This is a genomic window from Galbibacter sp. (genome assembly GCF_048266365.1).
GTDB lineage: Bacteria > Bacteroidota > Bacteroidia > Flavobacteriales > Flavobacteriaceae > Galbibacter.
Window position 1 is genome coordinate 115,343 of record NZ_JBLWZP010000005.1, and the last position, 57,671, is coordinate 173,013.

A 57,671-nucleotide genomic window follows, 5' to 3' on the forward strand; every position below is an offset into this window, starting at 1 on the left:
ATACCGTAAGAGAAAGATATATGTTGGAAAACGCACTTTTCAAGAACTTACTCCACTGATCAAAAAGTATAAGGAAGAAAAATTCTTACTTCCTTCATCGGATGTATTAAAACCAATTGTTCCTGAGAGTTTAGATGATCTAAAAATTCAATGGACCAGAGCAATTCTTTACAAAACAGTCATTAGTGATTTATCGGATTTAAGAGATGTTTATTACGACATTCTAGTGTTCTTTAGCCCTTCAGGTATCGAATCACTTTTAAAGAACTTCCCTGATTTTAAACAAAACGACACTCGAATTGCTGTTTTTGGTAACACCACAGTTAAAGCGGCTACAGATGCTGGTCTTCGTATCGACATTGAAGCACCAACACCAGAAACACCTTCAATGACCATGGCATTGGAAAAATACATTTCCAAAGTCAATAATAAGAAATAGCGAAAGCGTAACAAGATTAGAATACAACTTAGGCTTTGGATTAAAATCCAGAGCCTTTTTCGTTCCCATAAATCACAACTCATTTTGAAATTTTTAAATTACAGCAAAAATTAATTTAAACTTAAAAACAGTTGTATTTTTACATCATGAACCCATATGCCCTATTAGAGACTATTAATGACCCGGTAGATTTACGCAATTTACCAGAAGAACAATTGGGAGAACTCGCAAAGCAGCTCAGGGAATTTATAATTGAAATTGTAGCCACCAAGGAAGGGCATTTAGGAGCGAGTCTAGGTGTGGTTGAACTGACCATAGCACTCCATTACATTTTCAACACTCCTGATGATTTATTAGTATGGGATGTGGGCCATCAGGCCTATGGGCATAAGATTCTAACAGGCCGCAGGGATCAATTTCACACCAACCGACAACTCAATGGCATAAGTGGATTCCCTAAAAGGGCTGAGAGTGTATTTGACACCTTCGGTACAGGGCATAGCTCAACATCAATATCCTCTGCATTAGGGATGGCGATGGCCTCAAATCTACAAGGCGAAAAAGACAAACAACATATTGCAGTCATTGGAGATGCTTCTATCGCGAGTGGAATGGCTTTTGAAGCACTGAACCACGCCGGGGTAAGCCAAGCTAATCTCCTCATTATTCTCAACGACAATGCCATTGGAATTGATCCCAGTGTAGGAGCATTAAAAGAATATTTAACTCAGGTCAAGGTTGATCGAAAACTTGCAAAAAACAATATAATAAGGGCCCTAAATTTTGACTATAGTGGCCCTATTGACGGACATAATCTTCCAAGATTACTCAAAGAACTCACACGACTTAAGAAGAAAAAGGGACCCAAGTTTTTACACATCATAACCACCAAAGGGAAAGGACTACGACAAGCGGAACAAGATCAGGTACGCTATCACGCCCCAGGTAAATTTGACAAAAATTCAGGTGAATTGATACCAAAACCTCAGGGCAATCTCCCTCCAAAATACCAAGACGTATTTGGTCATACCATTGTTGAATTAGCGGAGCAGAATCAAAAAATTGTCGGAATCACGCCGGCTATGCCCACAGGTAGCTCACTTAAATACATGATGGATAAATTTCCAGAACGGGCATTTGATGTTGGAATAGCTGAACAACATGCAGTAACCCTTGCGGCTGGAATGGCAACACAGGGATTTCATGTTTTTTGCAATGTCTATTCTACTTTCTTACAAAGAGCGTACGACCAGCTTATTCACGATGTCGCCCTCCAAAGAATTCCTGTGATTTTTTGTTTGGACAGAGCAGGTCTTGTAGGTCAAGACGGCGCCACCCATCACGGAGTGTTCGATCTGGCATTTTTACGTTGCATCCCCAACCTAATCATCTTTGCTCCTAGAAATGAAATAGAACTCAGAAACATCATGTATACGGCGCAATTAGGCCTTTCCAACCCTATAGCAATCCGATATCCAAGAGGTCGTGGAAAAAACCTTGATTGGAAAAAGCCCTTTTCCAAAATCATCATAGGAAAAGGAGAACAATTGACATCAGGCGACAAGATTGCCGTTATATCAGTAGGGACCATATCAGAAAATGTAACCGAGGCAATAAATTTACTCCCCCATGACGAAAAAATTGCACATTACGATCTTAGGTTTTTAGCACCTTTAGACACTGAGCTGCTCCATGAAATATTTAAAAAACATCAGGTTATTATTACCCTAGAAGATGGTGTATTAAAAGGAGGTATGGGAAGTGCCATAAGCGAATTTACCACCGAGCACCAATATAATAGTCAAAAGGTAATATCTTTGGGTGTTCCTGAACAATTTATAGAGCATGGAACCGTTGAAGAATTACAACAAATTGTAGGCATTGACGCCAATTCGATTGCTAAACAACTTGAAAGATTTTTATAACATAACATTTTTTAGCATTTTTGCACCTGACAATAAACCTATTATTCCGCTGATAATGAAAGGATACCTTATGATTTTTTGTGCTTTTTGTTGCTTTTTTACCCAAGCTCAAGACAAAGAACAACGTGTTTATACCAATCCTAAAACCCAAGAAGTGTATATTATTAAAGGGATGGATACCATTAATCTCACCAAGGTTATCACTGAGTATAAACCCATTCCTCCAAGATGGAAGAGAGTCAATAAAGTAGGAATGAATGTCAGTGAGATCGCCTTTGTAAACTGGAGTGCAGGGGGGAATAATTCCATCAGTGGATTGAGTAACGCCTTGTTTGAAAGAAATTACAAACATGAAAAGGTTCAGTGGAATAATGAATTGATTATGCGTTTTGGATTAAACATTCAAGACGGCCAAAAGATCAGGAAATCAGAAGATGCGTTAGCAATCAACTCTACCTTAGGTTTTAGAATGGATAACTTATCGAGTTGGTATTTCTCCGCTAAAGCGAATTTTAATACCCAATTCACCAAAGGTTATAAATACCCTGACCGAGACAACCCTATTTCTCAATTTATGGCGCCAGGATACTTTTTATTCGGATTTGGTAGTGAATTCTCTCCTGAGGGCAAAGACCTCAAACTATACCTTTCTCCCATCACACAAAAATCCACTTTTGTGCTGGATCAAGATTTGGCTGACCAAGGTGCTTTTGGGGTACGCAAAGCTGAGTACGATGCCAATGGTGTAAAGATACGAGATGGACAAAACGTAGTTACTGAAATAGGAATCTTAGTAACCAACTCTTATCAGACTAAGATCTATGACAATATGTTCCTTTCCAATCGCATAACCCTATATACCGATTACCTTAACAGTTTCGGAAATGTGGATGTCAACTGGCTCATTGATGTTGAATTAAAAGTCAACGAATATGTGGTTGCAAATGTCGGAACTCAATTGATATATGATAACGACATTAAATTTGAAGAGCGAGTATTGGCTAGTGGAGAGAAACTCTCTTACAGCCCTAAAGTGCAGTTCAAACAATCTTTAGGCGTAGGCCTGGTCTATAACTTCTAGACTACTTTTGCATTGATTTTATTATAGATCAGCAACGCATTCCCATCGGTTAGTCCTGCAATAAACTGGGCTACAGCCATTAAAGCTTTATATACACCTTGATCGAGCACTAGGTATTTTTTAGGGATAAGATGCATCACCAATACGTCGTAGCTTGTCGTCTTATTCTCCGCTGCACGGATAACCGCACCACAGAAGATATCTAACAATTGATCTAGTATTTTATACCCAAGAAGTTCTTTTTGAATCACTTCATCGCTCTGATAAATCTTTTTTACGCTCAAATTAATGATATCTTCGACCTGGGCTTTGTAAGCAGATTTTTCCAAAAGCGAACTGTGAAAATCTCCACTTAGGATATCCTGCTCATGTTCTAAAAAGACCCGAGTAGCGTCTTGAATAAGCGTACTGATTGAAAGAGCCCTTAAATACCCCAATCGATCCTCTTTAGTATCTAACGCATGGTACTTTTGAGTGTTAATACTGTCTTTGACCAATTTGATAAGATATTCTAATGCGAATTCTTCTTGAATAAGCCCCAGGTTAATACCATCCTCAAAATCTATAATGGTATAGCAGATATCGTCAGCGGCCTCTACCAAAAAAGTCAATGGATGCCTGGCAAATGAAATATCCTCACCATGACGCGTTTGTTTCAAACCAAGTTCTGTGGCAACATCAGCAAATAACTGCTTTTCAGATTGAAAAAAACCAAATTTCTTGTCAGCGATTTGTTTAGTGGGTCGTTTGGGTAGTGATTCCTTAGGGTACTTCATAAAAGCACCTAAAGTCGCATAGCTAAGTCGGAGTCCTCCGGAGATCCCTTGACGGGTTTCTGTGAGTATTCTAAAACCATTGGCGTTACCTTCAAAATCTATTAAGTCTTGGTATTGTTTATCGGTAAGTTGATCTTTAAAATTTTTTCCTGAACCTGTTTTAAAATACTCCCCTATAGCTTTTTCTCCAGAATGTCCAAATGGTGGGTTGCCAATGTCATGAGAAAGTGCGGCGGCCGCGACAATTGCACCAAAATCGTTGAATTTGTAGCCGTGGATCTCGTTTAAATAGGGATGTTTTTCAAGCACTTTCATTCCGACAGATCGCCCAAGACTACGTCCAACAACAGAGACCTCAAGACTATGGGTGAGCCTGGTGTGCACAAAATCAGTTTTGGACAAGGGAATCACTTGAGTCTTATCTTGAAGACTCCTAAATTCCGAAGAAAAGATGATTCTATCGAAGTCGACCTCAAATCCTAACCTCGTTTCATCCTGTTCTTTACGAAGCCTCTTATTCTTATCTCCATGCCGCTTTAACGACAACAATGATTCCCAGTTCATATGCTATAAATTAGTCCTGCAAGATACTGCTAAGATTGCGTAAAATTAAACTCCCATTGAAAAAACATCCTGGAATAAAAGCTAAATTTTAATAATTTTTTAATCTTAAATTGACACTAAGTTTACTACTAAGGCTAACCTTTGCATTTTATAAAACTACAGATATTTCATCAACTTTTAGTTTTTGTCGACTTAGTTTCTGAAATAGAAAGCTGCCTGTTGAAACAGGCAGCTTCATTTGTTTTGTTCAGTATTTTAATGTTCACTTCCTGAGAGGCTAATAGATTTATTTTCTGTAAATTAGATCACATTACCACCTCAATTATTTTTAATAACTTAACATACAGGAAACAATTTCTTAACTTTATTTACTGTTCTTTGCAGCGACAAAAACTAAAACATTAGAATGAAAAATTTGGTAGGGGCGTTTGTGCTTAGTTTATTTATGTTATCCATTGGAAATGCACAAGATATACAAGGCCCGCGTTTTGGAAAAGGTATATTAAATATAACCGGTAAAGACAGCACTTGGAGTATGAATTTCACTACCAGATTCCAGTTATTGGGAAGTGCCACATGGCAGGAGAACGAAATTGGGAACACAGATTTTAACAGTAATTTTTCGGTCAGAAGGGCGCGTTTAAAATTCAAGGGGTTTGTATTTACTAAAAAACTTACCTACAAATTGGAAATTGGACTTGCCAATCAAGACATCGACGGCGCCTCCTATTATACCGACTATACCGATAAATTTATACAGGATGCCTACGTCCAATGGAATTTTTATAAAAATCTCAGTCTAAGAGGTGGACAGGCTAAATTACCCGGTAATATTGAACGAATTATATCATCCGGCAGTCTACAATTTGTGGACCGCTCCCTTTTAAATGCAGAATTCAATATCGGTAGAGACATTGGTTTACAATTGCTCAACGAACATTATTTAACACCCACATTTTTAATCCGCGAACAGTTTGCATTCTCACAAGGAGATGGCCGTAATGTAAGCATTGGAAATATGGGTGGGTATCAATATACAGGAAGAATCGAACTACTTCCTCTTGGTGCATTTAAAAATAACAATGAGATGAAGGGCTCTGCACTAGAGCGCGAGGACCATCCGAAATTAATGGTCAGTGTGGCTTATGATTATAATGACGACAGCGTAAAAACGCAGAGTAACAGAGGTGATTTCATGGAATTGGAGGATGGACTCTACCAAACTGACATTTCCACATTGTTTGCAGATGTGGTGTTTAAATACAAAGGGATTTCCTTTTTAGCAGAGTATGCTAACCGTTCAGCAGATGATCCAATAGCAATTGATGAACAAAACATCCCTACCGGAGATGTGGTTCAAACGGGTAGTGCATTTAACGTTCAAGGTGGTTATCTATTTGATAGCAATTGGGAAGTTAGTGGGCGTTTTACCAATCTTAATTTTGATGAGGTTGTACAGAGCACTATGGAAGAACAACAATACACAATCGGGGTGTCAAAATATATTGTTGGTCACAATTTAAAATTACAAACAGATATTAGTTATGCCACATTTGCGGATCAAAAAGATACTGTAATGGCAAGGTTGCAATTAGAATTACAATTTTAAAAGAAGAAGATTTAATAAAAATCTGAATATTATATTTTTAGCACTATGGAAAATATCTATTTACTTATGATTGTTGCCTTGGCCATTTTAGCCATTGGTGATCTAATAGTTGGGGTAAGCAATGATGCAGTGAATTTCTTAAACTCTGCCATTGGGTCTAAAGCCATCCCTTACAAAACGATACTCGCTATAGCATGTATTGGTATTTTTATTGGCGCGTCCTTCTCCAGTGGAATGATGGAAGTTGCTAGAAAGGGTATCTTTATTCCAGGGGAATTCATGTTCAATGAGATCATGATTATTTTTATGGCAGTAATGATCACTGACATTCTTCTATTGGACTTTTTCAATACACTTGGAATGCCGACCTCAACCACTGTTTCCATAGTCTTTGAGTTACTTGGAGCTGCGGTGGCAATTGCCTTAATAAAAATAGCAGGTAATGATAGTGAAACAGTTGCGGATATTTCTAAATATATCAATTCAGATAACGCAATACAAATTATTGTAGGGATATTGCTCTCGGTGGTGATCGCCTTTTCAGTTGGTGCCTTGGTTCAATTTATCTCTAGGCTCGCTTTCTCATTCCAATATGAAAAGAAAATGAAATATGCTGGAGCCATCTTTAGTGGTTTAGCATTAAGTAGTATCACTTATTTTATATTCTTTAAAGGATTAAAAGGAACTCCTTTTTATGAGTCAATTGAGCATTTAATAAACGGTAATGAAATCTATATTTCAATCGGATGTTTGGTGTTATGGACACTATTCTCCCAATTTTATTTAAAGGTTATAAAAAGAAATGTGCTAGTTGTCGTTATTGGTGCAGGAACCTTTGGATTGGCATTGGCATTTGCTGGAAACGACTTGGTTAACTTTATCGGTGTACCAATGGCCGCATGGCATTCCTACGAAGCTTGGGTAAGCTCTGGAGTAGCAGCAGATCAATTTGCGATGGTATCCTTAGCTAAAAAGGTGCCTACAGAACCCTTATTACTTTTTGCAGCCGGTGCCATAATGGTATTGACCCTGTGTTTCTCTAAAAAAGCAAAGGCAGTTACAGAAACCGAAATTGGGCTATCTAGACAATCAGAAGGGAAAGAAAAATTTCAACCGAATCTCTTGTCTAGACTTGTAGTACGTTTGTCCACAAAGACCGCACAAGGCATAAACCTTATTTTACCGAAATCAACCCAAAATAAAATTAATGCTCAATTTGCAAAACCTGTCCATGAAGGTAAAAACTCAAATGACAAGGACGCACCTGCTTTTGACCTTATCAGAGCTTCGGTAAACCTCATGGTGGCGGGAGTTTTAATTGCGATCGCAACGACTCAAAAACTACCATTATCGACAACTTATGTAACCTTTATGGTAGCCATGGGTTCATCACTTGCAGATAGGGCCTGGGGACGTGAAAGTGCTGTTTACCGTGTTGCCGGAGTATTTAATGTAATCGGCGGTTGGTTTTTTACCGCTATTATCGCCTTTTTAGCATCAGCTATTATCGCTTATTTAATTTACATCGGAGGTCCAACCGCTATTGCTATTTTATTATTTGTAGCAGTGTTACTATTAGCCAGAAACTACATAAGCTATAAGAAAAAATCAAATGCAACTAGAGAGGAAGATAGCTTAAACAAGGCCGAAAGTAGTTCAGTTCAAGGTGTTATTGAGGAAAGTGCAGATAATATCGCAGCAGTAGCCATTCGCGCTAAAAAGATCTATATTGGCTCTATGATCGGACTCTCAAAGGAGGATCTACCACTTCTAAAAAAATCTAAAAAAGGAAATGCAAAACTCAGCGCAGAAATTGATGATCTGCAAGAAAGTGTCTTCTATTTCATTAAGAATTTGGATGATTCTAGCGTTGTGGCTAGCCATTTTTACATCAATATACTGAGCTATCTTCAAGATATGTCTCAGTCCCTTGAATACATTGGTAAGGCCTCCCATAAACACGTAAATAACAATCACAAAAAATTGAAATTTAATCAAACTCGTGAATTGTTAGATACTCAGAATGAAATCGAATCTTTATTTAACAATATTAAAGAGACATTCGACAAAAGAGCATTTGAGGACATCCATGAGTTGATACAATCAAAAGAGTCTTTACTATCGAGTATCAATAAAAAGATCGAAAAACAAATCTCTAGAACAAGAACTGAAGAGTCAAGTCCGAAAAACACTTCCCTGTATTTCAACTTGCTTACTGAAACCAAAGATCTTGTGGTAGCAACGATGAATTTATTAGAACTTTATCACCAGCAATATATTAATGCAGGTTCAACAGAAGTTCCACTACCAGAGAGTACTGAAGAAAACGAGTGAAAACTCAAGTAATATAAACTTAAAGGGCAGCTATAGGATCTAAACAAACCCAAATAGCTGCCCCTTTAATTTTAGGCCAATACGGCTATACTTTAATTTTTTGAGCGCGGTCTACCCTTAGCGACCCATTTCATTTGCGGTTCTTTCTAATTCATCATACCACGCTTGACCAAATTTTTCAATCAGGGCTTGTTTGACAAACTTATAGACAGGAACTTGAAGTTCTTTCCCTAGTGAGCAAGCATCATCGCAGATATGCCATTTATGATAGTTCACTGCCGCGAAATCTTGATATTGCTTAACACGAACAGGATACAGGTAGCACGAAATAGGTTTTCTCCAATTTATCTCTCCTGCATTATATGCTTGTTCAATACCACACATGGCAATACCTTGATCTGAAAAGGTAACATAGGCACATTCACTTCCTCCAACCAGTGGGGTTTCCCATTCCCCGTCGAATCCTTTGACAAAAGTGCCTTGCGCCTCAATTGCGGCAATACCTTCAGGTCTTAAGAAAGGTTTAACTTTAGGATAAATATCAGCTAAAATTTGTGTTTCCTCATCCTCAACTGGAGCTCCTGCCTCTCCATCAATGCAACATTCCCCTTTACATGCCGTAATGTTACACACAAAATCATTTTCTATGATTTCTTCCGATACTATGGTTTTTCCTATCTGAAACATGCTGCAAATATACTTCTTTTTACAGACAAAAAAGTGATCGTAGCACTTTGGTCTAGGACGTCCACACTGCGGTTTGAATTTTAAATTTTGAAGTAGCCTTGTCGATTGGTCAAGAAACACCATAGGTTATGGGCCTACTGAAACTGACTTCGTTACCAATGTACCCCTGTGAAAATTAGATAAACATTTTCGTGATAAATGATAAAATTAATCGAAATGTTGTTATAGCTTTGCATCGTTTTTTAACTAAGAAAACCATGAACTTTGATTTTAAAGAAATTATAACTGCCGGGATGATCCTCTTTGCCGTAATTGACATCGTTGGAAGTATTCCCATCATTATCGATCTGCGCAATAAGGTAGGTCATATTCAATCTGAAAAAGCATCGTTTATTGCGGCTGTTTTGATGATTGCTTTTCTATTTATCGGAGAAACCATCTTAAATTTAATTGGAATTGATGTGAACTCCTTTGCCGTTGCCGGTGCTTTTGTAATTTTCTTTTTGGCCATCGAGATGATATTGGGTATTTCCCTGTACAAGGATGATGCCCCCTCAACTGCTTCAGTAGTTCCATTGGCATTTCCTCTTATAGCAGGAGCAGGAACCATGACATCACTTTTATCACTCCGGGCGGAATATTATGTGGAAAATATCATTGTAGCCATCTTAATAAATGTCGTTATAGTATACATAGTGTTAAAGTCCTCGAATACAATAGGAAGGTGGCTAGGAAAATCAGGTTTAGCTGTGATACGAAAAGTATTTGGCGTAATTTTGTTGGCCATTGCTGTAAAGTTATTTGCAAGTAATGTTACAGGTTTATTTTAAAAAATTCATACATGAAAACTTTTATCGTAATTCTCGTTCTTATTGCCTTTAGCATGATTGGTGTAAACATCAGTATGTTGGACTTTGAAAAACCATTAGAAGGTGATAGCCTTGTCGCTGTTATAGGAATTGGCGCCGCATTGGCAGCTGTGCTACTTTTAGCCATTTTCTGGCAATCTAAAAGAATACAACAACTGGCCAAGGAAAAGAGCAATGTATGATGCATTAGTCATCGGCGGGGGCGCATCAGGCCTCCAATGTGCATTGGTTTTAGGTTCCGCGATTAAGGCTCCTTATGCTTCTAATAAGCGCATTGGAATAATCATGCATCAGAAAACCTCACATCTACAATCTGCACTTTTGAACAATGTTTTAGGTATTGCATCACAAACTTCAGGAAAAGACATCTTAAGTACTGGAAAGCAACAGTTAATGACAAACTATCCACATGTTGAGCAAATAGCAACAGAAAAAGTAACTGCAGTTGAAGGTGAAGAAGGTAATTATACAATCACGACCAACAAGGGCAGTTATCAATCGAAAATTGTTGTGATTGCATTGGGATATACCGATGTATTTTCAATCGAGGGTCTATTAGAATATGTAGAACCCCATGCCCTTAGTCCTTTAGAAAAAAACCGTATTCAACTTAAGAACGTTCAGCACAAAGTTAAACCAGGCTTATATGTTGCAGGAACCTTGGCCGGGTGGAGAAGTCAATTCGCCATCGCTGCAGGAAGTGGGGCTCAGGTGGCCACCGATATTCTTACTTTGTGGAATGGCGGAAAGCATACCAAGGTACATGACAAATTAGTTTCCTAAAGTATCTTAAAGGGTTTTAATTAAGCCTTATTGATCATCAGCTTTGGAGTGATCTGCCACTTCTTCCGGTGCGATTTGTTTTTCAATCAAATGCAAAACTGCTTCCAACATAGGATCGTCTTGGCTAAGGATTTGCTGTTTGACGTTTTCATCAAACAACTGTTCAGCTAATATGGCTTTGATATGTAACTTTAATTCTTCTCGGTAGGGGTTCAGATCAATCTTAACACCTTTATCATCGGCATAATAGAAGAAATCATCAACCATTTGATCATCTACAAAAACGGTTCGCTGAAACTCGTCGGACCCAAGGTCGGTGTACAAATCACGGTGGCTGTCCAAATATTCAAAAACATAGAAGGACATAAATCCAGAGTCCATTAGGGTGTTGACCCAACTATCTACTCTTGATGAGCCTATGGGCACAAAAACATCCGGTATGATTCCACCCCCACCATAAACGATTTTACCCTTCGGAGTCTTATAAATCAAGGAATCCTCAACCTTTATACTATCTGCAGATCGTAATTCTCCATTTTCAAAGCGTTGATAAAACTGATTGTAATAATCTTTGGTACCATTTTCATAAGATCTTTGAATAGATCTACCTGTTGGAGTGTAATACCGAGAAACAGTCAAACGAACAGCAGAACCATCTCCTAAGCTCATCTCACGCTGCACTAGGCCCTTTCCAAATGATCTCCTACCCACAATAATTCCACGATCATTATCCTGAATGGCACCAGCGATGATCTCACTTGCAGAGGCTGATTTTTCATTGATCAAAACATAAATATCTTGCTCTTCAAAAACACCCTGCTCAGTAGCATAAGCCTTATTTATGGCACCACTTTTATTTTTTGTAAAAAGTATAAGCTTTCCATCTTCTAAGAATTCATCAGCAATTTTTTCAGCAATACCTAAATAACCTCCGGGGTTATTGCGAAGATCCAATACTAATTTTTTTGCGCCTTCTTCCTTTAACCTCAGTAAGGAAGATTTAAACTCATCAAAGGTGGATTCTGCGAATCGATTTACCCTGATATATCCAATGGAGTCCTCGATCATAAAAGTCGCATCCACACTTCGCAAAGGTACTTCAGAACGCTCAATGGTTAGTTGAATGGTTTTCTCTTCTATAGGTCGATATATGGTCATATCGACAAGTGTATTTTTATCTCCCTTTAAAATATCTACAATTTCATTGCTGCTTAGTCCTCTATCGTAAAGAGTATCTTTATTTGCAACCAGGATACGGTCTCCTGAACGGACACCTGCTTCCCCGCTTGGTCCACCAAGAATGGGGCGAATAACCACAAGGCTATCTCTATACATTCGAAAACTAATCCCAACACCTACAAAGTCTCCTTTCATGTTTTCGGCAACCCTTTCAGCTTGCTGCTTTGGAATATAAACGGAATGGGGATCGAGTTTCTCTAGTATGTTATTTACAGCAACATCAACAATACTATCGGTGTTGACATCATCCACATAATCGTATTCGATATAATCAATTAGGCGATGAAGTTTGTCTTTCTTAGAATTGGTTGAGAAAAGCTTTTCTCCCGCATCATTGTAGTTTAAATTACCGCCAATATAAATTCCGGCGGCTAAAGTAGCTGCTAAAATAAAGGGCAATAAATAACTTCTCATTTTAAACATTTACTCGTCTTCTATATCAGGCATATGTAGCATTTCTACTCCTGCTTTTTCCAAAAACTCTAGGCCTTCGCTATCTTTATATGCGTTTAAATACACCACTCTTTTAATCCCTGCCTGGTGGACAAGTTTACTACACTCCTTACAAGGAGATAGGGTGATGTACAAGGTGGCACCAACACAGGACTGGGTCGAAGAGGCTACTTTTAAAATCGCATTAGCCTCCGCATGCAAGACATACCACTTGGTATATCCTAATTCGTCTTCACAGTAATTTTCAAATCCAGTAGGTGTACCATTATATCCATCAGATATTATCATTCTATCTTTTACAATAATCGCGCCAACTTGTTTACGCTTACAATGAGACAGTTTGCCCCATTCTAAAGCCATTCTCAAATAGGCCCTATCATAACGTTTTTGTTTCTTATCAACCATAGGTATTGAAGTCAAAAAAAGCAACGAACTTCGTTGCTACCAAATTTAATGGCTAAGATAACGGCTTTATCATTTAATCACAACATGTTAAAGGGATAAGAAAATAAATTTAACACTTAATAGGGAGTGGTGTAAAAAAGGTATTCTCTTAGCTCACAAAACAGGTTTCTACGAGCATTGGAATCACTACACCAATAACAATTGAAGCAACAACCAAGATCCAGTCTCTTTTGTTAAACCTAAAAACAGTTTGCAATATAAAGGCTGCAAGCAGCACAAGGAAAACTACAATCAATTGGGCTGCCTCGATTCCCAAGGCAAACTCAAGAAGTGGAACGAATTTATTTGTACTCGATTCTACTATTTGTCTGAAGTATGTAGAAAACCCGAGACCATGTATCATGCCAAAAAACAGTGTGGCAAAGAAATGAAGTCCAAATTTTTCACTGTAATTTTTTCTCCCTGCGGTAAACACATGAAATAAAGCGGTGGCGAAAATAGTTATTGGAATCAGACATTCGACTAAGGATGAGCTAATATGCACGACCCCATAGGTTGCCAACAGCAATGAGACAGTATGCCCAATAGCGAATAAGGTTACCAGCCAAAAGGCACGTTTCCAATTCGCAAAGGTGTACGGTACAATGAGCGCCAGAAAGAACAAAAGGTGATCGTACGCGTTAAAGTCAAAAACATGGTCGAAGCCAAGCTTAAAATAGAACCAAAATTGATCCATATTGATAGGTTTACGGGTTATTCAAACTTACAATTAATTTAAGGCAAATCAAATACCAGAATTTTTTTCGAATTCCTATATTTCTAACGCCTTTTATTCGTGATTGTTATTGGAAAGGAGAACGGATAAATGTGATGTTAGTAAGGTAGCACTTTCCATAGGTTGTTCAATTGGGTAAAAGACGCTAAAGCTGAGCCTTACATCCCGCGTTCTTTCTGGATCTGTTCGTAGGCCATTTGCACCTGTCTAAATTTTTCTTCAGCACCTTTTTTAATCGCTGGATCCTTGGTGATTACTTTATCTGGATGATACCTTTTGACCATGTTTCTATAAGCAGCTTTAATCTCTGAGTCACTAGATTCCGGCGCTATTTCTAGTATTTTATAGGCGTTGTTAGTGGATTTCACAAACATGGCCATGATGCTCTCAAAATCCTTAGGATATACCCGTAGGTAACCTGCGATTTCTTTGATTTTTTCCAATTCTGCCTGTGAAATTGTACCATCCGCCTGAGCGATTCCAAAAAGAAAATGCAGCAATTGAAGTCGAACCTCGTAACGCGTACGTTGATTGAGATAAGCGCAGATATTAGCAGCTGAAACCACACGTTCTTTTACCACCTCATTAAAGGTTCTAAAAATAGCATTCGCTTTTTCAGTGCCGTAGGTGGAGATAAAATAGTTCCTCACATAATATAACTCGTTTTGATTCACTGTTCCATCGGCTTTGATCACAATGGAACACAAGGAAAGAAGATTCAACTCGAAATCTGCTGGTGAAACCTGTCTCCGATCATTTATGATGGTTTGCATACGGACTCCTCCACCGCTTAATCTATCAATTAAGCTTCCAACTATAAATCCGACAATAAGGCCGGGGAAACCGAGAAAAAAATATCCTCCGAGAGTGAAAATCAATTTAAACATTCAATACCATTTTTCGATTGCCAAATATAAGATTAAAAATGTTCAGGCTAAAAACTATCCATTGTTGTATGCCAGGCTGAAAAATAGCCAATTCCGATATCAACCACGGTCATTTCAGTGAAATTCTTAACTGAAAGTGTAGGTTTTTAATTATCTTTACGACTTATATTTAGAGGAAAATTTTAATTTAAAATAAAACGACTATGTACCCAGCGGAATTAGTTAAACCAATGAAAGAAGACTTGGTAATTGCAGGTTTTGAAGAGTTATTGACATCTGAGGCTGTAGATGAAGCAATGAAAAAAGAAGGCACTACCCTAGTAGTTGTAAATTCAGTTTGTGGTTGTGCTGCTGCTAATGCAAGACCAGGTGCAAAAATGAGTTTAAACAACGGCAAAAACCCTGACAATCTATATACTGTATTTGCAGGTTTTGATAAAGAAGCAACAGACAAGGCAAGATCTTATATGTTACCCTTCCCTCCTTCTTCACCATGTATGGCACTATTTAAAGATGGAGAATTGGTACACATGTTGGAAAGACACCATATAGAGGGTAGACCTGCTGAAGTTATCGCAGATAATCTTGCTGAAGCTTATAACGATTTTTGTTAAGTTCAAGTAAGGAATAATCTTAATCTAACCACGTTTTAAACGTGGTTTTTTTAATTCGACTATCATGAGTAGAAGAATCTTATTTGTGTGCACTGGGAATTACTACCGGAGCAGATTTGCTGAAATTTTGTTCAACGCCTTATCTGAGCAACAAGGTCTATATCACCAGGCTTTTTCAAAAGGTTTGCGGCTCTCAAAAAACAACAAAGGTCCCATTTCAAAACATTGCATCGCCTATTTCAGCGAGCAATACCCTAATTTGAAATACGACTTGAGAATGCCTATTCCATTTGATCAAGAGGATTTTGACTTTTACGACAGTATTATCCTTATGGATAAGACTGAACATCATCCGATGATTGAAAAGCGCTATCCGGAACAACAAGATAAGGTAACCTATTGGAATATTGTTGATGATTATATCAAGTCACCAGAAGACGTACTACCTATTCTTGAGAAAAAGATCATAGAGCTGACCAATGAATTGAAAAACAACTAAATCTCAAAAACGTACCATGAGAAAAATAGTAGCGTATCCACTCTCGGTAATTTACCTATTATGTTTTGGACTTCTTCTAGTTATATTCCATCCCATACAATGGATATCCCATAGGGCATTTGGTTATCAAGCCCATATGCGATCCGTTGAAGCGCTCAATTGGTTTTTAATGCATAGTTTACTGATTTTAGGGAATCGCGTTCACTTTAAAAACCCCTATACGATCTCAACACAGACCCCGTGTATTATCATCGCGAACCATCAGAGCATGTACGACATCTCTCCAATTGTTTGGCATATGAGAAAACACGATCCTAAGTTTATCAGCAAAAAAGAACTAGGAAAAGGAATTCCCAGCGTGTCTTATAACCTTAGACACGGTGGAGCAGCACTTATTGATCGCAAGGATAAGGAGCAGAGCTTTAAAGAAATTCTAAAACTTGCTAATTCTGCCAATGAGAATGGTCGTTCGGTGGTTATATTTCCAGAAGGAACCCGATCTAGAAATGGTCAACCAAAGCGATTCCAACAAGGTGGGTTAAAGATCTTACTTAAAAAAATGCCCCATGCAACCCTAGTTCCAATCAGCATAAACAATTCATGGAAAACCCTTCGCTACGGAAAGTTTCCTTATGGGATTGGCTATACATTGGAATTTGAAGTTCACGAGCCTATTACCACTAGAGATTTACCTCCGGAAGAACTGATTACTAAAGTTGAGCAGACTATCTTTGCAGCCATAAAACCTTGAGCATGGACAACGTCCAAATCATAGAAAAAACCATAAGTTTTGTCAAACAAACCCTCAAAGAAGCTGAAGGGGGACATGACTGGTTTCACATACAACGCGTGTTCAACAACGCCATGCTTATCGCCAAAGATGAAACCAAAGCATCACCTCTTGTGGTTGGTCTTGGTGCCTTACTTCATGATATAGCAGATTCCAAATTTCACCAAGGTGATGAGACAATCGGCCCTAAAATAGCACAGAATTTTCTAGAAAGCCTCGCTGTTCAGCCCTCAGTAATAAAACAGGTGGTTGCGATCATCAACAACATTTCATTTAAGGGCGGAAATTTCAAACAAACTTATCAAAGTCTCGAACTGCACATCGTTCAAGACGCTGATCGCCTGGATGCCATAGGAGCCATAGGAATTGCGCGTTGCTTTAATTACGGTGGGTTCAAAAACAGAAAGTTATACGACCCTGAAGTGTCACCAAACTTGCAAATGAGCAAGGAACAATACAAAAATAGCCAATCCCCTACAATCAATCACTTTTACGAAAAGCTGTTGCAGCTCAAAGACAGAATGAATACCGAAACAGGCAAAAGGATCGCTGAAAAGCGTCATGCATTCATGGAATTGTACTTAGAGCAATTTTACGCAGAAATCGAAGGCGAGCGGTAGCCATCTATACTAGTTCTGTCAAAAACTCATGTAAATTATCTTCATGCTCGAGATCCAGCTTCTTTCGTAGGCGATATCTTAAGGTTTCTACGCCTCGAACTGAAATATTAAGTAATGGCGAAATTTCCTTATTACTCAAATCCATTTTTATAAAAGCACATAGCCGCAACTCCTTTTTGGAAAGATTAGGGTATAATTCTTTGAGTTTTTCAAAAAACTCATGATGCACCTTTTCAAAATTTACATCAAAGACCTCCATATACTCTTCCCCAATTTTATGTTGATGTAGCTTTCTAAATATTTCCGTGATTTTTTCTCTGGAACTTTGAGTTTTAACCAAGCTGCGCAATTGCTTTAAATCAAACTGTAAATCATTGAAAATATCCTTCTTATTAACTAATTGCATGGTGTAATTAGCCAATTCTTTACTCTTATCAATAATATCATTCTCTAAGAGTTCTTTATCCTTCTTAAAACGCTCCTTTTCATGTTGAAGTTTAAGGCTTTCAATTTCCAACTCTAACATTCGTTTAGCCTTCATGTTGGCTTTGTGAATCTTCAAATTTTCCTTCTCTATGGATCTTTTTATAAGCTTTGACCCCAACCATAAAAGACTTACAAATATTAGCAAGAAAAATATTCGGAAAAAAGTGGTCTGGTACCATTTGGGTAGGACTTCAAAACGATAACTCGTTTCTAAACCTTGATTACCTTTTAAGTCTCTACTTTTAACCGTGAATAAGTAACTACCTGGTTTTAAGTGCGCATATTCTTTAAAATTTAACTCTGTCCATTCGGACCAGCCAATATTCAGCCCCTTCAAACGATATTTATATTGAATTTCACTTCCAGAAATTAATTCGGGAACAGCATATTCGAAACGAATAAGGTCGTTGTCGAAAGGTAAACCTATAGTGTGCTCTGGATGAAGTGGCAGTTGCCCCTTCTCTTGATTATAAGATTTGGTAACACTATTGATAACAGTCTTGGCAACGACATCATGATTCCTCTCCAAATCAAAAAGAAATATCCCATCAGTGGTTCCCATTAATACTTTGTGACCTTGAATAGGTAGTACGGCTTCCATTCCCCTATTGAGCTGACCTTTAACCTTTAAAAAAGGTCTACTAACAACACCCTGGAGGCTATCTGTAGAAGTAAAATAACCCAGTTGATTATCCTGAACGACCCATGTAGTGTCTTTATGTTGTATGATTTTACGTGTATTTTTAGTAGTATCTAAAATGCGATTCAACGCAGCATAAGGCACAAAGGAATTATCAGGTTCGAAATAACTGTAAACGCCATTATTACTAGTAAATACAATATCATCGTTCCATCTAAATACGTTAATATTGTAAGGAGACTTAAAGCCATTTTTATCCGTATATTGATCAATGGAATTCACATGATCATATGAAGGATCGATTCTAATTTTAAAAACTCCCTTATACCCGTGACAAACCCAAAATGTATTAGGCTCATCTGCCGCTATAATATCCCTACTAGATTCCGAAAATCCATTTAACCTATTGCGAAGCGTGTATTTACCATCTTGAAACGAAATGACCGATAACCCTATATAACCACCAGCTAGAAACATATTCTCTTGTCCTGGTATATCAAGAATTCCCCAAATTCCAAAATTGGTAAGTCGAGTCACATTTTCATTTTCATAAACATAAAGTCCCTTGTGATGGCCAATGAATAATTTTCCATCCTTTTCAGTTAATGACCATGCCTGTCCCTGAAGTTCTGAGATTAATTCAAAACTAAAACCTCCAGGGGCATCTTCTGTGATTTTTGAAACAAACACCCCTTTATTTGAAGCTACAAAGAGACGATTACGATAGATAATCAGATCATAAACCTTAGTCGCATCAAAAAACTTTACACTCTCAGTCTTTGCATTGATAAAGTCCAACCCATTATACAACATAACCCATATGCCATTATCAACCGCCAAAAGATTTAATACGGAAGGATTCTGAATTTCAGCAAAAGTTGAAGGCACTTCAATACGCTTACCGTTAGAATTCAACATTCTAATCCTAGAACTCAATGTCCCTAATACAAAAGTATCTCCCTTATGAATTGAATTAATAATTTGGTCGCGATTCTGATCCTTAAAAACATCCTCCCAAAAAACAAGTTCACCAGTTTCTAAATTTCCTTTATAAATTAAACCATTCTCTAGAACAATTAAAAGCTCGCGAGGCTCTTTACTCGGCCATATTCCTTTAACAGCATTATCCATAATCGGCAATGCATCAAAAACCTGCGTCAATTGGGTGGTCTTAGGGTTAAAGCTTAGTATGCCTTTATGTATATCTTGAACATAATAGGTATCATTAACCACGTTGGCATACATAAAATCGACAGTCGAAGGAATAATCGTATTCCTGTTCTCACTAACAACTATAAGTTGTTTATAACATCTAAATATAATGTTCTCTCCAAGCTGATTTATTTGTTCAATATTCTCCAACTCTTTCCCCTGAAGTGCCAATTCCCCAATCATAGATTGATAGAAATAATCTCCAACACTGTCGCGTTGGATTTTTCCAAAATCGTTGTATCCTCCTGCATAAATAGTACCATTTTCAGCGGCTAACAGTGATCGTACTGAAGAGCTATTAGGCAGACCAACTGTAATCCAACGTTCTCCGTCATAAATCACAACACCATCATTATTTCCAAAATAAAGAACGCCATCAACCCCACGACAAGAAGACCAAAATTCAGAATCCCCCATATAATCCAAGCGGTCAAAATGAATAACTTCAGGCAAGTTGGCAATGGATTTACTTAAATCATAGAACGATTGTTGAGCGATGGCTGTGCATGACATACCTAATAAAATCCATTTAACTACGGATAATTTCAATTTCATACAGGAGGTAATTAGTTTATCAAATTACGTTATTTTAAACAAAGTACCCAAGTAATTGATTATTAACAAACATTTTAATCTGCTATTTATCAACTTTATAACTGAAATGACGTAGTCAACGCGTATTACGGTATTTTCTTGACGTATTCAAGGTGTAACCTTAAATGAGTATTCTTTTTTTTCAAATCATACATTAGTTGCATTAAATCTAACTGAGAAGACTAGAACTGTTTAACAGTATCATTATCTGATGTTATACTAGTCAACTTATAAACTAACTCAATTAATCTAATTAACTTATGAAACTAAAAAAGTATTTATGGTTCTGCTTTTGGTGCATCAGCACAACAGTTTTTGCACAATCTAATGAAATCACTGGTCTAGTTCAAGAAGAAAGCGGCGTCCCACTTCCCGGTGCCAGCATCCAGATCAAAGGTACCCAACGAGCAACAGTGACTGATTTCGATGGTAATTTCAGCATTCAAGGCTCAGCTGGTGAGACTTTACTGATATCCTATATAGGATATCAAACTCAAGAGATCATTATTGGATCCAATACCGAATTGGAAATTCAATTAATGTTAGACACTCAAGCTTTAGATGAAGTAGTAGTCGTAGGTTATGGCACACAGAAAAAAAGTGTTGTAACTGGTGCTATTTCTAGCATTAAGGGCGAAGATCTGGAAGATCTCCCAATTACCCGCGTAGAACAGTCCTTACAAGGAAGAACTTCCGGAATTACCATTGCTTCAAATTCTGGACAACCAGGATCTTCATCAACAGTACGTGTGCGCGGAATTACAACCTTTGGAAATAATAATCCACTTTGGGTGATAGATGGTGTAGTTGTAGATGCCGGAGGTATTGGATATCTAAATCAGTCTGATATCAAATCTATTGAAGTTTTAAAAGATGCTGCCTCTCAGGCAATCTATGGCGCTAGAGCAGCCGCAGGTGTTATCCTTGTTACAACAAAAAAGGGAACATCCGGGAAATTAACAGTAAACTACAATGGATACACTGGAGTATCCGCTGCAGCACAGAAACTGGATTTACTAAATGCTAGGCAATACGCTACATTAATAAATGAAGCCAACACCAATTCAGGTGGGGCTACTGTATTTCCAAATGTAGAGTCATTAGGAGCAGGAACAGATTGGCAGGATGTCATTTTCAACAATAGTGCTCAGAGAACTGGACAAGAGATAAGTCTGAGCGGTGGCAACGATGTATCAACCTTTTACGCTTCTTTTGGCTTTCTAGAACAGGAAGGTATTGTTTTATCTGATATTTCAAAATACAAAAGAAATAGCATACGTTTAAACTCTACCCATAAAATATCCAAGATGATTAGCTTTGGGCAAACTGCCGGATACTCAAGAGAAAAAAATGTAGGCATTGGGAATACTAACAGCGAATTTGGAGGACCCTTAAGTTCCGCGATTAATTTAGATCCAACTACACCCCTGATTGAAACTGATCCCGGTAAGTTAAATTCAACTCCGTACACCAATCCTTCCATTATAAAGGCGCCAAACGGAATGCCATATGGAATTTCGTCCATGGTTGGTCAAGAGATGTCTAATCCATTGGCATACCAACAAACTAGATCAGGAAACTACGGGTGGTCGGACAATTTTGTCGCCAATGCGTATGTGGAACTCGAACCTTTAGAAGGGCTTAAATTTAGAAGTACACTTGGAGGTAAGTTGTCCTATTGGGGCGGAGAGAGTTTTACTCCCGTATACTATTTGAATGCCTCAAATAATACATCTCAAAACAACATCTCTAGGAACACTCACAAAGGGTTTGGTTGGAATATTGAAAACACTTTATCCTATGATAAAGTACTTGGAAGCCATCACTTTAATGTCCTTTTGGGCCAAGGAACCTACGTTGATAATATCAGTAGCGGTGAAACTGTTACCTATTTTGATATCCCTACCAACAACTATAAAGAAGCATCCTTTAATTACAGCGTTCCAAAGGATCAAATTGATGCCTCTGCTTATACCAATCCGGACCACAGAGTTACTTCTCTGTTTTCCAGGCTGAATTACAACTTTGATGAAAAGTATATTTTTACAGGAATCATCAGACGTGACGGTTCTTCAAGATTTGGAGCTAATAATAAATATGGAATTTTCCCTTCCTTCTCCATGGGATGGGTGTTGACCAAAGAGAACTTTTGGAAGGAGAGTCAGTTGATCAATGTTTTCAAACTAAGAGGAGGATACGGAGTTACCGGAAGTGATGCTATAGGTGATTTTAGATACCTATCTACAATAGGAGATGGACGAAATTATCCCATTGGCACCGCTGGATCAGTTGTTATTGGTAATAGCCCGAATGCACCATCCAACCCTGATCTGAAATGGGAAGAAACAACACAAACTAATATTGGATTTGAAGCAAGATTATTACAAAACTTCAGTCTTGTATTTGATGTATATAATAAAACCACAAAAGGGATATTACAAGATGTTAGAATTCCAGGATATGTTGGAGCAACCGGTAATCCAGTTGGAAATGTTGCGGACATGGAAAATAAAGGAATTGATATCGAATTGGGTTACAACAAAACCTTTGGAGAATTCAGCATATCAGCAAATGCTAACCTTTCATACCTGGAAAATGAAGTGACTTATCTTGGTAACGATATCGAATATCTATCAGGAGGTCAAACTATTCAGTCAAGCACCTATCCAATCACCAGAACAGCTGTAGGACAACCGTATAATTCATTTTTTGGTTTTGTTACAGATGGTATATTTCAAAATCAACAAGCCATTAACAGTTATACCAACGCTGAAGGAAATCAAATTCAACCAAATGCTGTTCCCGGAGATTTCAAATGGAAAGATGTCGATGGAGACGGAAGTATTACAGAAGAAGATCGCGACTTTATAGGTAGTTCTATTCCAAAATACACCTATGGTTTCACGCTAAATATGGATTACAAAAATTTTGATTTGATGATTTTTGCACAAGGAGCTTCTGGCAATAAAATTTTCCAGGGTTTAAGACGTCTGGATATTCAAAATGCAAACTATCAGAGCGCAGCACTTAATCGCTGGGTTGGTGAAGGAAGCTCAAATAGTTTTCCAAGGCTGACAACCAATGACACTAATAAAAACTTCAGTAATCCTTCTGATTTTTACCTAGAAGATGGAGATTACTTAAGAATCAAAACCATTCAGCTAGGATATAGCTTACCAGATGATATTATATCAAAATTGGGTATTCAAAGACTCCGATTATATATCACTGGCGAAAACCTTTTCACTTTCACTGGTTACACTGGTTATGATCCCGAAATCGGAGGCGGTGTCTTGGGTATTGATCGTGGTTTTTATCCACAGGCAATAACTGGAATGTTAGGTGTTAATCTTCAATTTTAAAACAAAAAGAACATGAAAATTAAAGTGATAAAACAAACAATTCTAATACTTGGAATCTTAGCGATTACAGGTTCTTGCTCTAAGGATTACCTAGAGGTTCGTCCTGAAGGCACTCCATTAGAGGAAAACTATTATTCAACGCAAGAAGAAGCCTTTTCTGGTCTGATTTCAGTTTATGACGCTTTAGGAAAACAGTCCAAAGGTTTTGAAAACATGATCACCATGTTTAATGCAGGATCAGATGATCATTATGCAGGAGGTGGCGGCGCAACAGACGGAGCAGGTATACAGTCATTCTCTAACTATAGTCTTGACGCTTCCACCCTCCCTGCAAGTTATTGGAATGATTTCTACCAGGGTATATTCAGAGCCAATGTTTTAATTGACAAATTACCTGAGGTTCCCATGGAAGAAACCTTGAAACGTCGGTACTCTGCAGAAGCAAAAACTTTAAGAGCCTATTTCTATTTTGAATTGGTTCGCATTTATAGAAACATTCCTTTAATTGTGGATCCCTTAAAAACCTCTGAGATTTATGAAGTCCTACAGGCAGATCCGGCAGAGGTTTACAAACAAATAGAAACCGATTTAAATGAGGCCATTCCAGAATTACCTGTTAAGCTAGCCGACATTGAAAATGAAGCTGGGAGAATCACCCAAGGTGCTGCAATGGCAATCTTAGGTAAGGCTTATTTATACCAGGGGGAAAATCAACTTGCCGCCGAAACTTTGGCGCAGGTCAATGGTACCCCTGGAGGTACGAGTAAATATGGATATAAATTATTAGATGACTTCAGCAGTCTATGGACAATTAGCAACAAATTCAACACTGAATCCATTCTAAACTCCGCTCATACCGATAAATCCAACGCAGGATGGGGTAACTGGGGATCGGGTTCTGACGAAGGTAATTCTGTCAATATCATGGTAGGACCAAGAAATTACAATGCCATGGGTGGACCCGATTATGTAGCGGGTTGGAGTTTCAACCCTATTACACAGGATTTATATGATCAAATGGAAAATGATCCTAGATTTGATGCCACCATTGCCGATGTAAAAGCATTGAAAGAAGATGGATTGGCAGATTATTCACCAGGATACATGGATACCGGATATTTCTTGAAAAAGTTTATGCCGCTTAATTCTGATAAATCCACAGGAGGTGGTAACGTAGAATTGAATTTTAAACAAAATATGTATATCATTCGCCTGGCAGACACCTATCTTATGGAAGCAGAAGCATTGGGTGGTCAAGGTAGTCGTGCACAAGCATTGTTGGATGCTGTTAGAAGTAGAGTTGGCCTTGCCTCTGTTCCAGTTAGCCTAGATGCCATCTTCCACGAAAGAAGGATGGAACTGGCTGGTGAAGGTCACAGGTGGTTTGATTTGGTTAGGACTGGAAGAGCAGCATCAAAACTGTCTGACAGAGGATTCACAAAAGGAAAAAATGAAATCTTTCCTATCCCGCTCCAAGAATTGGAAAATACATTATTAGAGCAGAATCCTAATTATTAATGTTTTTAAAAATCTAAGGCTACATAATTACAGCCGTGAGTAACAATAGGGAAGTTATCGTTTGTAAATTTATGATAACTTCCCTATCTCAAAATATATTAAAACCAGTTATGAAACTACCAATCCATATTTTTTATACCCTCTTTCTAGTTTGTATATTGTTGAGTTGTTCATCGAACTCAGAAGAGCCCACTACGGATCCAGTAATTGAACCAACTCCAGAGGTTGTTTCTGATATTTCGTTTTGGCTGACTACTGGTGATCAAAACCAAAAATTAACCAAACAATCCACAGTAATTTCTTTCACCACAACGGCTAATAACCATCAGAGTATTACGATAGACCCGACTAAAACCTATCAAGTTGTGGATGGCTTTGGATTTACCCTAACTGGAGGAAGCGTAGAAGCAATTCAGTCCCTAAGTGAGACAGAACAACAAAGCCTGCTCCTAGAGTTATTTGGCAAAGAGGAAGAGTCCATTTCGATTAGTTATTTGCGCATCAGTATAGGAGCATCGGATCTCAATGAGAATCCTTTTACTTATAACGATATTCCAGAAGGCGAAACGGACCTAGAACTCAAAAATTTCAGTCTGGAAAAAGATCAAAAGGGTGTAATTGCCCTTTTAAAAGATATTATAGCCATAAATCCAGACATCAAAATCATGGCAACTCCATGGACAGCTCCCACTTGGATGAAGGACAACAAAGATTTTATTGGAGGACAACTTTTAGAGGAGTTTTACGCCGTGTATTCTAATTACTTTGTAAAATATATCCAAGCTATGAATCAAGAGGGAATATCCATTGATGCGATTACCATACAAAATGAACCTCTACATGATGGGAATAATCCCAGTATGTATATGACAGCAGCTGCCCAAGCACTGTTTATCAAAGACTATTTGGGTCCCGCCTTTAAGCAAGCCAACATTGAAACAAAAATTATAGCGTGGGATCATAACTGCGATCATCCGGAGTACCCAATTGAGGTACTAAGTGATTCAGAAGCTTATACATATATTGATGGCTCTGCTTTTCACTTATATGCAGGAGATATAAGTGCCCTAGCCACTGTTCACAATGCCTTCCCTGAAAAAAATGTGTATTTCACCGAACAATACACCTCTTCGGATGGATCATTTGATGGAGATCTGAAATGGCATTTAAAGAACGTCATAATTGGCTCAATGCGTAATTGGAGTAAGAACGCTCTAGAATGGAACCTGGCAAACAATGAACATTTCCAGCCACATACCCCTGGAGGGTGTACTGTATGTAAAGGAGGTATTACAATTGATTCGTCTGGAAAAATCACCAGAAATGTAGGATACTATATTGTAGCTCATGCTTCGAAATTTATTCCAGAAGGCTCAACTAGGATTCAAAGTAACATGACAAGTTCGCTTGAAAATGTTGCCTTTATTACACCGGAAGGTAAAACCGTAATTATTGTACTCAATAATGGAAATCAACTCGAAACTTTTAATATAAAACACCTTGATCAGTGGTTCACTACTTCCTTAGCCTCTGGCGCTGTAGGAACTTTTGTCTGGGAATAAACCAAAAACAAATGAAAAATCTAATCACCTTCTTTTTATTTATTGTCACCCTCACTGGATGGTCTCAAAACTTAAGAACAAAAGGTCAATCAATTGTCAATGATAAAGGAGATACTATCATTCTAAGAGGAATCGGATTGGGTGGACATATGTTGCAGGAAGGGTATATGCTAAAGGTTCCATTTTCTGGACAGCAGTATGTATTTAAAGAGCACATAACGAAACTAATCGGGAAAAAAGCTACGGAGAAATTTTACATTCGATGGTTGACTAATCACACTCAAAAAGCAGATATTGATTCATTGAAAAGCTGGGGGTTCAACTCAGTTCGTCTACCTATGCATTACAACCTATACACGCTCGCCGTAGAAGATGAACCTGTTAAAGGGAAGAACACCTGGTTAGAACGAGGGTTTATCCTAACGGATTCACTTCTTAACTGGTGCAGGGAAAACCAAATGTATCTTCTGCTAGATATGCACGCTACCCCTGGCGGACAAGGACATGATGTAAACATCTCCGATAGAGACCCTTCCAAACCATCACTTTGGGAAAGCAGAGAAAACCAAGAAAAGCTTATTGCGCTGTGGAAACGATTAGCGGAGCGCTACAAGGATGAACCTTGGATTGGCGGATATGATATTATTAACGAACCAAATTGGGCGTTTACCGGAACAAATAAAAATGGGATTGACGAACAAAACAACGGTCCGTTAAAATCATTAATGGTGGAGGTTACCAAGGCAATAAGATCAGTGGACAAGAACCACATCATTATCATTGAGGGGAATGGTTGGGGTAATAACTACAATGGCATACTTCCTCCATGGGACTCAAACATGGTGGTTAGTTTCCATAAATATTGGAACAACAATCACCAATCGGATATTCAAACCTATTTAGATATTCGTGAAACATACAATGTGCCTATTTGGCTAGGTGAAACCGGTGAAAACTCCAACGTGTGGTTTACCGATGCCATACGTTTAATGGAACAAAATAATATCGGATGGTGTTGGTGGCCGTTGAAAAAGTTAGGCTTCAACAATCCTTTAGAAATCAAGATAAATCCTGGCTATCAAGAACTCCTAGATTATTGGGCAGGGAAAGGCGATAAGCCATCTAAAAAACAAGCCCACCAAGCATTAATGCAACTTGCAGAGGACACTAAAATAGAAAACAACATCATTCACTACGATGTAATCGATGCCATGATTCGTCAAATTAAATCCAATCAGACCAAGCCTTTTAAGTCTATAACTATAGAACAAACAGCAACGCTGAATGCCGTGGACTATGACCTTGGTCAAATAGGTTATGCCTATTACGATAAAGATTTTGGAAACTACTACATCTCTACCGGGGAGGATAGAACACCGTGGAATCAAGGATATACCTACAGAAATGATGGAGTGGATATATTTCTCGATTCGAATAAAGATCTGTACGTAGGCAAATCCAGTGCAGGAGAATGGTTAAATTATACATTCAATATAGAAAAAACAGGTACTTATGAGATTGTTGTGCGATACCAAAACAATACCAAAGGGCTTGTTCAACTGGTGGCTAACCACAAAAGTTCGGTAAATGTGCCCCTAAATGAAAGTCAAAACTGGATCAATAGTGATGCCGCCAATTTACAGTTTCAAAAAGGAGAGAACATGCTGAAACTTCTATTTCTTAGAGGAGAAACGAATATTAAATCAATTAGTTTAAAAAAAATAAAATGACGAAGATTGCAATTTACGTAATACTTGCTTTAGTAGTAGGGTCTTGTAACACTCCGGACAAACATCAGGGGAAATCTGCAGAGCTATGGTTGACCTCTATGGATGAATCGGTATTGTTGGAGAAGATAGTAGATTCCCAAGAATCACATCCATCAGTTGACGGTACCACAGTAATCACTATTGACACTAGTACAACCTATCAAACCATGGATGGTTTTGGTTACACATTAACTGGGGGTAGCGCATTGCATATCCAAAAAATGGGTAAAAAAGCCCGGGCCAGTCTACTACAAGAGCTTTTCGGGAATGGACAAAATGAAATCGGAGTCAGCTATTTAAGAGTGAGTCTAGGGGCATCGGATTTGGATGAAAAACTATGGTCTTATAACGATCTTGAACAAGGAGAAGAAGACTTAAAGTTAAAACAATTCTCCCTTAGTTATGATACCCTCTACCTAGTACCCGTTTTAAAAGAAATTCTTAAGATCAACCCCAACATTAAAATCATGGGGTCCCCTTGGTCTCCCCCAGTTTGGATGAAAACAAATGGTGATACGCGAGGAGGAAGTCTAAAAGAAGAATATCATCAAGTTTATGCCGATTACTTTGTTAAATACATAAAAGCTATGGCATTAGAAGGTATTACTATTGATGCTATAACTGTTCAAAATGAACCTTTACATCCAGGTAATAATCCTAGCTTACTGATGAAAGCGGACCAGCAGGCGGTGTTTATAAAAAAATACTTAGGCCCTACATTTGAAAGAAATGATATCCAAACTAAGATCATAATTTACGACCATAATGCAGATCGAATCGATTATCCCATTTCCATTTTAGATGATCCTGAGGCAGCACAATATATAGACGGTTCCGCATTTCATCTCTATGGTGGTGAAATTGATGCTTTATCAAAAGTACACCAAGCACATCCTGATAAAAATCTTTATTTTACAGAACAATGGGTAGGGGCTCCAGGTGATTTTGAAAAAGAAATGGAATGGCATACAGAACATCTAATCATCGGGGCCACAAGGAATTGGTGTAAAACTGTACTCGAATGGAATTTAGCTTCTGATGAAAATCAAGACCCTCATACTGATAGAGGAGGTTGCGACCGCTGTTTAGGAGCAATTACTATTACAGGAGATGAAATTATCAGAAATCCTGCCTATTATATCGTAGCACAAGCCTCTAAATTTGTTCCTGCAGGATCTCAAAGAATCGCGTCCTCTTACAATGACTCTATACCAAGTGTGAGCTTTAGTAGAAAAGACGGCAAAATCGTAACCATAATGCTTAATAAAACAACAAAACCTCAACAACTCGAATTAGAACTCGGAGAAAAATCCATTTCAATTACACTTAAAGAAAGGTCGGTAGGTACCCTAATTCATTAGGGGTACATAAACTATTCAATCCTTAAAATATGGTCTCAGGTGTTGAGGAGCCACATAGTTTTACTTCCCTGTAAACTCAGCTTTTCGCTTCTCTAAAAACGCCTGAGTACCCTCTTTGAAATCCTCGGTTCCAAAGCATGCACCAAAGATTTCAATTTCCTTAGGATAGCCCTGATCCCCAAAGCCTGAATTCACCGCCGAAATCGCAGAAGCCACAGCTACCGGTGAATTATTTATGATTTTGGATGCGATCTTTTCACATAGTGGAAGTAATTGTTCTAAGGCTACCATATGATTAATGAGCCCCCACATCAAGGCCTTTTCTGTACCAATCATACCAGCGGTAAGAATCATTTCTAAGGCTCTTCCCTTACCCACCAACTGAGGTAAACGCTGAGTTCCTCCATATCCGGGTATTAGTCCCAAAGAAGTCTCAGGTAAGCCCATCCTAGCGTTGTCACTTGCAACTCTAAAGTGGCAAGCCATCGCCAATTCTAAACCACCTCCTAATGCAAAACCATTGATGGCTGCAATAACCGGAGTGCTAAGATTTTCGATCAAATTAAACAGTAATTCTTGTCCCTTGGCGGCCAATTGAGATCCTTCGTATTCAGAATAATTTGCAAATTCCGAAATGTCTGCCCCGGCGACAAAGGCTCTATCTCCTGCACCGGTAATAATGATAACCCTAACCTCAGCATCCTGGTCCAAAGCCACAAAGGCATTGTTCAATTCCTCGATCGTTGCTTTATTCAGCGCATTTAATTTTTTTGGACGATTAATGGTAATCACTCCAATTTGCATTTGCTGTTTAATTTCAATAGTAATATTTTCAAAATTCATATTAAAATCATTTAGTTATCGTATCCTTAGCTTCATTAAATTTAGGGAAAGTTATGGTAAAAACTGTCCCCTTATCTTCAACGGAATCCATATAAAGATCACCTTGGAAGGCTTCAACAATATTTTTCACCATACCGAGTCCGAGCCCCATACCACTAGTCTTTGTAGTGAACTTAGGTTCAAATATCTTTTCGTGGTTAGCTTTGGCAATACCAACCCCATTGTCTTCCACTGTAATTTTGATGTAGTCTCCCTCGGTAAATACCCGCACCTGAATTATAGGCTTGCGATCTTCTGGAACGGACTGCAGCGCATTTTTAACAAGATTCGTAATCACTCGTATGAGTTGAGTACGATCTAATTTGGCAACTATTTCTTCTTGATCACTGATAAATTCAATACAGTCTTCATTGAAAATTTCAACAGAAAGATGTACGACTTCAACCACATTCAAAAGCTCATTTTGCTGAGCAGGCATATTGGCAAAACTACCAAAGGCTGATGCGATATTACTCATCGTATCAATTTGCTGAATCATTATTTTTGCAAATTCATCAACCTTATTACTAATATTAGGATCTTCGGAATCGAACTTTCTCTGGAAGCTCTGAACACTTAAGCGCATCGGCGTCAACGGATTTTTAATCTCATGCGCCACCTGCTTTGCCATCTCACGCCAAGCTTGCTCTCTCTCACTTTTAGCAAGTAGAGCCGCACTTTTATCCAATTCGTCAACCATCCCATTGTACGCCTCAACCAGCGCTCCTATTTCTTCACTTGGTCGATCCAGATATATCTTTTGATTTTGCTTGGTCAATCGGGTTTGATCTAGCTTATCACCAATGGCTTTTAGCGATCGGGTAATGTAAGTAGAAATCAGATAGGCTAGCATAACAGCAATCACTAAAAGAATGACATAAACAGCCGATAGACGCATTAGAAATTGCCCCAATTCCCCTTCATTAAAAGTATCATCCTCATAATATGGGATATTCAAAATTCCGATAGGTTTGAACTTGGGATCCAGGATGTAACTATAGGAAGAACGAAAGCGATCGCCCGCAGCTTTAGTTCGTTCCACATAGCGTTTGGTTAGACTATTTTCGAGGCCGTGAAGCACGCTATTATCCAAATCCTTAACGCCGTTATCATAGGCCATTCTAGGTTTGGAGCTAATAATAAGCTTCCCATCTAAATCAAAAATATTAAAATTGATCTCTAAAACATCCGAAGCTTCAAAAATGACATTCTTGTATTCTAGGATGTACCTTAAGTTTTCGGTTTTTACCTCCCAAGTCGTATTTTTTAAGATATAATCTATTTGAGCATTGAGTTGTTCCTCCTTGCGTTCTAGATATACTCGGTGATAATCCTCAGCCTGCCCTTTATATTGAAAAATAGTCACTCCCGCGATCAAAACCGACGCGAAAACCACAATAAATATCATTGTAATAAAGATACGTGTGCGAAGCGATAGTTTATTGTACACCCTAAATTGGTTTTTGGACTTAAATATAACAATAATTAAGCCAGCTTAGTTATTCTTCTCCCGTATTCGTTTGTACAACCGTATCCCTAACATCAGTGCAATGGCCAGTACGAAAATCCCCACCATTCCAAAGATCCAGTTCAAACTATCCTTCAGGATGACTAGAAAGACTACCGAAAACAGTATTATGGTCGTTACTTCGTTCCACATCCGCATAAATTTTGAACTGTAGTTTACCTGATCGTTTTGAAGTTGTTTTAAAATTTGATGCGTTTTTAAATGGTAGAGTATCAGTAAAAAAACGAAAACTAATTTTATGTGCATCCAGCCTTGTTGCAACCAGGCCGGATTAATAATCAATAATAAAATAGCAAACAAAATCGCGAGAACTGCTGATGGCCAAGTGATGATAAACCAAAGGCGTTTGGCCATAATTTTAAGTTGATTCCCTAAAATTTCCTTTTCTGGAGAAGGCTTGCCAAAAGCTTCTATCTGATAGATAAACAAGCGAGGTATATAAAACAAACCAGCAAACCAGGTAATGACAAAAATTAGGTGTAATGCTTTGATATAATTGTAATATTCAGCCATAAGTTCTACGATTCTACGGGTTGGGTATTCAATTTATGTTGGATTTCTCGATTTAAAAAATAAGCGGTTACCACCGTTGAAAGCGCGTCAGACAAAGGAAAAGAAACCCACACACCAAATTCTCCATAATACCTAGGCAATACGAGAATCAAAGGTATAAAAAAGATTCCCTGTCTAGTTAAGGTTAACAAAAATGCGGGTAATGCTTTTCCAACCGCTTGGAAATAAGCAGCACCTATAAGTTGGATCACTACGATAGGCGTAGCGGCAAACACCCATCGCATTGCTTTAGGCGTATCGCTTAAGACCGCCGGGTCATCTGTGAACACCGAGGTGATAGGTCCCGGGAAAATCATAATTAATAAGAAAATACAAAAACCCAACAACATGGCGTATTTTATGGCCGTATTAATGGTCTCCTTTACGCGTTGATATTTGTGCGCCCCATAATTATATCCTGCAATAGGTAAAAACCCTTGGGTAATTCCAAGGACAGGGAACAGCGCAAACATCAACATTCTGCCGATAATCGCGTAGACGGTCACCGAAGATGCACCTCCTAGGTTGTACAATATGTTGTTTAAAAGTAAGTAAGTCACACTGACAATGGCTTGTCTTGCAAGGGTTACCCCACCCAACATAGCAATTTCAGTTACGATAATACGTCTTAAAGCAAAATCTGTAATACGCAATTTTAATTCAGAATTTTTTGATAGAAAATACCATACGATATAGCCAAGACAAAGAACGTAAGAGGCCGTGGTCGCCCACCCGGCTCCTAGCATTCCGTAGTCCAAAACATTAATCAAGAGATAATCCAGTAGAAGGTTTCCAACCGAGGGAATAATCATCGCAATCATTGCAAACTTAGGTTTTCCCTCTGCCCTAATGACGGTATTTCCCATCATACATAAGGCTAAAAAAGGAACCCCATATAGAACTACTTTATAATACACCTTTGCAGGTTCAAAAATCTCGCCCTTACCACCAAAACTAGGAATGATATCATCTACAAACCACAATCCAACAGTCACAAGAAGCACTGTTAATAGTATGGTCAGGGTAATTTGATTCCCAAAGGTCATCAGTGCTTTGGAACGCTTATCCGCACCCAAAGCTCGAGATATTATGGAAGAGCCCCCAATACCAATGGCCATACCCAGTGCGGCAATAAAAAATGAAACAGGAAGCACCACATTAATAGCAGCAATGGCAACAGAACCTATCCAATTCCCTACAAAAATGGTATCAACCAATATGTTCAAGGACATCACCAAAATACCAATGGAAGCAGGAACAGCCTGTTTAACTAGTAAACTAGCTATGCTTTCCTCTCCAAGGGCTTTCGATGAACTCTTACTCATGCCTTATGCATTTTGCGCGGCCAATGCCCACTGGTCAATCCAACGTGCCAGGACCTTAATCCAATCTTGGTCATCATTAAGACAAGGCACCACATGAAGCTGCTCACCTCCTTGGGCGATAAAATCTTCTTTGGCTTGAATCCCAATTTCTTCTAGAGTTTCAATACAATCTGACACAAAAGCAGGCGTAACTACAGCAAGCTTTTTAATGCCTTTTTCAGGCATATCATGAATCGTTTTATTGGTTGCCGGCTTGAGCCATGGATCAATTCCTAAACGCGATTGAAATGAGGTAGAATACGTTCCTTGTTTTAACCCTAAATATTCTGCCACCTGTTTGGTGGTCTCATAACATTGGTGACGGTAACAAAATTGATGTGCGGGTGAGGCCGTTTGACAGCAGCTCCCATCAATTTTACAATGGGATTTAGTGATATCAGATTTTCTAATATGCCGCTCAGGCAAACCGTGATATGAAAACAATAAATGATCCCACTCTTGAGTCTGCAGATAGCGTTGAACAGAATTTGAAAGTACGCGAACATAGTCAGAATGGTTGTAAAACGCAGGGATACTAGTGAACTGCATTTCTGGAAAATGATTTTGTCGTAACTCCTCCGCCAACACCAAAATAGTTTCGGTGGTTGCCATAGCAAATTGAGGATAAAGTGGAATGAGTAATACCTCGGTCACCCCCTGATCTTTTAAGGCTTGCAGACCAGACATAATAGAAGGATTCCCATAACGCATTGCCAAAGCACTTGGAATTGAAGTGAACTTATCAACTCCTTCCTTTAAGCGTTCAGAGAGTACAATTAAAGGTGAACCTTCCTCCCACCATATTTTTTCATAAGCCTCAGCCGACTTTTTAGGACGTGTGTTGAGTATTATACCCCTAACAATAAAACTGCGTAACCAATATGGAAAATCGAAAACGCGCTCGTCCATTAAAAACTCATCCAAATACCGTTTTACATCCTTGGGATCTGTAGAATCCGGTGATCCCAAATTGACGAATAAAACTCCTTTCATATGCTATTTTTTCTAAAAGAATTCTTTTGCAAAAGTACACATTTGCTATTCATAAAGCCCTTAGATCAGCTTAACTTTGGAGATAATGCTATTTAAAAAATTGATAACACCTAACCCAAATAAAAACTCTTCCAATGACTGATCATTAATCTCTTTTTAAACAGTAATTTATCCCTCCGAGCAGATGCGCAACAAACAAAGGTTCACTGTAGGACTCTTTGGTGTGCCCGCCACCGGTGTAAAACACCCTGCCGCCCTCAAACTCGTGATACCAAGCAATGGGGTGATGCGCTCCATTTGTTCCACCGTCATAAGAAGTCTCATCCAAATTGAGCAGCACATGAATATCATTACTAAGGTTTTTATAGTTATACCACTCATCGGTTCTTACCCAAGTAGACTCAGGCAGCATTTTTGTGGATACATGATTAGGATCAATCACTTTCATCTCAGCCTCTCTAACGTTTGGACCATTGGGATGACCTGAAAAATAGGCTCCTATCATTTCCCCGTACCACGGCCAATGGTATTCCGTATCTGTAGCGGCATGAATTCCCATAAAACTTCCTCCCGCATGCATAAAATCCTTCAGCGCCTCTTGCTCATTAGGACCAAGCACATCATTTGTTGTCGATAAGAACAATACCATCTTATAGTGTTTTAGATTCCCTGTATTGAAAGCGAGAGAATCCTCGGTATGGGTAATTTCAAAATTGTTTTGTCGAGCTAATTTTTCAAGTAAGGCAACTCCTGTTTCTATGGATTTATGTCGAAATCCGCTTGTCTTGGTAAAGACTAAAACCTGGTCGAGGTCAGAGGGAGTTTGCTGCGCCATACCGACTAAGAAACAGCATAAGCTAAGAGAAAGCAAGATTGTTTTTTTCATGTATTTCAGTTTTAGGTTAATGCCATTGTATATTTTTTAGGCGTGGTTCCATATTTCTTTTTAAAAGCTGCAATAAAATGACTCGAAGTACTATAACCGACCTTTAATCCCACCTCATTGACATTCATCTCCCCTGCCTCTAACAGCTTTCTGGCGTAATCCATTTTATAATCAAATAAGAAGCTATAAACCGAGTCACCGTAAACTTGTTTAAACCCTTCTTTGAGGCGTTTTAAACTCAACCCTATTTCATCAGATAATTCTTGAAGCGATGGCGGCTCGGACATTCTCGAGATTACGATGTCCTTAGCCTTACGAATACGACGAACATTATCCTCGTCCACCAAAAATGGGCATTGTTCAAAATCCGTATCTTCCGGTTTGTTAAAATACAGGGCTAGTAATTCATATATTTTTCCTTTCAAATATAAGCTTTCAATAGCGCTGTGCATGTTAAAATTCAACATTTGACTAAGTACAACAGACATGGCCGGATTAATCGGCATGGTCCCATAATACTTTTTATCGATGTTTTCTTTATCCAAAAAGTGAATGTAATCGGCCTCATCAGAGAATAAGGCGTGGAATTTCTGAATCGGAATTACAATAGATAAAATCCAAGTTTTAGAGTTGACTTCTAAATTAATAGGTAAATCTCGCTGTGGATTGTACAACAACAGAGCCTCATCTTCTTTTATATCTATGGCATAATTCCCCTGGTTATAATGAAATATAGCACGTCCTTTCAAGCAAAAATGAAATTGTATAAAACTACTATCAATTTGCTTACTAATATGCTGAATATCATTCGTTTCGTTCTGAGTCTTTAAAACTAAAAAACCTTGTTCAATCCCAATTTCCTGCATAGTTCTTTTCGCGTTACTTTTTAAATAAGTTTAAAGTGAATGTTATGTTTTTTTATTTAGAATGGTTCTAAACTTCTAAGACAAGTACACACTGCAACCCCTCAAATATACTGCTATTTAGCAGATAATTAAACAAAAGAATATGCCTTTTTCACCAAACGACATAAAAAGTACCTGTAGCGTTACTTTCTTTATATCTTTAGGTTTACTTTTGTAAACGATTTCAGAAAAAACTGAATGGAAGCATACAACATTTCTAGACATAATACTTTTTACGCAATAGGGATCAGTTATAAAAAAGCTGATGCTGCAATTCGAGGTAAGTTTAGCCTAAGCGAAACTGCAAAGCTTGGTTTGCTCAATCAAGCCAAGGAAGGCGGTATGGACGGGATTATGACCACCTCTACTTGCAACAGAACAGAGATCTACGGTTTCGCTCAGCATCCGTTTCAACTGATACAACTCCTTTGCGATAATTCCAATGGTAGCCTTGAAGATTTTCAACGTATTGGATTTGTATATAAAAACAAAGAAGCTATAGACCACCTCTTTAAAGTTGGCACAGGACTGGACAGTCAAATCCTCGGGGATTTTGAAATTATCAGTCAGATAAAACAAAGCTTCACTACTTCAAAAAAACTAGGACTGACAAACCATTTTTTAGAGCGGCTTTGTAACTGTGTGATTCAGGCCAGCAAACGCATTAAAAATGAGACTGAACTTTCTTCAGGTGCTACCTCTGTAGCTTTTGCTTCAGTACAATATATACTGGCTAGAGTACCGGAGGTTTCAGAAAAAAATATCTTGTTATTTGGTACAGGTAAAATTGGAAGGAACACTTGTGAGAATATGGTTAAGCATACCCGAAATGATCATATCGTACTGATCAACAGAACCAAAGATAAGGCCGAAAAAATTGCCGGTAAGTTTAATTTAATCGTTAAAGATTACAGCAATCTACAAGAAGAAATCAGTCAATGTGATGTTCTGATCGTAGCCACCGGCGCACAAAAACCCACCATTACAAAACAACTAATTCACTCCAAGAAAGAATTACTGATCCTGGATCTTTCCATTCCTCAGAATGTAGATCCAAGTGTTCAAGAAATGTCAAACGTCACCTTGGTCCATTTGGACCAATTGTCGAAAATGACTAATGAGACACTCAAAAGGAGAGAACAATTTATTCCCCAAGCCGAAGAGATTATTAAGGAGGTCACCAAAGAATTCAACGGTTGGTTGGAAACTAGAAAATTTGCTCCCACCATTAAAGCTTTAAAAAAGAAGCTCAATCATATGAGGGATGCAGAGATCGATTTTCAGCGTAAAAAAATTGAAGGATTTAACGATCAGCAAGCAGAGATTATCAGCGATCGTATTATTCAAAAAATAACCACGCAGTTCGCCAACCATCTCAAAGATAGCTCTGACACCTCAACAGAAAGCATTGAACTTATTAAAAAAGTGTTTCAATTAGAATTCTCAGAATGAAAAAAACCATTAAAATTGGAACTCGCGATAGTGTATTAGCACTATGGCAGGCGAACCGTGTTAAATCATTATTAGAAGCTGATGGTTATCAAACCCAAATCGTCGCCGTAAAATCTGAGGGAGACCTACTACTGGATAAGCCAATACATCAATTGGGCATTACAGGTGTTTTCACAAAAACCCTGGACATTGCCATGTTAAATGGCACAGTAGACATCGTGGTACACAGCATGAAAGATGTACCTACGCAACTCCCTCCAGGCATTGTAAAAGGTGCTGTTTTAAAACGAGCCAATCCAAAAGATTTATTGATTCAAAAGGAGAAAACCAAGGTGCTACCTAAAAAAGCTACCATTGCTACTGGAAGTTTGAGAAGAAAAGCACAATGGCTCAATAAATTCCCGGAGCACGAAGTTGCCAACATTAGAGGAAATGTACAAACGCGTTTACAAAAATTAGAAGACAGCCAGTGGAACGGAGCCATATTTGCAGCCGCGGGACTGGAGCGAATCAATCTTCGACCAGAAACCACCATGGAGTTGGACTGGATGATCCCTGCACCTGCACAGGGCGCGATGTTAGTAGTGGCAATGGAACATGACGACTATTCTAGAAAAGCACTTGAGGCACTGAATGACTATCAAACAGATCTCTGTACCACAGTAGAACGTGATTTTTTAAGAACATTGGAAGGCGGATGCTCCGCTCCAATTGGGGCAATAGCAACGGTAGATATCGATTACCTAACACTTGTTGCAGGTTTATTTTCATTGGATGGCAAACAAAAAGTGACCATCGAAAAAAAGGTATTGATTGAAAACTGTGAAGGATTAGGACATCTAAGTGCCTTAGAGGTTCTAAAGCAAGGTGGGGAAGCAATTATGAAAGTGATCAGGAAGGATTTAAAACTCTAATAAGACAATTAAGGGATCACTGCATTTAGCGAAAAAGGTTTGAGTTCACATTAATCAAAATTCTCAATAGGTATCATGATTGAAATATTAAGTACAAAAGAACTCGAAGTTACACAGAGGAATATTCTAGAAGAGGCTGGTATTGTTTATCATGAACATAACTTTATAAGTATTGAACCCATAGCATTCAAGGCTCCAAAGCAGATCAAAAATGCCATATTTACAAGTCAGAATGCGGTAAGATCCATCGTGGATGAAAATATTCAAATCACAAATTGTTTTTGTGTAGGTGATAAAACCGAGGCACTCTTAAAACACCACAACTTCAATGTTGTGGAAAAGGCGTATCAGGCCAGTACCCTTGCCAAAACACTAGTAACGCAATACGAAACGCATTCCTTTCACTTGTTTTGCGGAAACCTACGTCGTGAAGAACTTCCGGCGATGCTTAAAAAGCATCAAGTCGAATTGCATGAAACCCAGGTGTACCAAACAAAACTCACCTCAAAGAATATGCTTCGTAGTTTTGATGCTGTTTTATTCTTCAGCCCAAGTGCTGTGGAAAGCTATGCGCAACGAAATTTATTTGATGACACCATCGTCTTTTGTTTGGGAAAAACAACTGAAGCCGAGGTAAGAAAACATACCAAAAATCTCATTACTGCAAACAGAACGACTATTGAAAATGTTCTAGTTCAGGTAATCAAACACTTTAAAGAACATTAAAAGCATACTATTATGATAAAAAACGATCTTTTCTTAAAAGCTTTAAAAGGCGAATCGGTAGAAAGACCACCAGTTTGGATGATGAGGCAAGCGGGAAGATACTTACCTGAATTTATGGCTATAAAGGAGAAATACGATTTCTTTACACGTTGTAGAACTCCCGAATTAGCTGCAGAAATTACGGTACAACCTATTAGGATCGTAAAACCTGATGCTGCCATACTATTCTCTGACATCTTAGTGATTCCTCAGGCGATGAATATCGATGTAGTGATGAAGCCGGGACTTGGACCATGGGTGCCAAACCCCATTCGATCAGCTAAGGATGTTGAGCAGGTCATAGTACCGGAGATCAATGAAGAGTTGGGTTATGTCATGGATGCTATTAAACTAACCAAAGAAATGCTAAATGACGAGGTTCCTTTGATCGGTTTTGCAGGGTCTCCTTGGACGATTCTTTGTTATGCAGTAGAAGGACAAGGGTCTAAAAGTTTTGATAAAGCGAAGGGATTTTGTTTCTCACAACCAGAAGCAGCTCATGCCCTACTTCAAAAAATAACAGACACCACCATCCTTTATTTGAAGGAGAAGGTTAAAAATGGCGTTAATGCCGTTCAAATATTTGACTCTTGGGGAGGCATGCTCTCTGCTGTAGATTACCAGGAATTTTCTTGGAAATACATTAATCAAATCATTGAAGCACTAGCTGATAATACTGAAGTTATTGTATTTGGCAAAGGATGTTGGTATGCCTTAGGAGATATGGCTAAGAGCAAGGTATCTGCCATTGGTGTGGACTGGACATGTTCACCCGAAATTGCCAGACAGCTCACAGGAGGTCAGGTCACATTGCAAGGAAACTTTGATCCTTCGCGCTTGTTATCCCCTATTCCTGTTATCAAGAAGATGGTGGGTGAAATGATTGACGCTTTTGGAAAGGATAAGTACATTGCCAATTTAGGCCATGGTATATTACCTAATATTCCAGTGGATCACGCTAAGGCATTTATAGATGCCGTAAAAGAATACCGAGTAAAGTAGATGGATGTTGGTCGTATCATAAAGTCCCTTTCTCTAAGACAAATTACGGCCATTATAGGTAAGGTCATAAGCAGTCCAGTGTTGTTCTATTGTTTTGTGAAGGCTACAAAAAAATGTATTTCAATATGCGATAAACGCTTCGCAGGGGCGCATCACAAAAACAACAAGACCAATGCGTATCGCCACGCCTTATGGAATATGTCAATTGCCTTTGAATGTATCAAGTTAGGAAAAGACATTTCCATCGCTTTACTCTGGGCAAAAGAAATAACCGATTGGCACGAACAGGCCTTTGTCAACAAAGCTGTGGAAACCCATATGGATTTGCACAACAATAAGAAGGGTCGTCAATGGTTTAAACAAATGCACAAAGATGATCCCACTGGGGTCAACTATGATACTATGGATCAGTTTCTAATGGAAAAATTCAAATACGCTAAAAAGCTGAATAAGGATAGCTTTCAAGAGCATGCTTTTGAGGAAAATCTCGTTTATATTGAAGAATTATAGGCCTTAAACGCGTAGCTAATTTCCATCAGTACATTCAAAAAAAAGACGTAATGAAAGATAAATTCTACCAATACATTCTAGAGCTTCAGGACAGGATTACATCCCGATTAGAACAAATCGACACTGAGGCAAAATTTGAGGAAGATTTATGGCAGCGACCTCAGGGCGGTGGCGGAAGAACAAGAGTCATCGAAAACGGAAAAGTCTTTGAAAAAGGAGGTGTTAACATCTCCGCTGTTCACGGGCCGCTTCCGAAATCTATGCAATCATATTTTAATGTTGGAGATTGTGATTTCTTTGCCTGCGGACTCTCCCTTGTCATTCATCCTAAAAGCCCGTTTGTACCAACAGTTCATGCGAACTGGCGCTATTTCGAGATGTATGACAAGCAAGGGAATACCATTGATTGCTGGTTTGGAGGTGGTCAGGATTTAACACCATACTACTTGTTTGAAGAAGATGCTAAACATTTCCACGGCATCTGCAAAGAAGCTTGTGACAAACACGATACCTCATTCTACAGTGACTTTAAAGCTAAATGTGATCAGTACTTTTGGAATTCACATCGCAACGAAGCTAGAGGCGTAGGTGGATTATTCTTTGACTATTGTAAAGCGGACCAGGACAAAAGCATAGAGGATTGGTACAACTTCGTAACAGAGGTTGGGAATAGCTTCTTGGATGCCTATGTTCCAGTGGTGGAAAAACGAAAAGAATTGCCCTATACGGAGCAAAACAGAAACTGGCAAGAAATTCGAAGAGGACGTTACGTTGAGTTTAACCTTGTTCACGACAAGGGCACCTTATTTGGTTTAAAAACCAACGGAAGAATTGAAAGTATATTAATGAGTTTACCTCCCCATGTACAATGGGTATATGACCACACCCCTGAAAAGGGAAGTGAGGAAGAAAAATTAGTTGAGGTTTTATGCAAGCCTAAAGCATGGGTCTAGAACGCTTGTAAAACCTAAGGCACATTGTAACAAAAATTAAAAAACACACCAATGTATCCATTAAGAAGAAATAGAAGATTAAGAGCTAGTCAAGCGATTCGAAGTATGGTTCAAGAAACCATTATTAGTCCAAGTGATTTCCAAGCACCGCTATTTGTGGTTGAAGGAAAAAATATTAAAGATGAAATCTCGTCAATGCCCGGATATTACCGCTTCAGTTTAGACCTCTTGGTTGAAGAAGTAAAACTCATCTGGTCTCTAGGAATTAAATCTGTGTTGCTATTCGTTAAGGTTGAACAAAACCTAAAAGACAACAAAGGTAGTGAGGCCATCAATCCAGATGGCCTAATGCAACGCGCGATAAGATGCGTAAAAAATGCAGTCCCCGAGATGCTTGTAATGACGGATGTGGCTCTAGATCCATATTCTGTTTATGGGCATGATGGTATCGTAGAGAACGGTAAAATACTTAATGACCCTTCAGTAGATGCCCTTTCTCAAATGGCCTTATCACACGCACAGGCCGGTGCGGACTTTGTGGCACCAAGTGATATGATGGACGGTAGAATTCTAGCCATCAGAGAAACCCTTGAAAGCGAAGGATTTTACGATACCGGAATTATGAGCTACAGCGCAAAATACGCCTCAGCATTCTACGGTCCATTTAGAGATGCATTGGATTCAGCTCCGGTAGACTCTAAGGACATTCCTAAGGACAAAAAGACCTATCAAATGGACATTGCCAACAGGACGGAAGCCATTAGAGAAACACAAATGGATATAGACGAAGGTGCGGACATTGTGATGGTCAAACCCGGACTCTGCTATTTAGACATTGTTCGAGACCTTAAGAACACCTTTGATGTTCCTATTGCGGTATACCAAGTTAGTGGTGAATACGCCATGATCAAGGCCGCTGCTCAGAGAGGTTGGCTAGATGAAAATGCAATAATCATTGAGCAATCCATGGCCATTAAAAGAGCTGGAGCCGACATCATTTCCAGCTATTATGCCAAGGATGTCGCAAAACTGATATCTGGTTTTTAAATCACAATATGAATTCAAGACTTAGAAGTGATCTACTGCTTAATCTTTCATGAATTTTGCAGTAGAACCTTTTGAACCATCTGCTATGGCTACCACGTACAATCCTGGAGGGAAGGTAGACACATCAATTGACTTGTTATACGCATTGCCATAAGCAACTCTATTTCCCGAAGCATTGAAAATTTGGTAACCATCACTCTTTTCAGTGAGCCCTTTAATTTTAATTGTTGAAACCGCAGGGTTAGGATAGACCAAAATACGATCTGACTGCTGCTCAAAAACACCCTTATCCGTAGGTGTAATCTCTTGAACAAGAGTATGTTTTTTAAGTGTTTCTACAGCGACAATCTCACTTTCTAAAGAACGATTACCAGCAGCATCTATCGCAACAACTACAAATTGATAGGAAGTTTGTGATGCTAATCCTGTAACCTTTAATTGTGTAGCTTCATAGGTTCCTATTTTAACGCCATCCTGATAAACTTCATAGGATGTGGTCGCTACATTATCCTTAGAAGCATCCCAGTGCAATATCAAAGATTTAGTGCTGATCTCATGAGCCACTAAACCTGAAGGGATGCCTGGAGCCATCGTATCGACAAACTTAGTTCTAAAGCTAACCACATTGCTAAAATCAGATTCCGCAAGCTCTGAACACAAGGTTCTTACCTTCCATTGATAAACCGTATTTTCTTCCAATTGGGTTAATTCAAGATTGTTCTCAGTTACCAATACAGTTTGCCATTCTTGAAGACTTCCTTTTTTGTTTGATTGCGTTCTATAAGCAACTTCGTAAATAGCATCTTCTACAGATTCCCAAACCAAACTAACTTTTTCATCCTCTATAGATCCTGTTTTAAGTTCAGCAGGAGTTTTTAAAACACAATCGCTGGCTTTAATTCCAGTAACGATCAATGAAAAATCCTGATGATCAGTAAGTAGAGAACCTTTATGACTCACTTGAATAACATAAGTTCCTACAGCGTTTAAAACCTCAACTTTTTCAAAAGGATCGACATTATTTACACCTTGAACGGCCGCTGAATAACCATTAGTGGCTGTGAGCTTCCAAGGGTAAAATTCACCGTCCTCAGCCTCCTTAAGTATCACGATGTCTAAATCATTCACCAACACTGGAGTAGCATCATTAAGATTCCCTTTATTTTCAGTAGCAAACGCAGGATCTGTCCAGGATATAGAGGCCATTAAGGTCTCTCCTTCTTCAACTTGATATGTGTATTGAAGGATTTCACCATTAGCTAGGCTTGTTTCTTGAATAATACTGCTAAGACCAAGGTTAGAAATTGTTTGTGCTGCTCTTCTTGTATTGATAATTCCCCATCCAAATCGCGCATCTGGTCCAGGGAACTCTCCAGCCTCATCTGCCGTGTGTAAACTCAAACCTTTTAAGGTAGCAGCCCTCATAAAGTCACCGTGAGTTTCTTTGTAATATTGTTGTAACAAAAGTAATGCACCAGTAACACCCGGAGCAGCCATAGATGTTCCGGATTGTGCCAAATAACTCGTATCATTATCACTATAAGCAGAATAAACGTTTACACCCTCACCAGTAATATCCGGTTTGATACGCCCATCATCTGTAGGGCCAAAGTTGCTGAAGGAAGCAATTTGAGCACCGGTCACATTTTGCTGATCGTCAAACACAACTTCATCAGCAGCGGCAACAGTGAGCCCATTTTTAGATGCAGCATAACCTAATAGAAGATCATAAGCATCAGCAGCAGTTCCTGTAACTGGTTGTTGATTGTATTGATATTGTTGTGTATTACCCCCAGCGGTAACCATCAAATAATAAGGTGCATTGTACATGATCTCATCCCAATCCTTGGCTTGGTAGATATAAGCACCGAAATACCAATCCGGAATAGTTTTAGCGCTAATCCCATAAGAGTGATTTGAAAGTAATAATCCGTCTGCAGCGGCTTTGGCAACCTCAGCCTCATCATTGGACCAATCATAACTCACACCATCTGCATTGAATGCTACTCCTTTTGCCTTTGGATCAACTCCTGCAGCTAGTATAGTACCCAAAACGTGAGTTGCGTGACCACTAGTTCTTTTAGCATCATCTCCATTTTGAACTCGACCACCTAATTCCTGGTGAGAAAGTAATGCCTTACCACTATCCCAAACACCAACATACATCCCCAATCCGTCGACATCCAAGTGAAGGTCTCCATTTTGATAGAGGGCATTGGACCTTGATGTAAAGACTACGTTGTCATTATAAGTAGTATAGTAGATTGGGGCACCATCAGGCCCAAGTTGTTCTAATTCTTCATAACCACCATTGGAAAGCTCCGTGGAAATCGCCCAACCTTTAGTCAAGGCAACACTTTGAGCTTCTGCTTTTCTACGATGACTTACATCTTTATATTTATGCGAAAGTCTTCTAAGTTTATCTGAATTCTTCATCTGATAGTTTGCTCTACCATAGTGTTGTTGAGCGACAAGATCTGAAGGGTTAATTAATAACCCAGCTACCATAACTAGAAGTGAAATCGATTTAAGTAGTAGTGCCTTCATAACATTTGGGATTGTTTTGCATCATAAATGTAATTTGATTACAAAACTTTCCCGATGAAATGCACGGTTTATTCGATGAAATACACGCCACTATTCGATGAACGGTAATATTTTATAGTAAATGTAGGAATAACAATAATATTATTGTAGGTTTTTTCCTTATATTAAAATGCATTTCATCGATGATTATTGTATTTTAAAGATAAAATAGCTCCTAATTCCATATTTATGTCCTTATTCATCCATTGAATTAATTTTGGAGAACGACATAAACTGGAAAATGATCACTATAGCCACCTATATATTTTGGACCTGCATAGGTTCGAAATGGAAATCCTTCGTAGCGCTTATCCCAATCTTGCAAAAAGCGATCACTTAAAATTGCAGCTCGGTCAAAGGAAAGACCCTTAGCATCGCGGGCAAAAAAGTTCGTAGAGATAATAATTTGATCAAATAAATTCCAACGTCCTCTATAGGTGGTACTACCTTGATCTTCTGGGATTAGCATGGTAACCATAGGGTTGAAAAGGCCATTGATTACCAGGTGATCTTTTATACTTTCAGAGTTGGGATTATCATTAAAATCCCCCATGATTATAAACTTTGCATTAGGATAGGTCTGTTTAACGATTTCTAAATGCTTGCTGAGGGTCTGAGCCGCAGTGATACGTTTGTAGGCGGTTCCTTCGTCTCCATCTCTTCGAGATGGCCAGTGATTGACGTATATATGAACCATTTCACCGTGGAGATTCCCACGAACATATAATATGTCTCTAGTATAATCACGTTCATTTTCTGGGTTATATACCATAACAGTTATGGTAGTGGATTCGAGAACTTCAAAATCATCTTTTCGATATAACAAAGCAGTGTCGATCCCACGCTCATCAGGTGAATTATAATGGACAAAATCATAGCCGAGTTCCTCTAGACCGTTACAGTTTATAAGATCCGTTAAAACCTTTCTATTCTCTACTTCAGCCACACCAACTATAGAAGGGTGTTGGTTTATATCGTCATAGCCAATTTCTGAAATTGCCTTACTTAATTTGAACAGTTTATTTTGATAGCGCTCCTTAGTCCATTCTAAGAATCCTTCAGCAGTAAAATCATCATCTAAGATATGAGGATCGTTCGTTGTGTCAAAAAGATTTTCCAAATTGTAAAAGGCTACGGAGATATTTTTGCTGTCTGTCATATTTTGTATTTAAAAAAATGATTTGTTTACCTTTGCAAAATACAAATAATTTATGCTAGAGAGAAAACATATAGATTATGAGAAGGTTGTGCTAGTTGGAATCATTACCAAAGAGCAAGATGAGGAGAAATCTCAAGAGTACCTGGATGAGTTAGAATTTTTGGCCTATACCGCGGGTGGCTCAGTAGAAGGAAGATTCACTCAAAAAATTGAACTCCCAAATCCGAAGACTTTTATCGGAAGTGGTAAGATGGAAGAAATTTTAGATTTTGTAGAACAAAACGAGATTGGAAGTGTCATTTTCGATGATGAACTAACTCCGGCTCAACAAAAAAATATTGAAAAGATTCTTAAGGTAAAGGTGTTGGATCGGACCAGTTTGATTCTAGATATTTTTGCCCAGCGCGCACAAACGAGTTATGCGAGGACTCAGGTTGAATTGGCACAATACCAATATTTACTTCCACGACTTACAGGACTGTGGACTCACCTTGAACGACAAAGAGGGGGTATTGGAATGCGTGGTCCCGGGGAGACTGAGATTGAAACCGATAGACGTATTGTAAGGGATCGTATTGCACTGTTAAAAAAGAAGCTTGAAAAAATTGACAAGCAAATGGAAACCCAAAGAGGTAATCGCGGAGCCTTGGTTCGTGTTGCATTAATCGGGTATACCAACGTAGGAAAGTCTACCCTTATGAATGTCATTAGTAAAAGTGATGTCTTTGCAGAGGATAAATTATTCGCCACTCTAGACACCACCGTTAGAAAGGTGGTCATTGGTAACTTACCGTTTCTATTAACCGACACTGTTGGATTTATCAGAAAGCTCCCTACGCAATTGGTAGAGTCTTTTAAAAGCACCTTAGATGAGGTCAGGGAGGCTGATCTACTCTTACATGTGGTAGACATCTCACACCCGACTTTTGAAGATCATATCAACTCTGTGAATCAAATTTTGGACGAAATCAAAAGTGCTGATAAGCCTGTCATAATGGTATTTAATAAGATTGACAATTATGAACATCAAACCATAGATAAAGACGATCTGATTACGGAGCGTACTGCAAAACACTTTACTCTTGAAGAATGGAAAAACACCTGGATGAACCGAATGGGCTCCAATGTTTTGTTTATATCAGCTCTGGAAAAAGATAACCTTGAAGAATTCAGGAGGATGGTCTATGAAGAGGTTCGTAGAATTCACGTTACTCGCTTTCCGTATAACAGCTTTTTATACCCGGAATACCAAGAGGATCTATAATATAGAATTCAACTAAGGTAGAGCCAAAAAAGCCTTTGAGATGCGTGCTGCAATTCAAAGGCTTTTTTTAGTTCTTGTACAGTTTCTAACTGTTTATAATATATTGTATACTGTGCCTATTCGGTTAAAAAGCAACATTCACTCCTAAACCAAATACCTCACGAACCTGTAGGGCGCTAACAGCATTATCGTCATATACCGTTTGAACTGTGAAGTTCGTTGAAAGGTATTTATTGATTTGCATTACTATATTTAAAGTGTAATCCAAATCAACATTTTGTGGATCTTCCAAATAGTTTGAATACAGGTTTAAGATATTCTCTACAGAAACATTTTCCATCAACTGAAATTTGTAATATCCTGAAGCGTAAAAACCAAGCTCGTAACGAGACTGATCTCCCGGGTCAATACCATAGGCACTCAATTCGTTTGTATTATCTGCACCTGAATGCTGAACGAATTCACCTAGAGCACCATCATAGATCCAAAGGTCATCAGAAATGAAGGTAAGTTTTGAAGTGGCAGGTGCCAAGTTCACCTTCAAGTTATCACTTTTCTTCCACTCCATACCCGGACCAAAGGTTAAGTACCCAGGGTTAAAGAATCCAGAAGTGTGAAAGTCAGTTGCTTCATCATTACTGTAATCAAAACCTTTTGTCATTTGAGTTTTCAAATTCAAAAAGAATGAATAATTCCAATTACCAAAAGCTTTTTTACCTACGAGAGAGTTAAATTCGAATCGGTCATCAGTTTTACGAGTCCCCTGATCTTTGGTCTTATTAAGCCCATAAGACATTAAAAGTTTATTATCCCATGTCCAATCTCCCTTAAGATAGTTAAAGTCGTAATTGATGTTTCCTGTACCTGACACATTATTTTGCCCTCCGGCTACCCAATTGCTAAATGCAGCTTGGTTTAATAAAAATGTGAAAGTACCTCCTTTAGTCCACCCTTCTTTTGGCGGCTCTTCATCTTGAGCGTAAGTAAATGAAATTCCGAATAACAGTGCTCCTAGCACAAATAGTTTTCTCATCAAGTTTAAATTTAAATTCACTAGTTAAAAATATTTAAAACTCATTTTAAATAGTAGATAGATAAGGGGGAGATTAGGATTCGGTAAAGATATTATTATTTTCTTTTATATAGTGGAACTGAAGAACAAGCTTCTCCAAACATCACGCTTTTGGCAACCTTTTGCAATCTAGAGGTAATAAAAAGGTAAGCATCCACCGGAACCGCCTTTTTAGAACACCCTTTAACAATTACAGGTTTATCCTTATACCTAGAAAGATCTAGCTCTTGGATGATCTCTCTATACACTAAAGACTCCAAGGTATCTAAACTTCCAAGTACTACTTTCTTACAATAAGGATTAAGTTTGGTGGTGATGAGCATATAGGCCCAAGTGGGCACAATAGCATCCGTAGAACAATGCAAGGCTACATAAGTATCTTGATATTGCTCCCAATTATGGTCTTCTGCCAAGGCTCTGAATTGCTTTTCTTTTAGGATAAATCCCTGATCGAGCCAATCTTTTATATCAAATAAAACCCGCTCACCTTCAGGATAAAACTCTTCTAAATTAAAAGTTTCCAGGATGCTCTCGGCTACTCTGTTTCTAATTTCTTGCTGCATAGACTCCGCTGCTGAGACGTTAATAACTATCAATAAATCTGCTTAAAGTAAGCCTAATTCCAGCTTAGCTTCCTCACTCATTAGTTCTTGGCTCCAAGGCGGATCAAAAGTAATTTCCACTTCAGCATCTTTAACCTCCTCAATGGTTTTTATTTTTTCTTCCACTTCAACAGGAAGCGTCTCGGCAACCGGACAGTTTGGTGTGGTCAATGTCATCAAGACTTTCACCTCGTAATCATCATTTACAAACACATCGTATATTAATCCCAACTCATAGATGTCTACTGGGATTTCCGGATCGTATACTGTTTTGAGAACTCGTACTATTTTTTCTCCTAGTTCTACGGTATTAATAGTCTCACTCATAATATCTTAATTTAATTGGGTTTGATAAGCCACTGCATACAATTTCAGTTGTTTAATCATGCTGACTAAACCATTGGCACGCGTTGGCGACAAATGTTCTTTTAATCCGATTTCGTCTATAAACTTGGTATCGGCATCAATAATCGCTTTAGGACTTTGATTAGAATAGGCTCGTACTAAGATAGCAATTATTCCCTTGGTAATGATGGCATCACTATCGGCGGTAAATATTAATTTTTCATCTTGCAGCTCAGCATGAACCCATACTTTACTTTGGCAACCTTTAATAATATTGGCTTCCGTTTTATATTGATCTTCGATGATCGGTAATGATTTTCCGAGTTCTATCATATACTCATACCGCTGCATCCAGTCGTCAAACATAGAAAACTCATCAACGATATCGTTTTGGATTTCTTGTATTGTCATCATTTCATTTTTATACGGCAAAAATACAACAAGTATATTGCCTATTCAACTGTTTTACACTCCGTTTTAAATTCTAAAACCCGTCAAGACAACATTTTCTGAGCTAATTTCACAGCCGACACCAAAGTGTCTATCTCTTCCTTGGTATTATAAAAGGCAAAGCTTGCCCTCACTGTTCCGGGTATTTTAAAATAATCCATTATCGGTTGAGCACAATGATGTCCCGTTCTAACAGCAACCCCCAATTTATCTACAATCGAACCCACATCGTAAGGATGTATTCCCTCGAGATTAAACGAAATTACCGCAGCTTTATGTGCCGATTCACCATAGATTTTTAGACCTGGAATCTTTCTGAGTTCTGCAGTACCATAAACAAGCAACTCATTCTCATAGTCGTTAATTTGCTGGAAACCTATCGAGTTCATATAATCAATTGCAGCCCCGAAGGCAATACCACCACAAATATTAGGTGTTCCGGCTTCAAATTTATGTGGTAAATCTGCATAGGTGGTCTTTTCAAAACTCACCTCAGCTATCATTTCTCCCCCACCTTGATAAGGCGGAAGTTTGCTAAGCCATTCTTCTTTTCCGTACAACATACCCACTCCGGTTGGTCCACACATCTTATGTGCAGAGGCTACGTAGAAATCCGCGTCCAGCGCTTGAACATCAGGTTTGATATGTGGTGTGGCCTGAGCACCATCGATCAGTACAGCAGCGCCAACTTGGTGTGCCTTCTCTATGATGAGTTCAATGGGATTGATCACTCCAAGTGCATTTGATACGTGATTGCAAAACACCAATTTTGTGCGTTCAGATAGAAGCCCTTCATAAGCCTCTATGTCCAAAACACCATGGTCATTCATAGGAATCACCTTTAAGATCGCTTCTGTGCGCTCGCAAAGCATTTGCCAAGGCACAATATTGGAGTGGTGTTCAAGAGCAGAAACGATAAGTTCGTCACCTTTTTTCAAAAGGCTAGAAAAACCATTAGCCACTAGGTTAATACCATGAGTAGTTCCTGAGGTAAATATAATTTCTCGCGTAAATTTAGCATTAAAATGAGCTCTTATCTTTTCGCGGGCTTGTTCGTATTTATCAGTAGCTTCTTGAGATAAGCTGTGCACCCCCCTATGGATATTTGCATTGTAATTTGCATAGTAATCAACAATGCAATCGATCACCACCTGAGGTGTTTGAGAGGTGGCAGCATTATCAAAATACACCAAGGGATGATCGTTAACCTTCCGATTTAAAATAGGAAAGTCAGAACGTATTTTTTGTATATCCATTATAACAATTCTTTACTACAAAAATAAGCAACTGATCGCTAAGATTAAAGGCTAATGCCTTTAATTTAAATATCTTTTGACTGTACACCCCTAAGGAGATCCAATCGCTAAATTTGTAATGCCTGGTGAAAAACAGTACCCTTCTTTAGCATTAAATTTCTAATTTAGTAATTACTTAAACCTAAACACCGTGAAAAACTTTAAACGCATCTTACTTTACACACTACTCTTTTTTGTTTTGATTCTCATTTATGCGGGATATACCAATTACCCCAAACTCGAACTCATCAGTGGATTTGCGGCCAAAAACATATGTTCTTGCAAATTTATTGATCAACGAGCAATAGATTATACAGAAACTAACGATAATAATTTTTCACCTGTTAACCTGGCTGAAAACAGTGTGGATTTGGAACAGAAAACGGCTACCGCTGATGTTTTTGGCCTAAAGGAGAGGACCGCAATTTACAGAAAGGGCTTAGGATGTGTGTTAGTTCCGCAAAATAAGATCCTAGGAGATCTAATAGCGCAGCAACCAAGACGAATACTTGCACCTAAACCCTTACCCTTTCCTTATGGAGACGCTCTACAAAAGGACACTGTTTTTTCAACAATTGATTACAATCAAATCCAACATACTGTAGACGCTGCGTTTAAAAATAATGACATTCAAAAAACCAGAGCTGTGCTAGTGATCTACAAGGATCAAATAATCGCAGAACGCTACGCCGACTCCCTGAATCGCAACAGCAGATTATTAGGTTGGTCCATGACCAAAAGTGTATTGGCTACGCTGTATGGTATTTTATCCTTTGATCGGGGATTTAAAATTGATCAGCCTGCTAAGGTTGAAGCATGGAGAAATGATCAACGTGCAGAGATCACCTATGCAGACTTATTTCATATGAACAGTGGACTAGAGTGGGAAGAGGATTATTCTCAGATATCTGATGTTACTAAAATGCTTTTCCAAGCCGAGGACATGAGTAAAGTGCAGGCAGAAAAACAAGCAGCATTCCCGCCTAACACTCATTTTAATTATTCTTCAGGAACCACCAATTTACTCGCGGGTCTGCTACGAAAAGAGTTTGACTCCTATCAGCAGTACCTCAACTTTCCGTATGATAAGCTCATCGATCGCATCGGCATGAACAGTATGGTTTTAGAAACTGATGCAGCGGGTAATTTTGTAGGCTCATCATACGGTTGGGCTACCACCAGAGATTGGGGAAAATTTGGTCTATTGTACTTGCATCAAGGAAACTGGAATGGCGATCAGCTTTTCGATAAAAAATGGATTGATTTTGTAACCACTCCTGCCGCAAATTCCGCAAAGGAATATGGAGGTCATTTCTGGTTAAACACACCGGAAAAACTTCCAGATGCACCCATGGATACCTATTATGCAGATGGCTTCCAGGGACAGCGCGTTTATATTGTGCCTTCCAAGGATTTAGTCGTAGTTCGCTTAGGCTTAGCATCCACAGCGTATTTTGATTTTAATGCCTTTTTAAGCGGGATAACCCAAGCAATAAACCACTAGACAACTGTATCCAATAACTCTTCAATTCCGTTGTATATACGCTCTAGCTGCTGGTCAGTAATCACATAAGAGGATGCGATGTAGATGGTATTCCCTAAGGGACGCATAAACAGATGATTTGCTAAAAAATAATCAAACATTTTTTTTCGCAAATCCCCATAACGCTCCATATTCACCGCTAAATCAAGCGCATAAATGGTACCGCATTGTCTTGTTCCAGCCACTTTTGGATGCTGCTTTATTTTTTGATCGAAAGCCTTATGCGATGCGATAACTCTTTGAATGTTTTGTTGCATGGCTTCACTCTGCAAAAGGTCTATTCCTGCTATGGCTGCAGCACATGCCACAGGATTTGCGCTATAAGTATGCCCGTGGAATAATCCCTTACTCATATCATCACTGTAGAACGCATTGTAGACATTTAAGGTGCAACTCGTGATAGCCATTGGGACCATTCCACCTGTGAGCGCCTTACTGAGGCACATTATATCAGGTTGATTATTTAAATGCAATGAGGCGAAGTGTTTTCCGGTTTTACCAAAACCCGTCATTACCTCGTCAGCAATAGTCAGCACTTGCTGTCTCTGACACTCTCCAATGAGTGCGTCCAAGCCTTCTGCATCGTTCATTTTCATAGCTGCCGCACCCTGAACTAAAGGCTCATAAATAAAGGCCGCTACAGCCTCTTCCTCTAGGATTGCTTTTAGTTGATTTAAAACCTCCTCCCTATTCTCTGAGGTTGGTGCAGGAATACGCTTGACATTTAAAAAGAAATCTTCGAAAGGTCCGTTGTACACCGATAATCCGGAAACAGACATTGCGCCAAAAGTATCTCCATGAAAGCCCTCCTCCAAAGCAATCAACACCTGACGTTTCTCCCCTTGATTAAAGTAATATTGTAATGCCATTTTTATGGCAACATCCACTGAGGTAGAGCCATTGTCGGAGAAGAATAACTTTTGTTGATTATCGGGTAAAATTGCAATTAGCTTTTCTGAAAGCTCAACTGCCGGTTCGTGAGTCAGCCCGGCAAAAACAACCTGATCTAGGGTTTCTACTTGTCTTTTAACCCGCTCCACTATAGCCTCATTACAATGGCCATATGCGGAAGTATACCAAGAGGCAATTCCATCGATATATTCGCCTCCCTTATCATCGTACAATACCGCACCCTTTGCTCTTGTTATTGCAATACTGTCTGGACTGGTTTTATGCTGGGTTAAAGGATGCCAAAGATGCTTTTTATCGCGCTGAGAAAGTGTCATTTTCAATTTAATTAATGGGATTTCAGTACAAAGATGAGGATTCATCTGCGCAATTAAAACTAATTTAAATTATAAGTTTTAATATATCGCCGAGACTAAAATTACCTGAGCTAGCCAGAATGGTTATGAAAAGCAACCGGGGCCACTTTTATTATGATTTCCTATAAAAGAAGATATTATTTTACCAATTCAAAGTAGGGCTCTGTCCCATCTTCATCAGACCAAATCAATTCATTATTCAACCAAAGTGTTTTGATCTTAACCAAGTTATTTCTCCTATAGATTTCACTTCTTAAAGTGTCTGTATCAGTTGCATTCCATTGAATATAGGTTATTGGTTGTGCTTCGGTATCAGCGTTGTTTAAAAAAACGCTAATTCGATATTCCGATACTGGAGCATAATCGTAAATCACGTAGTTTCTGGGATAATCCATGTTCCCGTCATACACTTCCTCAACCGCCCCATTTACTACATAAAACAGTTTAATTTCAGACGAATTAAGGGTGTTTTCATTTTCAGGATTTAACAGATCATTACCCTGACTATCTTTAATACTAAATTCAACGCCAACGTCATAAACGAATTGTTTTGGACTGTCGTCGGAACTACAACTACATAATAGAGTAATGACAACAACGGCTAATAAAATTCTCATGGTTTGGCATGAACTTGGCCAGAAGATAATTTATTCTATACTGAAATTCCTCTTTAAAAGAAAAACTTTTTCAGGATACTTGTTTAGTATGTGGTCTTTGAGAAAATTGAATTAGATTTTCATTGAAGTGTGCTGCATAATTACGAATCACTTCCGGAGTAAATTCCTTCTCCTCTTCTATTCGTCCAATTATTGGAACATTGGTCATTTTATGAATAATCTGTTCGGTAGTAGGATGCTCTTTTCCACTAAAGATAATGGATACATCAAAACCTTTTTGTTTCAGTAGGTTTACCGTTAACAAGGTATGATTGATACTTCCCAAATAGTGTCTTGACACGACAATAATTTTAAAATCTTTAGCGATGATATCCAATATAGTATGCTGCTCGTTGAGTGGTACCAAAACCCCTCCGGCTCCTTCAATTACCAAATGGTTATCTGTTTGAGGAAGCTGTATATTATCAACATCAATGGTTATACCATCCAAGGCTGCTGAGGCATGTGGACTTATGGGTATCTTGAGGGCATAACTATTGGGATGGAACTTGGTGTTGTTGTTGGATATTAGCGCTTTTACTTTGTGCGTATCCGAATTGTCCAAATCTCCAGATTGAATAGGTTTCCAATAATCAGCCTCTAAGGATTCAGCAATAATAGCTGAGGCAATAGTCTTTCCAACCTCAGTAGAGATTCCGGTTACAAAAAATACAGATTTCATGATATATAGTTAGTGCTACAGGCTGTTAAAATACAAAAACAGCACAATTTTTAAGGTATAAGTTGCTTTAAAACACCTGATATTTCGTCAAAAGTATTAAAACTGTGCAAACAAAAACGAATTCTTTCAAAATCCATTGGAACAGTTGGGGATAAAATTGGTCTTACATCAAAACCGGCCCCATTCAATCTATAGCCCAGTTTTTTTACCTGTTCATTGCCCGGTACAATTAGGCATTGAATCGCAGAATTACTCGGCAAATAGTTTTCATTGTCAAGCCCTAAGGATTTTAATTCAGCTTTAAAAAATTCAATATTTCGAAGCAATTTTGAGCGCTGTTGGCGATAAAAAGAGTCTGACTTGTCTTGACCCATTATACCATATCGGGTATAAATAACCCCAATACTATGTGGCGAGAGTGCGGTAGTATACATAAAACTACGTGCGAAATTATATAGGTAAACTTTCAAAAGCTCGCTCCCCAAAACCGCCGCACCGTGGCATCCTAGCGCTTTACCAAATGTGACGATTCTAGCAAAAACACGATTATTTAAATCCACGGACTGCACCATACCCTCCCCTTTCTCACCAAAAACCCCTACTGCATGGGCCTCATCAACAACTAAGTAGGCTCCAAAACTTTCCGTTAAAGCAATCATGGCTTTTAGATCCGGAGAATCTCCATCCATGGAAAATACCGATTCCGTCACCACATACAAGTTCCCTTGGTAGTTTTTATAGGCCTGCAGCACATTTTTTAAGTCCTCTAAATCATTGTGCTTGAATTTATAACTTTTGGCATTGCTGAGTTGAATTCCGTCACGTATACTGGCATGGGCGAAGGCATCGTAAATCACTATATCTCCCCGCTGGGGTACAGCACTAAAAAATCCCAAATTGGCATCATAGCCGGAATTAAAAACCAAAGCAGCTTCAACACTGTGATATTTGGCTAAAAATTGCTCAAGGTTTTCATGCGCCTTATGATTCCCAGTTAAAAGCCGCGATCCTGTAGATCCATCGGAATCAAATTGCTGCATGTCCAGGTTAGCTTTACGCTGCTCTGCTGCCATAGTGCTGTGAGAAAATCCCAGGTAATCATTGGAAGAAAAATCCACCTCAAAATTACCTGTTGTGAGAACTCTA

51 protein-coding genes (2 of these 51 running past the window's edge) are annotated in these 57,671 nt (G+C 38.6%); 26 read left to right on the forward strand and 25 right to left on the reverse strand.

The features are described from left to right. From ACN0TV_RS09530 to ACN0TV_RS09540, 3 genes are all read left to right on the forward strand, one after another. Positions 1–439: the 3' portion of a uroporphyrinogen-III synthase gene (locus ACN0TV_RS09530; RefSeq protein WP_417362428.1), read on the forward strand. 311 nt of this gene lie to the left of the window's left edge; 439 of the gene's 750 nt are visible here — the last part of the coding sequence; the start codon falls outside the window, past its left edge; it ends in the stop codon at positions 437–439. Between the two features lie 146 nt (positions 440–585). Further along, entirely contained in the window at positions 586–2,364 is a 1,779-nt protein-coding gene (locus ACN0TV_RS09535) for a 1-deoxy-D-xylulose-5-phosphate synthase (protein WP_417362430.1), read from the forward strand. A gap of 55 nt (positions 2,365–2,419) precedes the next feature. Then, a complete protein-coding gene (locus tag ACN0TV_RS09540; RefSeq protein WP_417362432.1) occupies positions 2,420–3,445 on the forward strand; it encodes a DUF3078 domain-containing protein in 1,026 nt (341 codons plus the stop codon). Here the strand turns inward: ACN0TV_RS09540 and ACN0TV_RS09545 are convergent. Further along, positions 3,442–4,785, reverse strand: coding sequence for a deoxyguanosinetriphosphate triphosphohydrolase (locus ACN0TV_RS09545; RefSeq protein ID WP_417362434.1), 1,344 nt, complete (start codon positions 4,783–4,785; stop codon positions 3,442–3,444). The two genes, ACN0TV_RS09540 and ACN0TV_RS09545, sit on opposite strands and share 4 nt — an antisense overlap. A 406-nt stretch (positions 4,786–5,191) precedes the next feature. Here ACN0TV_RS09545 and ACN0TV_RS09550 point away from each other — a divergent pair, with 406 nt between their 5' ends. Both ACN0TV_RS09550 and ACN0TV_RS09555 read left to right on the forward strand, forming a co-directional pair. Then, complete coding sequence (locus tag ACN0TV_RS09550; protein ID WP_417362436.1) at positions 5,192–6,394, forward strand: porin; 1,203 nt, start codon at positions 5,192–5,194, stop codon at positions 6,392–6,394. A gap of 45 nt (positions 6,395–6,439) precedes the next feature. Continuing rightward, a complete protein-coding gene (locus ACN0TV_RS09555) occupies positions 6,440–8,728 on the forward strand; it encodes an inorganic phosphate transporter (protein WP_417362438.1) in 2,289 nt (762 codons plus the stop codon). A 117-nt stretch (positions 8,729–8,845) separates the two neighbouring features. Here the strand turns inward: ACN0TV_RS09555 and ACN0TV_RS09560 are convergent, their stop codons facing one another. Continuing rightward, on the reverse strand, positions 8,846–9,415 hold the full coding sequence (locus ACN0TV_RS09560) for a DUF3109 family protein (protein WP_417362440.1): 570 nt from the start codon (positions 9,413–9,415) through the stop codon (positions 8,846–8,848). Positions 9,416–9,672: 257 nt separating this feature from the next. On the opposite strand from ACN0TV_RS09560, the gene ACN0TV_RS09565 reads away from it, so the two are divergent. Genes ACN0TV_RS09565 through ACN0TV_RS09575 form a run of 3 tightly spaced genes read left to right on the forward strand, consistent with a single transcriptional unit; the run spans position 9,673 to position 11,067 of the window. Then, positions 9,673–10,245, forward strand: a complete 573-nt coding sequence (locus ACN0TV_RS09565) for a MarC family protein (RefSeq protein ID WP_417362442.1) — start codon at positions 9,673–9,675, stop codon at positions 10,243–10,245. Between the two features lie 11 nt (positions 10,246–10,256). Continuing rightward, positions 10,257–10,466, forward strand: coding sequence for a hypothetical protein (locus tag ACN0TV_RS09570; protein WP_417362443.1), 210 nt, complete (start codon positions 10,257–10,259; stop codon positions 10,464–10,466). After that, positions 10,459–11,067 carry an FAD-dependent oxidoreductase gene (locus ACN0TV_RS09575; protein WP_417362445.1) on the forward strand — a complete coding sequence of 203 codons (609 nt, stop codon included), beginning with the start codon at positions 10,459–10,461 and terminating at the stop codon, positions 11,065–11,067. Before ACN0TV_RS09570 ends, ACN0TV_RS09575 begins: the two co-directional genes overlap by 8 nt. 27 nt (positions 11,068–11,094) lie before the next feature. On the opposite strand, the gene ACN0TV_RS09580 is transcribed toward ACN0TV_RS09575, so the two are convergent. The 4 genes from ACN0TV_RS09580 to ACN0TV_RS09595 form a co-directional block, all read right to left on the reverse strand. Continuing rightward, positions 11,095–12,729 carry a S41 family peptidase gene (locus ACN0TV_RS09580; RefSeq protein ID WP_417362447.1) on the reverse strand — a complete coding sequence of 545 codons (1,635 nt, stop codon included), beginning with the start codon at positions 12,727–12,729 and terminating at the stop codon, positions 11,095–11,097. Continuing rightward, positions 12,730–13,164 (reverse strand): deoxycytidylate deaminase, encoded by a 435-nt coding sequence (locus ACN0TV_RS09585; RefSeq protein WP_417362449.1) that lies wholly within the window; start codon positions 13,162–13,164, stop codon positions 12,730–12,732. 148 nt (positions 13,165–13,312) lie between these two features. After that, positions 13,313–13,900, reverse strand: coding sequence for a HupE/UreJ family protein (locus ACN0TV_RS09590; RefSeq protein WP_417362451.1), 588 nt, complete (start codon positions 13,898–13,900; stop codon positions 13,313–13,315). A 197-nt stretch (positions 13,901–14,097) separates the two neighbouring features. Continuing rightward, complete coding sequence (locus ACN0TV_RS09595) at positions 14,098–14,826, reverse strand: TerB family tellurite resistance protein (RefSeq protein ID WP_417362453.1); 729 nt, start codon at positions 14,824–14,826, stop codon at positions 14,098–14,100. A gap of 203 nt (positions 14,827–15,029) precedes the next feature. Here ACN0TV_RS09595 and ACN0TV_RS09600 point away from each other — a divergent pair, with 203 nt between their 5' ends. From ACN0TV_RS09600 to ACN0TV_RS09615, 4 genes are all read left to right on the forward strand, one after another. Continuing rightward, positions 15,030–15,440, forward strand: a complete 411-nt coding sequence (locus ACN0TV_RS09600) for a BrxA/BrxB family bacilliredoxin (RefSeq protein WP_417362455.1) — start codon at positions 15,030–15,032, stop codon at positions 15,438–15,440. 64 nt (positions 15,441–15,504) lie between these two features. Next, the gene (locus ACN0TV_RS09605) at positions 15,505–15,939 is read left to right on the forward strand and encodes a low molecular weight phosphatase family protein (protein ID WP_417362457.1); all 435 of its coding nucleotides are present in this window, start codon (positions 15,505–15,507) and stop codon (positions 15,937–15,939) included. Positions 15,940–15,955: 16 nt separating this feature from the next. Next, positions 15,956–16,690 carry a lysophospholipid acyltransferase family protein gene (locus ACN0TV_RS09610; RefSeq protein ID WP_417362459.1) on the forward strand — a complete coding sequence of 245 codons (735 nt, stop codon included), beginning with the start codon at positions 15,956–15,958 and terminating at the stop codon, positions 16,688–16,690. A 2-nt stretch (positions 16,691–16,692) separates the two neighbouring features. After that, the gene (locus tag ACN0TV_RS09615; protein WP_417362461.1) at positions 16,693–17,349 is read left to right on the forward strand and encodes an HD domain-containing protein; all 657 of its coding nucleotides are present in this window, start codon (positions 16,693–16,695) and stop codon (positions 17,347–17,349) included. Between the two features lie 4 nt (positions 17,350–17,353). Here ACN0TV_RS09615 and ACN0TV_RS09620 read toward each other — a convergent pair whose 3' ends face one another. Continuing rightward, positions 17,354–20,242: a triple tyrosine motif-containing protein gene (locus ACN0TV_RS09620; RefSeq protein ID WP_417362463.1), complete on the reverse strand. Its 2,889-nt coding sequence runs from the start codon at positions 20,240–20,242 to the stop codon at positions 17,354–17,356. A gap of 299 nt (positions 20,243–20,541) precedes the next feature. On the opposite strand from ACN0TV_RS09620, the gene ACN0TV_RS09625 reads away from it, so the two are divergent. The 5 genes from ACN0TV_RS09625 (at position 20,542) to ACN0TV_RS09645 (ending at position 29,853) form a co-directional block, all read left to right on the forward strand. Then, positions 20,542–23,643 (forward strand): SusC/RagA family TonB-linked outer membrane protein, encoded by a 3,102-nt coding sequence (locus ACN0TV_RS09625; protein WP_417362465.1) that lies wholly within the window; start codon positions 20,542–20,544, stop codon positions 23,641–23,643. 12 nt (positions 23,644–23,655) lie between these two features. Beyond that, positions 23,656–25,161, forward strand: a complete 1,506-nt coding sequence (locus ACN0TV_RS09630; protein ID WP_417362467.1) for a RagB/SusD family nutrient uptake outer membrane protein — start codon at positions 23,656–23,658, stop codon at positions 25,159–25,161. Between the two features lie 110 nt (positions 25,162–25,271). Then, positions 25,272–26,723, forward strand: coding sequence for a glycoside hydrolase family 30 protein (locus ACN0TV_RS09635; RefSeq protein ID WP_417362469.1), 1,452 nt, complete (start codon positions 25,272–25,274; stop codon positions 26,721–26,723). A gap of 11 nt (positions 26,724–26,734) precedes the next feature. After that, positions 26,735–28,453, forward strand: a complete 1,719-nt coding sequence (locus tag ACN0TV_RS09640) for a cellulase family glycosylhydrolase (protein ID WP_417362471.1) — start codon at positions 26,735–26,737, stop codon at positions 28,451–28,453. Further along, positions 28,450–29,853 carry a glycoside hydrolase family 30 protein gene (locus tag ACN0TV_RS09645; RefSeq protein ID WP_417362473.1) on the forward strand — a complete coding sequence of 468 codons (1,404 nt, stop codon included), beginning with the start codon at positions 28,450–28,452 and terminating at the stop codon, positions 29,851–29,853. Before ACN0TV_RS09640 ends, ACN0TV_RS09645 begins: the two co-directional genes overlap by 4 nt. 60 nt (positions 29,854–29,913) lie before the next feature. Here the strand turns inward: ACN0TV_RS09645 and ACN0TV_RS09650 are convergent, their stop codons facing one another. The 7 genes from ACN0TV_RS09650 to ACN0TV_RS09680 form a co-directional block, all read right to left on the reverse strand. After that, a complete protein-coding gene (locus tag ACN0TV_RS09650) occupies positions 29,914–30,696 on the reverse strand; it encodes an enoyl-CoA hydratase/isomerase family protein (RefSeq protein ID WP_417362475.1) in 783 nt (260 codons plus the stop codon). A 7-nt stretch (positions 30,697–30,703) separates the two neighbouring features. Further along, positions 30,704–32,143 (reverse strand): ATP-binding protein, encoded by a 1,440-nt coding sequence (locus tag ACN0TV_RS09655; protein WP_417362694.1) that lies wholly within the window; start codon positions 32,141–32,143, stop codon positions 30,704–30,706. 87 nt (positions 32,144–32,230) lie between these two features. Further along, complete coding sequence (locus ACN0TV_RS09660) at positions 32,231–32,776, reverse strand: CopD family protein (RefSeq protein WP_417362476.1); 546 nt, start codon at positions 32,774–32,776, stop codon at positions 32,231–32,233. Between the two features lie 5 nt (positions 32,777–32,781). Next, entirely contained in the window at positions 32,782–34,140 is a 1,359-nt protein-coding gene (locus ACN0TV_RS09665; protein WP_417362478.1) for an MATE family efflux transporter, read from the reverse strand. Positions 34,141–34,143: 3 nt separating this feature from the next. Further along, positions 34,144–35,172 (reverse strand): ferrochelatase, encoded by a 1,029-nt coding sequence (hemH, locus tag ACN0TV_RS09670; RefSeq protein ID WP_417362480.1) that lies wholly within the window; start codon positions 35,170–35,172, stop codon positions 34,144–34,146. A gap of 145 nt (positions 35,173–35,317) precedes the next feature. Beyond that, the gene (locus ACN0TV_RS09675; protein WP_417362482.1) at positions 35,318–36,058 is read right to left on the reverse strand and encodes a ThuA domain-containing protein; all 741 of its coding nucleotides are present in this window, start codon (positions 36,056–36,058) and stop codon (positions 35,318–35,320) included. Positions 36,059–36,069: 11 nt separating this feature from the next. Next, positions 36,070–36,924 (reverse strand): helix-turn-helix transcriptional regulator, encoded by an 855-nt coding sequence (locus ACN0TV_RS09680; protein WP_417362484.1) that lies wholly within the window; start codon positions 36,922–36,924, stop codon positions 36,070–36,072. A gap of 237 nt (positions 36,925–37,161) precedes the next feature. Here ACN0TV_RS09680 and hemA point away from each other — a divergent pair, with 237 nt between their 5' ends. The 7 genes from hemA to hemB all read left to right on the forward strand — a co-directional run bounded on the left by hemA (position 37,162) and on the right by hemB (position 43,606). Beyond that, on the forward strand, positions 37,162–38,415 hold the full coding sequence (gene hemA / locus ACN0TV_RS09685) for a glutamyl-tRNA reductase (protein WP_417362486.1): 1,254 nt from the start codon (positions 37,162–37,164) through the stop codon (positions 38,413–38,415). Further along, positions 38,412–39,329 (forward strand): hydroxymethylbilane synthase, encoded by a 918-nt coding sequence (gene hemC, locus ACN0TV_RS09690; protein WP_417362488.1) that lies wholly within the window; start codon positions 38,412–38,414, stop codon positions 39,327–39,329. Before hemA ends, hemC begins: the two co-directional genes overlap by 4 nt. Before the next feature lie 75 nt (positions 39,330–39,404). Further along, on the forward strand, positions 39,405–40,055 hold the full coding sequence (locus ACN0TV_RS09695) for a uroporphyrinogen-III synthase (protein ID WP_417362490.1): 651 nt from the start codon (positions 39,405–39,407) through the stop codon (positions 40,053–40,055). A gap of 12 nt (positions 40,056–40,067) precedes the next feature. Next, a complete protein-coding gene (gene hemE, locus ACN0TV_RS09700) occupies positions 40,068–41,096 on the forward strand; it encodes a uroporphyrinogen decarboxylase (RefSeq protein WP_417362492.1) in 1,029 nt (342 codons plus the stop codon). Then, positions 41,097–41,606 (forward strand): DUF6973 domain-containing protein, encoded by a 510-nt coding sequence (locus ACN0TV_RS09705; protein WP_417362494.1) that lies wholly within the window; start codon positions 41,097–41,099, stop codon positions 41,604–41,606. A gap of 50 nt (positions 41,607–41,656) precedes the next feature. Further along, positions 41,657–42,559, forward strand: a complete 903-nt coding sequence (hemF, locus tag ACN0TV_RS09710; protein WP_417362496.1) for an oxygen-dependent coproporphyrinogen oxidase — start codon at positions 41,657–41,659, stop codon at positions 42,557–42,559. A gap of 51 nt (positions 42,560–42,610) precedes the next feature. Further along, the gene (gene hemB, locus ACN0TV_RS09715; RefSeq protein ID WP_417362498.1) at positions 42,611–43,606 is read left to right on the forward strand and encodes a porphobilinogen synthase; all 996 of its coding nucleotides are present in this window, start codon (positions 42,611–42,613) and stop codon (positions 43,604–43,606) included. A 39-nt stretch (positions 43,607–43,645) separates the two neighbouring features. On the opposite strand, the gene ACN0TV_RS09720 is transcribed toward hemB, so the two are convergent. Further along, entirely contained in the window at positions 43,646–46,153 is a 2,508-nt protein-coding gene (locus tag ACN0TV_RS09720) for a S8 family serine peptidase (RefSeq protein WP_417362500.1), read from the reverse strand. A gap of 250 nt (positions 46,154–46,403) precedes the next feature. After that, positions 46,404–47,351, reverse strand: a complete 948-nt coding sequence (locus tag ACN0TV_RS09725) for an endonuclease (protein ID WP_417362502.1) — start codon at positions 47,349–47,351, stop codon at positions 46,404–46,406. 52 nt (positions 47,352–47,403) lie between these two features. Between ACN0TV_RS09725 and hflX the strand changes: the two genes are divergently transcribed. After that, entirely contained in the window at positions 47,404–48,615 is a 1,212-nt protein-coding gene (gene hflX / locus ACN0TV_RS09730; RefSeq protein WP_417362504.1) for a GTPase HflX, read from the forward strand. Positions 48,616–48,739: 124 nt separating this feature from the next. On the opposite strand, the gene ACN0TV_RS09735 is transcribed toward hflX, so the two are convergent. The 5 genes from ACN0TV_RS09735 to ACN0TV_RS09755 form a co-directional block, all read right to left on the reverse strand. Next, on the reverse strand, positions 48,740–49,648 hold the full coding sequence (locus ACN0TV_RS09735; protein ID WP_417362506.1) for a DUF3078 domain-containing protein: 909 nt from the start codon (positions 49,646–49,648) through the stop codon (positions 48,740–48,742). A gap of 95 nt (positions 49,649–49,743) precedes the next feature. Next, a complete protein-coding gene (locus ACN0TV_RS09740) occupies positions 49,744–50,250 on the reverse strand; it encodes a DUF2480 family protein (protein WP_417362696.1) in 507 nt (168 codons plus the stop codon). Positions 50,251–50,292: 42 nt separating this feature from the next. After that, on the reverse strand, positions 50,293–50,616 hold the full coding sequence (locus ACN0TV_RS09745) for an SUF system Fe-S cluster assembly protein (RefSeq protein ID WP_417362508.1): 324 nt from the start codon (positions 50,614–50,616) through the stop codon (positions 50,293–50,295). A gap of 6 nt (positions 50,617–50,622) precedes the next feature. Then, on the reverse strand, positions 50,623–51,045 hold the full coding sequence (locus ACN0TV_RS09750) for a SufE family protein (RefSeq protein ID WP_417362698.1): 423 nt from the start codon (positions 51,043–51,045) through the stop codon (positions 50,623–50,625). Between the two features lie 83 nt (positions 51,046–51,128). Continuing rightward, positions 51,129–52,340, reverse strand: coding sequence for an aminotransferase class V-fold PLP-dependent enzyme (locus ACN0TV_RS09755; RefSeq protein ID WP_417362510.1), 1,212 nt, complete (start codon positions 52,338–52,340; stop codon positions 51,129–51,131). A 190-nt stretch (positions 52,341–52,530) separates the two neighbouring features. On the opposite strand from ACN0TV_RS09755, the gene ACN0TV_RS09760 reads away from it, so the two are divergent. Next, positions 52,531–53,883, forward strand: a complete 1,353-nt coding sequence (locus tag ACN0TV_RS09760) for a serine hydrolase domain-containing protein (protein WP_417362512.1) — start codon at positions 52,531–52,533, stop codon at positions 53,881–53,883. Here the strand turns inward: ACN0TV_RS09760 and bioA are convergent. The 4 genes from bioA to ACN0TV_RS09780 form a co-directional block, all read right to left on the reverse strand. Next, on the reverse strand, positions 53,880–55,148 hold the full coding sequence (gene bioA / locus ACN0TV_RS09765) for an adenosylmethionine--8-amino-7-oxononanoate transaminase (RefSeq protein WP_417362514.1): 1,269 nt from the start codon (positions 55,146–55,148) through the stop codon (positions 53,880–53,882). The two genes, ACN0TV_RS09760 and bioA, sit on opposite strands and share 4 nt — an antisense overlap. Before the next feature lie 176 nt (positions 55,149–55,324). After that, positions 55,325–55,804, reverse strand: coding sequence for a hypothetical protein (locus ACN0TV_RS09770; protein WP_417362516.1), 480 nt, complete (start codon positions 55,802–55,804; stop codon positions 55,325–55,327). Between the two features lie 70 nt (positions 55,805–55,874). Continuing rightward, a complete protein-coding gene (gene bioD, locus ACN0TV_RS09775; protein WP_417362518.1) occupies positions 55,875–56,525 on the reverse strand; it encodes a dethiobiotin synthase in 651 nt (216 codons plus the stop codon). A gap of 50 nt (positions 56,526–56,575) precedes the next feature. Further along, positions 56,576–57,671, reverse strand: the 3' portion of a protein-coding gene (locus ACN0TV_RS09780) for an aminotransferase class I/II-fold pyridoxal phosphate-dependent enzyme (protein WP_417362520.1). Its footprint extends 62 nt past the window's final position; 1,096 of the gene's 1,158 nt are visible here — the last part of the coding sequence; its start codon lies beyond the right edge, outside the window; it ends in the stop codon at positions 56,576–56,578.

Coding starts and splice junctions, on each gene's coding strand:
- hemH (WP_417362480.1), bottom strand. CDS start 35,172: ATGAAAGGAGTTTTATTCGTCAATTTGGGATCACCGGATTCTACAGAT.
- hflX (WP_417362504.1), top strand. CDS start 47,404: ATGCTAGAGAGAAAACATATAGATTATGAGAAGGTTGTGCTAGTTGGA.
- ACN0TV_RS09595 (WP_417362453.1), bottom strand. CDS start 14,826: ATGTTTAAATTGATTTTCACTCTCGGAGGATATTTTTTTCTCGGTTTC.
- ACN0TV_RS09580 (WP_417362447.1), bottom strand. CDS start 12,729: ATGTTTAAAATGAGAAGTTATTTATTGCCCTTTATTTTAGCAGCTACT.
- ACN0TV_RS09735 (WP_417362506.1), bottom strand. CDS start 49,648: ATGAGAAAACTATTTGTGCTAGGAGCACTGTTATTCGGAATTTCATTT.
- ACN0TV_RS09575 (WP_417362445.1), top strand. CDS start 10,459: ATGTATGATGCATTAGTCATCGGCGGGGGCGCATCAGGCCTCCAATGT.
- ACN0TV_RS09605 (WP_417362457.1), top strand. CDS start 15,505: ATGAGTAGAAGAATCTTATTTGTGTGCACTGGGAATTACTACCGGAGC.
- bioA (WP_417362514.1), bottom strand. CDS start 55,148: ATGACACTTTCTCAGCGCGATAAAAAGCATCTTTGGCATCCTTTAACC.
- ACN0TV_RS09625 (WP_417362465.1), top strand. CDS start 20,542: ATGAAACTAAAAAAGTATTTATGGTTCTGCTTTTGGTGCATCAGCACA.
- ACN0TV_RS09550 (WP_417362436.1), top strand. CDS start 5,192: ATGAAAAATTTGGTAGGGGCGTTTGTGCTTAGTTTATTTATGTTATCC.
- ACN0TV_RS09720 (WP_417362500.1), bottom strand. CDS start 46,153: ATGAAGGCACTACTACTTAAATCGATTTCACTTCTAGTTATGGTAGCT.
- ACN0TV_RS09535 (WP_417362430.1), top strand. CDS start 586: ATGAACCCATATGCCCTATTAGAGACTATTAATGACCCGGTAGATTTA.
- ACN0TV_RS09675 (WP_417362482.1), bottom strand. CDS start 36,058: ATGAAAAAAACAATCTTGCTTTCTCTTAGCTTATGCTGTTTCTTAGTC.
- ACN0TV_RS09600 (WP_417362455.1), top strand. CDS start 15,030: ATGTACCCAGCGGAATTAGTTAAACCAATGAAAGAAGACTTGGTAATT.
- ACN0TV_RS09565 (WP_417362442.1), top strand. CDS start 9,673: ATGAACTTTGATTTTAAAGAAATTATAACTGCCGGGATGATCCTCTTT.
- ACN0TV_RS09705 (WP_417362494.1), top strand. CDS start 41,097: ATGGATGTTGGTCGTATCATAAAGTCCCTTTCTCTAAGACAAATTACG.
- ACN0TV_RS09755 (WP_417362510.1), bottom strand. CDS start 52,340: ATGGATATACAAAAAATACGTTCTGACTTTCCTATTTTAAATCGGAAG.
- bioD (WP_417362518.1), bottom strand. CDS start 56,525: ATGAAATCTGTATTTTTTGTAACCGGAATCTCTACTGAGGTTGGAAAG.
- ACN0TV_RS09545 (WP_417362434.1), bottom strand. CDS start 4,785: ATGAACTGGGAATCATTGTTGTCGTTAAAGCGGCATGGAGATAAGAAT.
- ACN0TV_RS09560 (WP_417362440.1), bottom strand. CDS start 9,415: ATGTTTCAGATAGGAAAAACCATAGTATCGGAAGAAATCATAGAAAAT.
- ACN0TV_RS09585 (WP_417362449.1), bottom strand. CDS start 13,164: ATGGTTGATAAGAAACAAAAACGTTATGATAGGGCCTATTTGAGAATG.
- ACN0TV_RS09740 (WP_417362696.1), bottom strand. CDS start 50,250: ATGCAGCAAGAAATTAGAAACAGAGTAGCCGAGAGCATCCTGGAAACT.
- ACN0TV_RS09620 (WP_417362463.1), bottom strand. CDS start 20,242: ATGAAATTGAAATTATCCGTAGTTAAATGGATTTTATTAGGTATGTCA.
- ACN0TV_RS09645 (WP_417362473.1), top strand. CDS start 28,450: ATGACGAAGATTGCAATTTACGTAATACTTGCTTTAGTAGTAGGGTCT.
- ACN0TV_RS09555 (WP_417362438.1), top strand. CDS start 6,440: ATGGAAAATATCTATTTACTTATGATTGTTGCCTTGGCCATTTTAGCC.
- ACN0TV_RS09695 (WP_417362490.1), top strand. CDS start 39,405: ATGATTGAAATATTAAGTACAAAAGAACTCGAAGTTACACAGAGGAAT.
- ACN0TV_RS09615 (WP_417362461.1), top strand. CDS start 16,693: ATGGACAACGTCCAAATCATAGAAAAAACCATAAGTTTTGTCAAACAA.
- hemA (WP_417362486.1), top strand. CDS start 37,162: ATGGAAGCATACAACATTTCTAGACATAATACTTTTTACGCAATAGGG.
- ACN0TV_RS09570 (WP_417362443.1), top strand. CDS start 10,257: ATGAAAACTTTTATCGTAATTCTCGTTCTTATTGCCTTTAGCATGATT.
- ACN0TV_RS09770 (WP_417362516.1), bottom strand. CDS start 55,804: ATGAGAATTTTATTAGCCGTTGTTGTCATTACTCTATTATGTAGTTGT.
- ACN0TV_RS09610 (WP_417362459.1), top strand. CDS start 15,956: ATGAGAAAAATAGTAGCGTATCCACTCTCGGTAATTTACCTATTATGT.
- ACN0TV_RS09745 (WP_417362508.1), bottom strand. CDS start 50,616: ATGAGTGAGACTATTAATACCGTAGAACTAGGAGAAAAAATAGTACGA.
- ACN0TV_RS09635 (WP_417362469.1), top strand. CDS start 25,272: ATGAAACTACCAATCCATATTTTTTATACCCTCTTTCTAGTTTGTATA.
- ACN0TV_RS09665 (WP_417362478.1), bottom strand. CDS start 34,140: ATGAGTAAGAGTTCATCGAAAGCCCTTGGAGAGGAAAGCATAGCTAGT.
- ACN0TV_RS09630 (WP_417362467.1), top strand. CDS start 23,656: ATGAAAATTAAAGTGATAAAACAAACAATTCTAATACTTGGAATCTTA.
- ACN0TV_RS09590 (WP_417362451.1), bottom strand. CDS start 13,900: ATGGATCAATTTTGGTTCTATTTTAAGCTTGGCTTCGACCATGTTTTT.
- hemE (WP_417362492.1), top strand. CDS start 40,068: ATGATAAAAAACGATCTTTTCTTAAAAGCTTTAAAAGGCGAATCGGTA.
- ACN0TV_RS09540 (WP_417362432.1), top strand. CDS start 2,420: ATGAAAGGATACCTTATGATTTTTTGTGCTTTTTGTTGCTTTTTTACC.
- ACN0TV_RS09650 (WP_417362475.1), bottom strand. CDS start 30,696: ATGAATTTTGAAAATATTACTATTGAAATTAAACAGCAAATGCAAATT.
- ACN0TV_RS09655 (WP_417362694.1), bottom strand. CDS start 32,143: ATGATATTTATTGTGGTTTTCGCGTCGGTTTTGATCGCGGGAGTGACT.
- hemC (WP_417362488.1), top strand. CDS start 38,412: ATGAAAAAAACCATTAAAATTGGAACTCGCGATAGTGTATTAGCACTA.
- hemF (WP_417362496.1), top strand. CDS start 41,657: ATGAAAGATAAATTCTACCAATACATTCTAGAGCTTCAGGACAGGATT.
- ACN0TV_RS09640 (WP_417362471.1), top strand. CDS start 26,735: ATGAAAAATCTAATCACCTTCTTTTTATTTATTGTCACCCTCACTGGA.
- hemB (WP_417362498.1), top strand. CDS start 42,611: ATGTATCCATTAAGAAGAAATAGAAGATTAAGAGCTAGTCAAGCGATT.
- ACN0TV_RS09725 (WP_417362502.1), bottom strand. CDS start 47,351: ATGACAGACAGCAAAAATATCTCCGTAGCCTTTTACAATTTGGAAAAT.
- ACN0TV_RS09680 (WP_417362484.1), bottom strand. CDS start 36,924: ATGCAGGAAATTGGGATTGAACAAGGTTTTTTAGTTTTAAAGACTCAG.
- ACN0TV_RS09750 (WP_417362698.1), bottom strand. CDS start 51,045: ATGACAATACAAGAAATCCAAAACGATATCGTTGATGAGTTTTCTATG.
- ACN0TV_RS09660 (WP_417362476.1), bottom strand. CDS start 32,776: ATGGCTGAATATTACAATTATATCAAAGCATTACACCTAATTTTTGTC.